At 44.2% G+C, this 57,671-nt stretch carries 47 protein-coding genes (2 of these 47 cut by a window edge); 29 read left to right on the top strand and 18 right to left on the bottom strand.

From position 1 onward, the window contains the following. The 4 genes from nadC to BLP33_RS18585 all read left to right on the top strand — a co-directional run. Positions 1-266 carry the 3' end of a carboxylating nicotinate-nucleotide diphosphorylase gene (gene nadC / locus BLP33_RS18600; protein WP_090531855.1) on the top strand. It extends 580 nt beyond the left edge of the window, so the window shows 266 of its 846 coding nt (coding positions 581-846); its start codon lies beyond the left edge, outside the window; the stop codon is at positions 264-266. A 103-nt stretch (positions 267-369) separates the two neighbouring features. Continuing rightward, the gene (gene plsY / locus BLP33_RS18595; RefSeq protein WP_090531854.1) at positions 370-1,023 is read left to right on the top strand and encodes a glycerol-3-phosphate 1-O-acyltransferase PlsY; all 654 of its coding nucleotides are present in this window, start codon (positions 370-372) and stop codon (positions 1,021-1,023) included. 5 nt (positions 1,024-1,028) lie between these two features. Further along, positions 1,029-1,832 carry a M48 family metallopeptidase gene (locus BLP33_RS18590; protein ID WP_090531853.1) on the top strand — a complete coding sequence of 268 codons (804 nt, stop codon included), beginning with the start codon at positions 1,029-1,031 and terminating at the stop codon, positions 1,830-1,832. Positions 1,833-1,879: 47 nt separating this feature from the next. Beyond that, positions 1,880-2,611: a YqjF family protein gene (locus BLP33_RS18585; protein WP_090531851.1), complete on the top strand. Its 732-nt coding sequence runs from the start codon at positions 1,880-1,882 to the stop codon at positions 2,609-2,611. Positions 2,612-2,774: 163 nt separating this feature from the next. Here the strand turns inward: BLP33_RS18585 and tnpA are convergent, their stop codons facing one another. Next, positions 2,775-3,179 carry an IS200/IS605 family transposase gene (gene tnpA, locus BLP33_RS18580; RefSeq protein WP_254780196.1) on the bottom strand — a complete coding sequence of 135 codons (405 nt, stop codon included), beginning with the start codon at positions 3,177-3,179 and terminating at the stop codon, positions 2,775-2,777. A 355-nt stretch (positions 3,180-3,534) separates the two neighbouring features. On the opposite strand from tnpA, the gene BLP33_RS18575 reads away from it, so the two are divergent. Next, entirely contained in the window at positions 3,535-4,332 is a 798-nt protein-coding gene (locus tag BLP33_RS18575) for a DUF3050 domain-containing protein (RefSeq protein ID WP_090531848.1), read from the top strand. An 84-nt stretch (positions 4,333-4,416) separates the two neighbouring features. Here BLP33_RS18575 and BLP33_RS18570 read toward each other — a convergent pair whose 3' ends face one another. From BLP33_RS18570 to BLP33_RS18545, 6 genes are all read right to left on the bottom strand, one after another. Next, on the bottom strand, positions 4,417-5,211 hold the full coding sequence (locus BLP33_RS18570) for an FHA domain-containing protein (protein WP_090531846.1): 795 nt from the start codon (positions 5,209-5,211) through the stop codon (positions 4,417-4,419). A 24-nt stretch (positions 5,212-5,235) separates the two neighbouring features. Further along, positions 5,236-9,312, bottom strand: coding sequence for an FtsW/RodA/SpoVE family cell cycle protein (locus BLP33_RS18565; RefSeq protein ID WP_090531843.1), 4,077 nt, complete (start codon positions 9,310-9,312; stop codon positions 5,236-5,238). A gap of 3 nt (positions 9,313-9,315) precedes the next feature. After that, complete coding sequence (locus tag BLP33_RS18560) at positions 9,316-10,749, bottom strand: protein phosphatase 2C domain-containing protein (RefSeq protein ID WP_090531841.1); 1,434 nt, start codon at positions 10,747-10,749, stop codon at positions 9,316-9,318. Between the two features lie 91 nt (positions 10,750-10,840). After that, a complete protein-coding gene (locus BLP33_RS18555; RefSeq protein WP_090531839.1) occupies positions 10,841-11,806 on the bottom strand; it encodes a hypothetical protein in 966 nt (321 codons plus the stop codon). An 18-nt stretch (positions 11,807-11,824) separates the two neighbouring features. After that, positions 11,825-13,252: a serine/threonine protein kinase gene (locus BLP33_RS18550; protein ID WP_090531837.1), complete on the bottom strand. Its 1,428-nt coding sequence runs from the start codon at positions 13,250-13,252 to the stop codon at positions 11,825-11,827. 242 nt (positions 13,253-13,494) lie between these two features. After that, on the bottom strand, positions 13,495-15,792 hold the full coding sequence (locus tag BLP33_RS18545; RefSeq protein ID WP_090531834.1) for a glycoside hydrolase family 20 protein: 2,298 nt from the start codon (positions 15,790-15,792) through the stop codon (positions 13,495-13,497). A gap of 180 nt (positions 15,793-15,972) precedes the next feature. Between BLP33_RS18545 and BLP33_RS18540 the strand changes: the two genes are divergently transcribed. The 3 genes from BLP33_RS18540 (at position 15,973) to BLP33_RS18530 (ending at position 18,399) form a co-directional block, all read left to right on the top strand. After that, positions 15,973-16,908 (top strand): ring-cleaving dioxygenase, encoded by a 936-nt coding sequence (locus BLP33_RS18540; RefSeq protein WP_090532066.1) that lies wholly within the window; start codon positions 15,973-15,975, stop codon positions 16,906-16,908. Positions 16,909-16,916: 8 nt separating this feature from the next. After that, positions 16,917-17,540, top strand: a complete 624-nt coding sequence (locus BLP33_RS18535) for an alpha/beta hydrolase (protein ID WP_090531833.1) — start codon at positions 16,917-16,919, stop codon at positions 17,538-17,540. Positions 17,541-17,814: 274 nt separating this feature from the next. Then, a complete protein-coding gene (locus BLP33_RS18530; protein ID WP_090531831.1) occupies positions 17,815-18,399 on the top strand; it encodes an RNA polymerase sigma-70 factor in 585 nt (194 codons plus the stop codon). A gap of 213 nt (positions 18,400-18,612) precedes the next feature. Here BLP33_RS18530 and BLP33_RS18525 read toward each other — a convergent pair whose 3' ends face one another. Beyond that, positions 18,613-19,506 (bottom strand): helix-turn-helix domain-containing protein, encoded by an 894-nt coding sequence (locus tag BLP33_RS18525; protein ID WP_090531829.1) that lies wholly within the window; start codon positions 19,504-19,506, stop codon positions 18,613-18,615. Between the two features lie 166 nt (positions 19,507-19,672). Here BLP33_RS18525 and BLP33_RS18520 point away from each other — a divergent pair, with 166 nt between their 5' ends. The 7 genes from BLP33_RS18520 to BLP33_RS18490 all read left to right on the top strand — a co-directional run bounded on the left by BLP33_RS18520 (position 19,673) and on the right by BLP33_RS18490 (position 25,364). Next, positions 19,673-20,653: an aldo/keto reductase gene (locus BLP33_RS18520; protein WP_090531827.1), complete on the top strand. Its 981-nt coding sequence runs from the start codon at positions 19,673-19,675 to the stop codon at positions 20,651-20,653. Positions 20,654-20,655: 2 nt separating this feature from the next. Continuing rightward, positions 20,656-21,501 (top strand): SDR family oxidoreductase, encoded by an 846-nt coding sequence (locus tag BLP33_RS18515; RefSeq protein ID WP_090531825.1) that lies wholly within the window; start codon positions 20,656-20,658, stop codon positions 21,499-21,501. A gap of 1 nt (position 21,502) precedes the next feature. After that, the gene (locus tag BLP33_RS18510; RefSeq protein WP_175490057.1) at positions 21,503-21,943 is read left to right on the top strand and encodes a nuclear transport factor 2 family protein; all 441 of its coding nucleotides are present in this window, start codon (positions 21,503-21,505) and stop codon (positions 21,941-21,943) included. Further along, positions 21,940-22,515, top strand: a complete 576-nt coding sequence (locus BLP33_RS18505) for an NAD(P)H-binding protein (protein ID WP_090531821.1) — start codon at positions 21,940-21,942, stop codon at positions 22,513-22,515. Before BLP33_RS18510 ends, BLP33_RS18505 begins: the two co-directional genes overlap by 4 nt. 19 nt (positions 22,516-22,534) lie before the next feature. Continuing rightward, positions 22,535-22,939: a cupin domain-containing protein gene (locus tag BLP33_RS18500; protein ID WP_090531819.1), complete on the top strand. Its 405-nt coding sequence runs from the start codon at positions 22,535-22,537 to the stop codon at positions 22,937-22,939. A 9-nt stretch (positions 22,940-22,948) separates the two neighbouring features. After that, positions 22,949-24,001 (top strand): NAD(P)-dependent alcohol dehydrogenase, encoded by a 1,053-nt coding sequence (locus tag BLP33_RS18495; RefSeq protein ID WP_090531817.1) that lies wholly within the window; start codon positions 22,949-22,951, stop codon positions 23,999-24,001. A gap of 202 nt (positions 24,002-24,203) precedes the next feature. Continuing rightward, the gene (locus tag BLP33_RS18490) at positions 24,204-25,364 is read left to right on the top strand and encodes a FecR family protein (protein ID WP_090531815.1); all 1,161 of its coding nucleotides are present in this window, start codon (positions 24,204-24,206) and stop codon (positions 25,362-25,364) included. Here the strand turns inward: BLP33_RS18490 and BLP33_RS18485 are convergent. Further along, positions 25,361-25,555 carry a hypothetical protein gene (locus BLP33_RS18485; RefSeq protein ID WP_139160020.1) on the bottom strand — a complete coding sequence of 65 codons (195 nt, stop codon included), beginning with the start codon at positions 25,553-25,555 and terminating at the stop codon, positions 25,361-25,363. The genes BLP33_RS18490 and BLP33_RS18485 overlap by 4 nt on opposite strands. Positions 25,556-25,630: 75 nt before the next feature. On the opposite strand from BLP33_RS18485, the gene BLP33_RS18480 reads away from it, so the two are divergent. The 7 genes from BLP33_RS18480 to BLP33_RS18450 all read left to right on the top strand — a co-directional run bounded on the left by BLP33_RS18480 (position 25,631) and on the right by BLP33_RS18450 (position 42,066). After that, entirely contained in the window at positions 25,631-28,954 is a 3,324-nt protein-coding gene (locus tag BLP33_RS18480; protein ID WP_175490056.1) for a TonB-dependent receptor, read from the top strand. 53 nt (positions 28,955-29,007) lie between these two features. Then, positions 29,008-30,501: a RagB/SusD family nutrient uptake outer membrane protein gene (locus BLP33_RS18475; RefSeq protein ID WP_090531810.1), complete on the top strand. Its 1,494-nt coding sequence runs from the start codon at positions 29,008-29,010 to the stop codon at positions 30,499-30,501. Positions 30,502-30,677: 176 nt separating this feature from the next. Continuing rightward, entirely contained in the window at positions 30,678-33,449 is a 2,772-nt protein-coding gene (locus tag BLP33_RS18470; RefSeq protein ID WP_090531808.1) for an alpha-L-rhamnosidase, read from the top strand. A 14-nt stretch (positions 33,450-33,463) separates the two neighbouring features. After that, positions 33,464-34,624, top strand: a complete 1,161-nt coding sequence (locus BLP33_RS18465) for an acyltransferase family protein (protein WP_254780194.1) — start codon at positions 33,464-33,466, stop codon at positions 34,622-34,624. A 22-nt stretch (positions 34,625-34,646) separates the two neighbouring features. Next, on the top strand, positions 34,647-36,917 hold the full coding sequence (locus BLP33_RS18460) for a beta-N-acetylhexosaminidase (protein WP_090531805.1): 2,271 nt from the start codon (positions 34,647-34,649) through the stop codon (positions 36,915-36,917). 524 nt (positions 36,918-37,441) lie between these two features. Then, entirely contained in the window at positions 37,442-39,748 is a 2,307-nt protein-coding gene (locus tag BLP33_RS18455) for a glycoside hydrolase family 3 N-terminal domain-containing protein (RefSeq protein ID WP_175490055.1), read from the top strand. Positions 39,749-39,753: 5 nt separating this feature from the next. After that, positions 39,754-42,066: a GH92 family glycosyl hydrolase gene (locus BLP33_RS18450; protein ID WP_090531801.1), complete on the top strand. Its 2,313-nt coding sequence runs from the start codon at positions 39,754-39,756 to the stop codon at positions 42,064-42,066. A gap of 100 nt (positions 42,067-42,166) precedes the next feature. Here BLP33_RS18450 and BLP33_RS18445 read toward each other — a convergent pair whose 3' ends face one another. Continuing rightward, a complete protein-coding gene (locus tag BLP33_RS18445; protein ID WP_090531799.1) occupies positions 42,167-42,967 on the bottom strand; it encodes an SDR family oxidoreductase in 801 nt (266 codons plus the stop codon). A gap of 112 nt (positions 42,968-43,079) precedes the next feature. Between BLP33_RS18445 and BLP33_RS18440 the strand changes: the two genes are divergently transcribed. Beyond that, positions 43,080-43,598 carry a lipocalin family protein gene (locus tag BLP33_RS18440; protein WP_090531797.1) on the top strand — a complete coding sequence of 173 codons (519 nt, stop codon included), beginning with the start codon at positions 43,080-43,082 and terminating at the stop codon, positions 43,596-43,598. Between the two features lie 111 nt (positions 43,599-43,709). On the opposite strand, the gene BLP33_RS18435 is transcribed toward BLP33_RS18440, so the two are convergent. After that, entirely contained in the window at positions 43,710-44,324 is a 615-nt protein-coding gene (locus BLP33_RS18435) for a NanQ anomerase/TabA/YiaL family protein (RefSeq protein ID WP_090531794.1), read from the bottom strand. 266 nt (positions 44,325-44,590) lie between these two features. On the opposite strand from BLP33_RS18435, the gene kduI reads away from it, so the two are divergent. The 3 genes from kduI to BLP33_RS18420 all read left to right on the top strand — a co-directional run bounded on the left by kduI (position 44,591) and on the right by BLP33_RS18420 (position 47,622). Further along, entirely contained in the window at positions 44,591-45,421 is an 831-nt protein-coding gene (gene kduI / locus BLP33_RS18430; RefSeq protein WP_090531792.1) for a 5-dehydro-4-deoxy-D-glucuronate isomerase, read from the top strand. A 30-nt stretch (positions 45,422-45,451) separates the two neighbouring features. Beyond that, positions 45,452-46,267, top strand: a complete 816-nt coding sequence (locus tag BLP33_RS18425; RefSeq protein WP_090531790.1) for an SDR family oxidoreductase — start codon at positions 45,452-45,454, stop codon at positions 46,265-46,267. Between the two features lie 575 nt (positions 46,268-46,842). After that, a complete protein-coding gene (locus tag BLP33_RS18420) occupies positions 46,843-47,622 on the top strand; it encodes a DUF4350 domain-containing protein (protein WP_090531788.1) in 780 nt (259 codons plus the stop codon). A gap of 60 nt (positions 47,623-47,682) precedes the next feature. Here the strand turns inward: BLP33_RS18420 and BLP33_RS18415 are convergent, their stop codons facing one another. Beyond that, the gene (locus BLP33_RS18415) at positions 47,683-48,618 is read right to left on the bottom strand and encodes a type VI secretion system baseplate subunit TssG (protein ID WP_090531786.1); all 936 of its coding nucleotides are present in this window, start codon (positions 48,616-48,618) and stop codon (positions 47,683-47,685) included. Between the two features lie 113 nt (positions 48,619-48,731). Here BLP33_RS18415 and BLP33_RS18410 point away from each other — a divergent pair, with 113 nt between their 5' ends. Together BLP33_RS18410 and BLP33_RS18405 are read left to right on the top strand one after the other, a co-directional pair. Then, entirely contained in the window at positions 48,732-49,625 is an 894-nt protein-coding gene (locus BLP33_RS18410) for a TssN family type VI secretion system protein (protein ID WP_090531785.1), read from the top strand. A 21-nt stretch (positions 49,626-49,646) separates the two neighbouring features. Further along, positions 49,647-50,786, top strand: a complete 1,140-nt coding sequence (locus tag BLP33_RS18405) for a hypothetical protein (RefSeq protein ID WP_090531783.1) — start codon at positions 49,647-49,649, stop codon at positions 50,784-50,786. An 83-nt stretch (positions 50,787-50,869) separates the two neighbouring features. On the opposite strand, the gene BLP33_RS18400 is transcribed toward BLP33_RS18405, so the two are convergent. The 5 genes from BLP33_RS18400 to BLP33_RS18380 all read right to left on the bottom strand — a co-directional run bounded on the left by BLP33_RS18400 (position 50,870) and on the right by BLP33_RS18380 (position 54,266). After that, positions 50,870-51,847, bottom strand: a complete 978-nt coding sequence (locus BLP33_RS18400; protein WP_090531781.1) for an ankyrin repeat domain-containing protein — start codon at positions 51,845-51,847, stop codon at positions 50,870-50,872. A gap of 20 nt (positions 51,848-51,867) precedes the next feature. Beyond that, positions 51,868-52,359 carry an ankyrin repeat domain-containing protein gene (locus BLP33_RS18395; RefSeq protein ID WP_090531778.1) on the bottom strand — a complete coding sequence of 164 codons (492 nt, stop codon included), beginning with the start codon at positions 52,357-52,359 and terminating at the stop codon, positions 51,868-51,870. Beyond that, complete coding sequence (locus BLP33_RS18390; protein WP_090531776.1) at positions 52,356-53,303, bottom strand: ankyrin repeat domain-containing protein; 948 nt, start codon at positions 53,301-53,303, stop codon at positions 52,356-52,358. Before BLP33_RS18390 ends, BLP33_RS18395 begins: the two co-directional genes overlap by 4 nt. A gap of 2 nt (positions 53,304-53,305) precedes the next feature. Further along, positions 53,306-53,797 (bottom strand): hypothetical protein, encoded by a 492-nt coding sequence (locus BLP33_RS18385; RefSeq protein ID WP_090531774.1) that lies wholly within the window; start codon positions 53,795-53,797, stop codon positions 53,306-53,308. Positions 53,798-53,933: 136 nt separating this feature from the next. Beyond that, positions 53,934-54,266, bottom strand: a complete 333-nt coding sequence (locus BLP33_RS18380) for a magnetosome magnetite crystal formation protein family (protein ID WP_090532061.1) — start codon at positions 54,264-54,266, stop codon at positions 53,934-53,936. A 231-nt stretch (positions 54,267-54,497) separates the two neighbouring features. Between BLP33_RS18380 and BLP33_RS18375 the strand changes: the two genes are divergently transcribed. Next, the gene (locus BLP33_RS18375) at positions 54,498-56,417 is read left to right on the top strand and encodes a LuxR C-terminal-related transcriptional regulator (RefSeq protein ID WP_175490054.1); all 1,920 of its coding nucleotides are present in this window, start codon (positions 54,498-54,500) and stop codon (positions 56,415-56,417) included. Between the two features lie 937 nt (positions 56,418-57,354). On the opposite strand, the gene BLP33_RS18365 is transcribed toward BLP33_RS18375, so the two are convergent. Then, positions 57,355-57,671, bottom strand: the 3' end of a protein-coding gene (locus BLP33_RS18365) for a DUF6443 domain-containing protein (RefSeq protein WP_090531769.1). Its footprint extends 3,391 nt past the window's final position; only the last 317 of its 3,708 coding nucleotides appear in the window; its start codon lies off the right edge, out of view; the stop codon is at positions 57,355-57,357.

Genomic DNA, 57,671 nt, shown 5'->3' with positions numbered 1-57,671 from the left:
TTGAAATTGAGGTGCGTAACCTTGATGAACTGGAGCAGGTTTTACAACCCGGCCGGGTTAACCGCATACTGCTTGATAATTTCAATTTTGATGACCTGCGGCAGGCTGTTGGTATAATACAAGGGCGTTATATTACCGAAGCTTCGGGCGGTATCACCATTGATAACATACGTGAATATGCCGATTGCGGGGTCGATTATATTTCTGTCGGGGCGCTTACTCATTCGGTTAAAAGCCTTGACCTTAGCCTGAAAGCCGTAAAATAGGGTAATTAAAATATCAAATAACACATTGTTAAACAAAGTTTAGTGGTAAAAGCGCTGTGATTAAAACGCTTTTACCGCTTCAATTTTGTAATATTGCAGGAGAATGATAACCGTTTACTCTGTTACAGCACTTATAATGGCTTATCTGTGCGGCTCAATACCTACGGCTGTTTGGATTGGTATGGCTTTTTACAATGTGGATGTACGCGAGTACGGAAGCGGTAATGCAGGTGCTACAAATACTTTTCGTGTGCTTGGTAAAAAGGCGGGCATCCCAGTGATGCTGCTTGATATATTTAAAGGCTGGGCAGCAACAAACTTCGCTTATTTCATTGGTGCATCTGCTACAGGTGCCATCAATTCAACCGCATACACTAATTATGAACTGGCCTTAGGCATAGCGGCAGTTATGGGCCATCTGTTCCCTATTTTTGCAGGTTTCCGGGGCGGCAAGGGCGTAGCAACTTTGTTTGGAATGATTTTGGCTATACATTTTCATGCCGCTTTATTATGTATAGTGGTTTTTATAACGGTGTTACTGATCTCAAAATATGTGTCGCTTAGCTCAATTGCAGCTGCCTTTACTTACCCTATAGGCGTTACATTTGTTTTTCCGACACCTATACGGTCTATAGTAATTTATGGCATGTGTATTTGTGTGCTTGTGCTGGTAACCCACCAAAAAAACATTGAACGCTTAATAAGAGGCAAAGAATCGAAAGTTAATTTTTTTAAGAAGAAAACAACAGCTGCCTAATCACCATGAAAAAGTTTAAACCTTTATTAGTCCTGATAGCCATCATGGCTGTCTTTTCCTGTTCAACTGTGCCCTTAACCGGCCGTAAACAGTTAAGCCTTGTTGGCGATGCCGAAGTGAACCAGTCGGCAGCGGCAAGTTATAAGCAACTGCTTTCCGACCCCAAAACCAAAGTGGTGGCCAGCGGTGCCGACGCGCAACGTGTTAAAACCATTGGTAACAGACTGGCTGTAGCCATTGAAAAATACCTCAAAGAAAACGGTTATGGCGATCAGTATAGCTTTAATTGGGAGTTTAACCTGATCCAGAGCAGTGAAGTTAACGCATGGTGTATGCCTGGCGGTAAAGTTGCGGTTTACAGCGGATTATTACCTGTAGCCAATACCGATGCCTACCTTGCCGTAGTTATGGGCCATGAAATTGGGCATGCCATTGCCCGCCACTCGGCCGAACGGATATCGCAGGAGATGTTGGTACAAGGGGGCGGACAACTGGTAGGAGCGGCGACAAGCCAGCAGTCGCAGGCTACACAAACCGCCATAAGTACATTATATGGTGTTGGAAGCCAGCTGAAATTGTTGGCCTATTCCCGTAAACAAGAATCAGAAGCCGACCGTTTAGGTTTAACCTTTATGGCTATGGCCGGTTATGACCCGCACAATGCCATTGCCTTTTGGCAACGTATGGCAGCCCAAAACAAAGGTGGGACACCGCCTGAATTTTTAAGCACTCACCCTGCCGATGCTACGCGTATTGCCGATATCCAGAACCTCATACCCGAGGCTATGAAATATTATAAAAAATATTAATCATTTTAGTAGATCCCGCTCGTAAAAAAGGCGGGATTTTTCTTTTTATGGCTAAAAGCGAATTTTTAAAAGCCCAGTGGAAAAACCTTGTAATGCTCAATTACGAGGTTGATGCGGCAATATTAAAACCTTATACGCCAGCAGGCACGGTGCTCGACCTTTGGGAAGGAAAAGCGCTGGTAAGTATGGGTGGTTTCATGTTTCTGGATACCCGGGTATTGGGTATTAAATGGCCCTGGCATGTAAACTTTGAAGAAGTTAACCTGCGGTTTTACGTGCGATACTTTAATGGTACCGAATGGAACCGCGGCGCTGTTTTTATAAGCGAAATAGTGCCTAAAAGCATGATTGCGCTCATTGCCAACAATCTTTATAAGGAACATTATCGCGCCTTGCCCATGCGGAGCTCTATCACCGCGACAACAGATAACCATACCCAGTTTTTATACGAATGGAAACTTAACGGGACCTGGAACAAGCTTGGCGCTACGGCAAGCTACACCCTGGTGGATATTAAGCCCGGCAGCCCGGAAGAGTTTATTTTAGAACACTACTGGGGATACAATGGTTTAAGCGAAATAAAGACAATGGAGTACCAGGTTGAGCATATTTCATGGCAAACAGGTTTGGTGCGCGACTATGTTTTTGATGCTGATGTTGCCGCACTCTATGGTGATGCATTTAAGCCATTTTTGGAAAAAGAGCCGGTTTCGGCCTTTTACGCGCTTGGGTCGGATATCGTGGTGAGAATGGGGGAGAAGATAGTGGTGGGGAAGTAAAGAGTTATGTGAAAGGGAGTGATGCTTCGAGTTTTTATGGTAAACTTATGGAAGTGAATTATTAAGCATGACGATCTGCCCCAGAGGGGCAAAAGGCTTGTAGAAAAAATAAATGCCCTTCCTTTTACAGCCCCAGAGGGGCTGAACAAAGCCAATAAGTTAATTATTGAGGCAATTTAAAGATATATTGTTCGTCAAATTCTATATTGAAATCATTTAGCATTTTCCTGTATTCGTCTAAAAATGTAATTTTTCGATGATGCTCTTGCTGATTTGCTATGTAGTTTACCACTTTATCAATTTGTGACCTGCTATTACTAAAAGCTCCATATCCTTCCTGCCACTGAAATCCGCCATTAGCTAATTTTTGTTTATTAACCCATTCGGACGAGTCGCTTTTTATAAATCGTACAATTTCGGAAATAGATTGGTTAGGATTTAATCCAATAAGTAAATGCAGATGATCAGGCACATTGTTGATAGCAATTAGTTTATGCCCCTGGTTTTGAACAATTGAGGTTATATACATTCTTAACCGCTCAGCCCATGTATCTTCAATTAATGCCATACGATATTTACGGCGAAAACGATGTGGATATATAACTGAGAATAAGTGTTATTACTTGCCATACATTGTGATCAGGTTCGTTAAGTTGAGCACCTCTGGTGCTCTAATCAAATTTACATTATTTTTCTACAAACCTTTTGCCCCTCTGGGGCAGCCTTTCAATTTCTTAAATTTAAGTTAATGATATCGCTTGTAGCAGTAATCTGATCCGTTCCGAGTTAGCTGTGCTTTTAACCCTTATTAAAGCAACTATGATTAAATAATCCCCTCCCATCACCACCCAGTCAAAAAAAATAATCACTTCATTAATAATCACGTTGTTTGCTATTTTTGCCACCCATACAATTTTTGATACATGGCAAATTACAGCAACCGCATTGCACAGTTAAAAAGCGAGATCCAGCCTTTACGCGATCAGCTTATCAACCACGAGCTTTATAAAAATATTACATCGCTTGATGAGCTTACTGTTTTTATGGAGCATCATGTGTTTGCTGTTTGGGATTTTATGTCGTTGTTAAAAGCTTTGCAGCAAAAGCTTACCTGTACTGTTACCCCATGGATGCCAACCGGGAACGCCAACACCCGTTATCTTATTAATGAAATTGTTGCGGGCGAAGAAAGCGATATCGATGAGCAGGGAAACCGTGCAAGCCATTTCGAACTTTATCTGCGTGCCATGCAGCAAGCGGGCAGCACCGCCGAAGGCATCAATAACCTGTTTAATGAACTCAATTTCGGTAAGCATATTGATGAAGCGCTGATCATAGCCAATATTCCTGTTGCCGCCCGCAATTTTGTGCAGCACACATTTGATGTTATCGATACCAATAAAGATCATCTGCAAGCTGCAGTATTCACCTTTGGCCGCGAAGATTTGATTCCGGATATGTTTGTGAGCATAGTAAAAGAGCTGAGCCAACAATTGCCGGGTAAGGTTGATATATTGTTATACTACCTCGAGCGCCATATTGAAGTTGACGGCGATCATCATTCCCAACTGGCCTATCAAATGACTGCCGAACTTTGCGGCGATGATGACAGCAAATGGGCCGAAGCAACTGTTGCTGTTAAAGAAGCATTACAGGCGCGCATTGCACTTTGGGATGGGATTTTGGAAGCGATTAAAGTACAGGAAATAAGTTCCCTTTAACCATATAGCGATGGAAAAGTCATTTCAAGAGTGTATGGTTAGGGACTTTTCTTTCGCTTCCTAACGCTCGTTCTTTTCCCAGCGCTATCGGTTTGCTATCGTAGTATACAAAAATACTGCTGATTCTCCCAATATTACCTGGTCGCCTTCACTTAGGGGGTGGCCAATTTGAGTGGAATTGAGTTTGATCATCTTACCATCAGCCGCGATATGGATCTTGGTTTTATTGCGCGGAGGCACACCGCCTTCATCAGCAAAGATCATGAAGCGCTCGCTTTCGGCGTCCCATTCAATATGGGCATGCTGCCTGCTGATGTATTTATTACTTTCGTCCCTGCTCTCTCCCGGAAAAACAAATTGATTTAGCCTGAACGAGCCATTTTCGGTAACGGACTTTTTATCCCTGCCGATGTAAAGTTTGGGGTCGGTAGCTTTGATCAGGTATTCTTCTTTTTCGGCCTCACCGCTCAGGATGCGTAAATAGGCTGTAAAGGAAGCTGCATTGTGTGCAACCTGCTTGCGGGTATTCATGATAAAGGCGGCGTCCAGATCAGGGATCCGTTTTGCTTCTGTCGGGAGCTCATCGGTGAACTCAACATCCAGCGTCCAGTCAGAAGGCAAATTGATGTCAAAGTCGTCGGCTATTTTTTGAACCTCGTTTTTGAAAAGCGCTTTATCATGTACATAAACCGCGCCCTCATAAATAGGCTTGTCCTCGGCATCGGCAACTATAAAAAGCTTCAGCTCTTTAATATGGCCGCCTTCTCCACCTTCTATCTTTTGTAACGATTCTTTAATGAAACGTAATATAGCTTCACGTAAGCTTTTTACATCCCAGGGTTGTTTTTCGCCGCTTCTTTTAAATAAACTAAATGCCATTTGCTCTTCCTTTCTGCTTAAACACTATTCTTCTGTAGTGGTTTCCGTTTCCATGCTTTTTATATAACCTTTTTTCAGCAGGAAAGGGATCACATGATTGCCGGCCAGGTGTACCGCGTCTGACGATCCGCGGGTTGATTCTACCCGGATACAAACCACCATATAGCCGCTGCCTTTTTCTTTTGGTGCAAAGAAAACATACCAGCCGTCATTAACACTCTGGTTCCTTACAATACGTTCCGGCGTACCGGTTTTACCTGCTACCTTGATGCCTAATATAGGCGTTTTAGGCGCGCTTTGCTCAATCATATATTGTTTTAACAAAGCAGCATAACGCGGATCTTCGGCCAGCTTGATGCCGCTTTTTACAGCCACTGTTGAATCGGCAATTTTTAGCGCGTACCTGTTGGGCAGTAATATACCGTCATTAGCCACACCTGATACCAGCCTTGCTACCGCTGCGGGGGTAGCAATCAGCTCGCCCTGCCCCCAGGCCATACCCGAAATACCTTTAGCCCTTGTTTTATGGATATTGTTAGGATCGTACCTCGGTTTGGTATTAAATTCGGTTTTACGCCATAAGGCGCGCCATTTATCTTCCTGGGTGGCATTTAATACCGGTTTATTATAATAGTAACCGCCTACGCCATGCAAAAACATCCCTGTTTTAAGGTACAATGTTGCCATGTACTCTTCCAGGTGTTCCTGGTTGGCCAGCTTAATAAAATATACGTTGTTTGATTTGGCAATGGCCCGCTCCATGGTGATCATCCCGGTTTCGTCCGGTTCGATGCCCTTGGTACGGATCCGCTCCTGGGTGCTTACATGATATTGTATTGCAGATGCAGCAATGCCTAATTTATTAAATGCCGACATCGCCGTTAAAACTTTGGCCGTTGAACCCGGCTGACTGGCATAGGTAAAACCCAGATCGGTAGTGGTTAACCAGGTAGCCAGTTTATTCTGATCGGCCAGTGGCATAGTCAGCTGGTCCCAGTTGTGCACAGGAGGCAGCGGGTATTGTGCCGATGTAAGCACATCGCCGGTATTGGATTCCACGATAACTACCGAAACCCTGTTATCATACAGCGAAGTATCGGAAGCGATAGATTGCTGAATACTGGTTTGCAGATCGGCATCCATGGTAAGCTTTACATCGCGGTTTTTGTTTTTGAAAGCCTCGACTTCAGGGCCGTTGATATCACTTACCAGCAGGTTGGCCAAAGCGCTGTAGTCTTTTTTAGCTACGGTCATTTCCTTCATTCCGCGGGGCAAAAACCTGTCTTCCTGGTAACGTGATGCCTTCACATTATAATTGGTGATGGGCATATGAAACCCCCGAAGCTCGGCGGCATGTTCATACTCGGCAAAATAACCGTTGGTGCTGCCATTAAATACCCCGGTGTTTTGATCGCCCGTCCAAAAAAACATTTGTTCTTCAAACGGATAAAACCTGTCCAGGCGCTTGTGCATAGCCGAATCCAGGTCATAATGCAGCATACCCGAAGCGCTTAATTTGTTTTTTTGTTTTTCGATAAGCTCGGGTTTGCTGGTAGCCAGGATAAGGCCGTTACGGTCATAGATAGTACCTGCTTGCAACCTGTTCATCAATATAGCGATACGCGGGTTATAGCTAAACATCCGCAGGCCGCTTTTATCGGCAACCAAAGCAGGTTTTACAACCCATTGCTTATTATCTGTTGTGTAGCGCGATACATTCACCACCAATAATACCACTCCGGCAAGCGCGGCTGCCAATGCAGGTACCAGGTTTTTATCCTGCTGTTTGGTGATATAATCCATTTGCACAGCGGTTCCCCTTACTGATGAAACCGACAGCAGGAAGCCCGCGGCCAGCAGATTTATTACCAATGATGAGCCGCCGTAACTTTCAAAAGGAAGGGAAACGCCGGATAACGGCAATGCCCCGATGGAGCCGCCCGCAATCAGCAAAAACTGCACAAAAGTACATACGCCTATGCCCGCGCTGAGGTAAAACAGCAGGGGCATCCCCGTTTGCCTGCCTATGATGATGGAACGGTGCAGGTACAACAAAAACAAGATGAACACCGCGGCCATGCCAGCCCAGCCAAACTCTTCACCAATGGATGGCAATATCATATCGGTATGTGCTTCGGGGATAGTTTTGGCAAAACCCTGCCCAACACCTTGTCCGCTTACCCCTCCACTGGCCATGGCCCAAAGTCCGTTAGCTACCTGGTCGCCGCCGTAAACCTCATTATTCCAGGCGTCCTGCCAAATGGCCTTACGCTCAACCAAACGCTCCACCGGTCCGGGGATAATTTTATCGAGACCGGGGATTTTATCGATGGTTAAAAAAGCAGTGATCACCACGAGCGCCATAATGGCCGATTCACTCAACCTCCTCCGCCTGAAAAATACTACGCTCCCAAGCGAAAAAAATGTGATGCCGGCGCTAAGCCATATATTATCAAAAAACCAGGTAGTGAGCACAAATAGCACCACAAAGCCCGCCATATACAGGAAATCGCCCCGTGAAAAAGAGAACAGGATGATGAACGTAAAACAAATCACCATGGCCGGCCCCAGATCGCCCAAAACCAAAAACAGCAGCAGGGTTATTATCGTGGCGATAAGTGCAAAAGAAAAGAACGACCAGCGCTTGCTCCAGCTGGCGTATTGACTGATGAATTTTTCGTTGGTGGCAAAAAATCCGGCAAGGAAAATAACAATGAGGTATTTTACAATTTCGCTTGGCTGAAAACCCAGCAGGTTAACTTTTACACCGCTACCCTCGGGGCCGGTACCAAACAAGATGGTGGAAAACAGGATGCCCATGGCAACAATAGCCCAGGGCCAGCCGTTGGCGGCGCTCCTGCTCCATTTAAAAACAAGCAACCGGTAAAAGCCCGAGTCGGGGTTAAGGCGGCGAAGGTTAAACAGCTGAATGATGCAGATCCCCGCCATGCCGATGCCCAAATAAACAAGCGTATCTTTAGCCAGGAACCTATCGCGCAGTGGGTCTTGCAGGCTTAAAAGCGTAAGGAATGAGATACCGGTAAGCATCATGATCAGGGGTAAAATGATCTGATCAGCATTAGGATACCGGGCGCTGAGTAACAGGTGTACGATGATAAAGCTTGCAAAAAAACTGCCAGCTATGATCCAGTACCACATATTAAACTCTTCCTGGTAGCGCACGATAAAAGCACCCTCTTTTTTCAGGATGTTAAAATCGCGGGTAGAGAGCAGCTTGATACTATGAGGTGCCTGGCTAAATTTAAAGGTTACGTCTTTGTCCAGTTCGTCAACGCCCTGCGAGCGGCCAAACTCAAAACCCGGCTGCATGGGCAATACCGAAAATGCTTTGCCGGTTGGCAATTTGGCAAATACAAACCGCCCTTGCTCATCGGTACGGGCAAAAGCTGTTAGTGACTGCAGTACCTTCTTTTTCTGATCGTTAAGTACATACAGTTTTTTGTATGATGAGGCATTTTCCGAATAAGAGGTTTTAGCCCCGGTCTCCTCATCGCTGAAAATACTATCACGGGGTAATATCATGGTGAGCTTTACCAGTACACCGGGCACAGGTTCGCCTTTGTGGGCTATTGTACCTTTAATGCTGTATTCGCCAAGGTTGAGATCGGTTTGGGCGCCCAAAGCAGGAGGATTTTTCAATTCCTGTTCAAAGCGGATAGAATCATCGCCGGTATAGCCTAAAAGTGTGCGGGAGGTAAGTACGCGTTTCTTGAAAGTTTCACCGCCTTTTTCAAAGGCCTCGTCGGCATTTACGTAGTATTTACGTTTGTTAAGTTCGCCGGTATTATCTACCAGGTCGCCGGTTGTTTTACGCGATGCTATTACCGATTCAATGTAATCAACATCCTTCGGATCGTCAAAATAATACCCTTTTTTAAGCAGCGCCTTTACGTTTTGAGCGGTATTGGGCGAGTTAAGGTTTACGATGGTTCCGTCCTTCAGACGCTTATCAACATCAGTGAATTTAAGTTGCAATACGCTGAAAAGCTTCACAAATAAAACGGCCAGCAATATGCCTGTAAGCAACAGGAACAGCCGTTCCATTCTCCTGCCGGGTACTTTGGGGTTTTCCTGGGCCATTTATCAGTGAGTAGCTTTAGTTGGGACAGAATCAGTTTTGAACATGCTGCCAAACAACCTGCCCGAGATGTATTTTTTATTAGGGAACATGTACAATGCCTGCACCGGCGTTAAGCAGTTATTGAACTGCACATTTTTTAGCACAAGGGCATCGTTATGTGTTACGATAGCTGTACCAAAGCCATCAAAAGCAACGCTATCCAGCACTACATATTTGCAGTTGGCAGCCAGCGCGATAGCCGGGCCAGAATAGGTGGAATCTTTTTTAAATACGACGGCGCCCTTTGTTTTAATATACAGGCTATCCTTATTGATATGCAGCGTATCGCTCAGCACAATAGGCTGCTGAAAATCAGCCGCTGAAAGTAACAACGTATGGCCTTTTAATTTATTGATAGTATCCTGGAGCTTGAGCTCCACCGCGTTTTTAATATGCTGAGCTACCAACGTATCTGTTTTTTTAGGAACAGCAGCCTGATCTGCATTCTTTTTAAACTGCCAGATAAATCCACCCAAAAAAATAAAGCAAAGCAGGGTAAGTACAGCCACTGTGCCGCCATTGCCTTTGGTTTTTACCACAGGATCAGGCTCTTCTTGCCTTTTTACCGGGGCGGGTGCAATTGCTTCCGGCTGTTCGGCAACTTTTACAGCAGCAACCGCTGGTTTCGTGGCGCTGTGTTGCTTGCGCTCCTTATCGTTATGTACCAGTACAACGGTCACATTATCTTTTCCACCACGGTTATTGGCTGCATCAATCAGTTTTTTTCCCTTTTCGGGCAGGTTATCGCTGCTGGTAAGGATATTGGTGATCTTGCTTTTATCAACAAGGTCGGTTAAGCCGTCGCTGCAAATGAGCAGGATATCGCCCGGCAAAAAGGGCGAGTTACCTGTCTCTACAAAATCGGGGTCCTGGCCTATTTGCCCGGCAAAACCAAGCGCTTTGTTGATCTCGTTGCGTTTGGGGTGGTCCATGGCCGCTTCCTCGGTCAGCCGGCCCGAATCTTCCAGGAAGCCCACAAAAGAGTGATCTTTCGAGATCTTGATCAGCGAATAATCTCGCAGCAGGTACAGACGGGTGTCCCCAACGTGGGCATAATAAAATTTATTGTTGATCATATCAACCACGGCCAGTGTAAGCACACAGGCCATGTTTTCAAGATCTTTGTTCTGTACTTTTTCGTCGTAGATCCGTTGATTGGCAATGGTAAACGTATTTACCAATAGCGGCACAATATCGCCGGCTATATATTGCAATTGCTCCAGGATGGTGGCGCGGGCAATTTCGGCAGCTATTTCGCCGCCGGCATAACCGCCAACCCCATCAACCACACAGGCAATGATAAAATTACCATCACCAGATTTTTCGGCAATAAAAACGTCCTCGTTATTTTGCCTTTGCCTACCGGTATCTGTTATCCCGAAAAAATTATTTGCCATGGTTTTAACTGGATTTTTTTATGTCGATAAAATGAGCTACCAATAACAGCACACATATTGCCAGCAGCCCTATTGATAATACCTGTGACATTTATGGTTCGGGTTTAAATATGTTAATACCTACTATGCCATTGAGCAGAATCCTGGAGTTGAACGGCAGCTCAACCCATTGCGGCGAGTTCACGTCGCTCCCGGCTACTTCCAGTTCGTTGATCAGGGTGCGCTCGCCAAAAGACGCCATGTAAAACTTACCATCGGCTTTATTTAACCTGATGCGCAGGTGGGGGGTGTTCACCCATTCAGACGGCACCTTAAACACGGCCTGCTCGTCCCTTTCCTCATCACTGCCCGATACAACAATATCATCATCCTTGATCAGGTACTCCACCTTGCGGCCAACAAACTGCTTATCGGGCATAATGGTTTCCAGCCGGGCCAGCACCTTGGTTCCGGGCTTAACTACGTCCTTTTCGTTGTGCTGCAGGTCATTAGCATAAGGCAATTCATAATAACCCTCGCTGTAATAAGTAAAGCCTTTTAAAACCTCATTGCTGATATCCAGGGTTTGGGCAACACCCGTTTGGCGCGGAATGAAAGTAACCCGCAGGTTCTCTTCTTTTTTAGCGCTTGTGCCGGGCAGCAGTTTGCCTATAAAACCCTTATCGCCGCGTTTATAATCCGGGTGCGATACCAGCCTGAATACCCATTTTGAGCTTGAAGGTTCCACCTTTTTGCCTACTTCCTGGTGTTCGCGCAGCAGTTCATAGAATTTTTTAACAGATTCATTAACGATAATGCCGAACAAGCCCGAGCGGTTATTTACAAAGTCCTGGTAGTCTTCCTCGTTAAAGCTGATGATAAATTCGTGGTAAAAAACTATCCTGTCGGCAAAAGAAAGCTGCTTGATCGATTCTTTGAATTTTTCGATGATGTATAAATACACGTCATCGGGCGTTAGCGCTTTTATTTTTACCGCCTCCTCGTTTACTGGTTTCCCGTTTGGTAAAAACCAGTCCTGAAGGCCTATCCGTTTCCAAAATGTTGATTTAGGTTCCATTCTGTATTTGCTAAATCATTAAAAGTTTAAATTAGAGGTATCCGCTTTTTTCACGCTATCGCGATAAAACTGCGTATCTTCCTTTTGTTGTTTTGCCCGTTGTATGTTACGCAATATCGAATCGGCGGTTGAATCAACTTCCGGTGGAATATTGCTCTCATCTTTGTAATCACTGGCCTTAGGCTGCTGTACAGAGTCTTTTTTTTGGGGTGGGATAATTTTACTACTTGCAGCCGAATCGGTTGCCTTTTTTGAAGGTTTAAACAGCCTGCTAACCACCCCATTATAAATACGCCCGCCAAACTTATCCATCACCACTGCCGAAAACACGGTAAAACCGCAAAGCAATATTATGAACATAATGAAGATCGGCTTTGACATGCGCACGGCTTTGCTATCAGCAGGCTCGTTGCTAACTACCTGTGCCGGTTGCTTGTTCTCGTTTTCCTGGTAATATAGCACCAGCCCCTGCAGTCGTTCATTTTCCTTCAATAAAACTTCGGTGTTCCACGATTCATCGGGGTGCGTTGGACTGATAGCGCCGATACTGCCCTGCATCAAAGCTTCCTGCAATTCAATGCCGTTGGCATACCGGTTATTGATGTCTTTTTGCAGGCATTTAGCCACAATCTGTAATAACCAGGCCGGAACCTGCATCTGCATTTCCTTTTTCTCGTCCGACCAGCTTTCGGGCAGGTTTTTGCGGCGCAGCTCCATTACATCAGGTATCTCCGACTCCATGTGGGCCAGCATCACGGCGTTGCGTGCTGTTTCGCCATTATCTTTTAGCGGGAAAGGCACCTGCCCGCCAATCAATTCATACAGGATGATGCCGTAGCTGTACACATCTGTTTGGAAATACATCAGGCCTTCATTTTGCTCGGGTGCCATAAATTCGATAGCGCCCGCATGACGGATACTGGTACGGCGCTGATCATCAGACATAGCCGAAAGACCAAAGTCAAGCAGCACGTAGTTACCGGTATGTACGTTGAACTTTACATTATTGCTTTTGATGTCGCCGTGCTTTACCGAAACTTTGTGACAGTGTGATAACGCATTTGCCAGCTGATCGGCCAGTTTAATGATCTCTTTAATGCTGAAGATAGCCTCATGCGGTGGTTTAAGCAGGTCTTCCAGATCGGGGCCATCAATATATTCCATTTCGATAAACGGGAACGAACCACTTTCGGTAATGCCCGAATTAAGGATTTTAACCACATTTGGGTTAGGCTCTTCGTTTACCTTTTTTAGTTTTTCGACCTCGTTCTGGAAATTGCGAAAATTTTTATCGTCGGTGCTTTCGGTGTGAATAGGAGTGGGCAGGAGCTTTACCGCTGTGATAATAGGCCCATAGCGGCGACCTTTATAAACAGAGCCCTGACCGCCCGTTCGTAAAGCCCCCATGTTTTCCAAACCTTCGGTAATAGTAAATACTTTGCTCATTGAGTTATACTTGGGGAATGAGTATTCGTGACAAATATTAAAAACTTTTTACTCAACATAACGCAGGCATTAGTGTTTGGTATAAAAATATAAAAAAAAGTTCGGCAAATCTGAACCATGATTTGCCTGATTAAAGGATTATGCGATGCAAATAGTTATCTGAACCCTGATTTATTTGATTAAAGGGTTAAATTATGCAACTGGTCATCAGGAAATCCTTTAATCAAGCGAATCAAGGTTCATTATTGTATCACTATCTCATCCATCATTAACCATGCCTTTGCCCCGGGAATATACTCACCCGGCGGAATAATGCCCTTGTTAGTTGCCTTTATCCTGATATATCTTGCGTGCTGTGTTTTGATGTTTGCCCTTACCGCGTTGATGCCGTTATCCGGAAAATCAGTCTGGCGGTAAACTTCGGTATAATTGCTTCCATCTGTTGATACCTCGAACGTAAGCAATGTTGGCTCCCACATTTTTTGCCAGTGGTATTTTAGTATGTTAATGCCAAGCTTTGATATGCTTTGCACGTTTCCAAGGTCAACTACCGCTTCCAGATCATCGCCACTGAAACCATACCATTGCCCGTCGTTATAAAGCTTACTGCCGAAAATACCGTTTACCAAACCAAAGGTATTACCCGGATTAAAACCACCCTGTGGCTGGTTTTTAAGTGTTACTGTTTTGCCAATGGCTTTGTGAATGGTAAATGATTTTTCATAAGTACGCCCCTGACGTTTACCTTGGTTAAAAACGGTGGCTTTAACGGTGCCTGATGATGTTATGGTAAGCGCACCTGTGTAAGGTTTGCTGTTTAATCCTGGTTCGGCACCATCTGTAGTATAAAATATTTTGGAGCCAGGCAAAGTTGTTTGCAGGTTTAATGCTACTTGATGATCTGCAGTTTCTGTTATCGAATCGGTGATCTCATCAAATACATCAGCCGCGTTTATATTTAACTTTTTGAGCAAAGGCTGCTGGTACCTTAGTCGTTTCAAAAAATCCGGATAGCTTTTATTTTTCTTTGAACTCCAGGCAACTTCGGCCAAAGCCAGCATTCGCGGGAACAATTGCCGCTCGGCCTGTGCGGGGCTGGCCATGTATTCGCTCCAGGCGTTGGCTTGTACTCCTTTAATGTATTTTGCCTCTTCACCGCTCAGGTCGCCGGTTATTGGTTCATAATTATAGACCTTGCTTAGTGGTGTATAACCTCCGCCTGCTAATGGCTCGGCGGGGTAAAGCGATTGGTAATAGTCAAGATATACATATTTTTCGGGCGTCATGATGGCATCATGATGCTGTTTGGCGGCGGCTATTCCACCTTCTTCGCCAGTCCAGCTCATGACGGTTGCACCGGGGGTAAGCCCGCCTTCCAGAATCTCGTCCCAGCCTATGATCTGCCGGCCTTTACTGTTCAGGTATTTTTCCATGCGGCCGATGAAATAACTTTGCAGTTCCTTCTCATCTTTCAGGTGTTCGTCCTTAATGCGCTGCTGGCATTTGGGGCAGGCCTTCCATTTGGTTTTAGGGCATTCATCACCGCCGATGTGAATATATTTTGAAGGGAACAACGGCAGTACCTCATCCATCACATTTTGTAAAAAGGTAAACGTTTCGTCATTGCCGGCGCAATACACATCATCAAAAATACCCCAATAGGTAGCGGTTTTATACGGGCCGCCGGTACAACCCAATTGCGGGTAAGCAGCCAGCGCCGCCAGTGCATGGCCCGGCATTTCAATTTCCGGGATTACCGTGATATGCCTTTGAGTGGCATATTCTACAATTTCCTTAACCTCATCCTGGGTATAATAACCGCCATAACGTTTACCATCAAACCTGTGCGGACTATCCTTTTTGTGGCCAATGATGGTTTCATCGCGGTAAGCCGAAATGCTTTGCAGTAAAGGATATTTTTTAATTTCGATGCGCCAGCCCTGGTCATCAGTTAAGTGCCAGTGAAAAGTATTGATCTTGTATAGTGCCAGCAGGTCTATCCATTTTTTAATGGCTTCGGGTTTAAAAAAGTGGCGGCTTACATCTAAATGCATTCCGCGGTATGCAAAACGGGGGTAATCCATAATGGTGCAGCTTTGCACAGTTACTTTTCCGCCGGATACTTTTAGTAACTGGATAAGTGATTGCAAACCATAAAACACACCGGCTTCATCATGGCCGCTAATTTTTATACGTTTAGCTGTAACCGATAGCTTATATCCCTCTGGTTGGGTAACATATTTATCATCTATATTTAACTGAACAGGAGCATTCGACCTATGATTTGCCCGGAGGCTGAAACCAGAAACAGATTTAAACCAGGTATTGAAAAATGTAAGGTTATACCGGCCGATGTTGGGTGCGGTACCTATTGCTGTTGATTGATTAAAAGTAAAAACCTGGTTTGCATTTGTCTTTACCATTATAACGGGCTTCGGGATAATGCCTTCTTCTTTTACCTGAGCGTTGGTTACCACTGCAAAAAGCAGGCATAACGGAATACAACTGAAAAATTTGCGGAATGTAAACAGGTTGACCATCAATGTAAATGTGAAACCGAATATACTTTTTTTGCCGAAAGGCGGATAATGAAATCGTTTAATAATAAAAAACACCGCCCCGTTTTTCTTATCCTACATCAAGTGCCGCCGGCGATTTTGACCGTAATTTTGAATCATAATAACACAGCAAGTATTAAAATATTTAAAACAAGGAAAACAATGGAAAACACTATAAACGGCATTCACCACATCACTGCAATTGCAGGCAATGCCAAAAAAAACTATGATTTTTATACCCATGTATTGGGCTTAAGGTTAGTTAAAAAAACCGTAAACTTTGACGATCCCGGTACCTATCACTTATATTATGGCGATGGCAACGGTACGCCCGGCTCCATCCTTACTTTCTTCCCATGGGAAGGCATCACAGCAGGTCGCCGGGGCGCAAGGCAGGTAACTGAAATTGGTTATTCGGTACCTGAAGGTAGTTTGGATTTCTGGTTGAAAAGGTTTGAGGATAACAATGTGATCTACAACAAACCGGCCGAAAAATTTGGCGAGCAGTACCTTACTTTTCTTGATCCTGATGGTTTGAAATTTGAGCTTATCGTTCCCAAAAAAGCCGATACTCGCACACCATGGGAAACTGCCGAGGTAACCGCAGCCAATGCTACCAAAGGTTTTCACAGCATTACTATTACATCGAATAAAATTGAGGCTACTGCCAAAATATTAACCGGTGTATTAGGCTATCGCTTACTGGAACAGCATGTTAACCGCTACAGGTTTATTACCGATGCTGTCGAAAATGCAGCTATAGTTGATTTGGTGGAAGTTCCGGGAGAAGTTGCCGGTCATGTAGCGGGTGGTTCTGTTCACCACGTAGCATTCCGCGTACCAAACGAAAAAGTATTGATGGAATACCGTGAAAAGATAGCAAACCTTGGCTTGCATATCACCGACAAAATAGACAGAAACTATTTCTACTCATTATACTTCCGCGAACCAGGTGGTGTTTTGTTTGAGATAGCAACCGATAACCCAGGCTTCGCGGTTGATGAACCAGCCGAATTATTGGGCACAGGATTAAAATTACCTGCGCAGTATGAAAACCTGCGCGGCGAGTTGGAAAAAACATTACCATCATTAGTTTAATCAAACAGATGTACAGGCATACAAAACAGGTTGTTTCGGCGGGAGTTCCCGCCGAACAGGCCAAAAAAGCCATCATTATGCTGCATGGCCGCGGCGCATCGGCAAGCAGCATGATCTCGCTTAAAGATCGTCTTGAATTAGATGGTTACGCTATCTATGCGCCACAGGCCAATCAACATAGCTGGTATCCCTACAGTTTTATGGCCCCGGTGCAAAATAACCAACCGGCACTTGATTCGGCCCTTGAAGTAATTGACGAACTGGTAGAGGACCTCAAGCAAAAAGGAATAGCACAGGAAAATATCTATTTTCTTGGTTTTTCGCAGGGGGCATGTTTAACGCTTGAATATACCGGCCGCAATGCCGGCAGGTACGGGGGGATTATCGCTTTCACCGGCGGATTGATAGGAGAGGAATTGGTTAAGGAAAACTATAAAGGCGATTTTAACAATACCCCGGTACTGATTACTACCGGCGACCCCGACCCGCATGTACCGGTTAGCAGGGTTAATGACAGTGTTGAAATATTAAAAGAATTAAATGCGGGTGTAACCCTCAAAATATATAAAGGCCGTCAACATACTATTTCCCATGAAGAAATTGTGTTGGCAAACGAAATACTGAAGAATTGATTGTTTTCAAAGTTGAGTGTTTAAGAGTGGAGAGCTGCCCGGAGGGGCGGCTCTCTTTTTTTGCCGGATAGCATTGATCAACCTGTATAATAAATAAGTTATGCCTATGCTTTTGATAACCTTTGGGTTATTTTATATTAATAGCCGGTAGTTTGAAATGATGGTTAAGTTATTCATAATTAGCATATAAGCTTATTTTTACTTTTTAAATATATTAAATTAATATTTAAGTAATTTTAGCCTTTGTTTCCCGGACGAACTTAATTAGTAAACTATGCCCGACAAAATTGTGATGAGCGATATGCAGCTCATCAGCCGGTTAAAGGCTGATGATGAAGCGGCGCTTACCATGATTTACAGGAGGTACTGGGCTTCACTTTTTAAAGCGGCTTATAATATCTTAAAAGACAGGCAGGCATGCGAGGATATTATCCAGGAACTGTTTATTAAGCTTTGGGATTGCCGGGCCGAAGTGGAGATCAATATATCGCTTAAAGCCTATCTGTATGCATCGGTACGTTATGGGGTTTACAGGCAAATCCGCACAGGTACCCCTGTAAGAAGCGAGATTTTTGACGATCTGATAGAGCGCCTGCACACCCCAGCTACCCACAACACCATTGAGCATAAAGAACTGCTATTGCAAATAAACCAGGTAATTGATACCCTGCCCGAAAAATGCCGGGAAGTTTACAAACTGAGCCGCGAAGAATGCCTTAGTCATAAGGAAATAGCCCTGCAGCTAAACATCTCTACTAAAACCGTCGAAAATCATTTAACCAAAGCGCTTCGCCAGTTGCGCGGCTCGTTAGGCTCTGCTTTTATCCTGGAAGCGTTGATGTTTTTTTTAGATAAATAATTCTAATTATTTTATGGTGATCTTTCATGATTTGGTAATATCCCAATCGACGATTGAGAAAATAGCAATGTAAAAACGTTTTTTTTTTCTGGCTGTCATTTACATCTTATGATGCCTCACGTTTACATCATTTAATGTCTCATTTTTTTTAGTTAGGTGAAAGCTTTGTGACGCCTCTCTTTTAATGAGCCAACTGTGCAGAACGCCGAATTATTAATTATTGCTTCGGTACTCCAAAGGAGAGCTGCCGGTTTGTTTCTTGAATAGTCGGGTGAAATGTTGCGGGTATTTAAAGCCCAGTTCATAGGCGATCTCGCTAACGGACTTGTTGGGGTCGAATATCTTTTCTTTCGCCAGATCAATCACTTTTTCCTGAATATATTCATGTGCAGATTTGCCTGTTTCCTTTTTTATCAGTTCCCCAAAATAGTTTGCAGATAAATTGAGTCCATCAGCACAATAAGCAACCGTTGGCAGGCCGATGGTTTGCAATTTATCCGAACTCAAATATTCATTCAAAAAAGCCTCGAATCTTTCTAGTAAACCTCTGTGTGCTTCGTCACGGGTTATAAATTGCCGGTCATAGAAACGGACACAATAATCAAGAAAGAGTTCAATGGTGCTCACCACTAATTTTTTGCTGTGCTTGTCGATGGCATGTTCTAATTCATAGCGGATCTTGCTGAAGCTATCCAGGACAATCTTCCGTTCACGCTCTGAAAGGTGAAGTGCTTCGTTTACTTTGTAACTAAAAAAACCATAATCCTGTATATGTTTTCCCAAAGATGTGCCTTTGATAAAGTCGGGGTGAAAAACCAAGGCATGACCGCTTGGCTGGAAGAGTTCTTCCTTTTGTACTCCAGCCACCTGTCCTGGAGAGAAAAATACCAGTGTGCCCTCCTGGTAATCGTAATTTGCCCTACCGTAAGTCAGGTCACCACAATCCACATCTTTTAAGATGACAACGTATAGCCCGAAATACATCTTATAGCGCTTGCGCGGTGTTGCCTTTGAAAAATCTATGACGCTCACCAATGGGTGCAGCGTCTCTTCATTATTGAAGTCGTTATAAGACTTTACGGTCTCAAACCGGATGATCTCTTCCATATCAATTCCTTATCCTAAACAAATGTAAGCACTCCATCCACCAAATAATCATTACTGCCACCATATCCGAGAAATTGGTAGGTAATACCGTGATCTGTATAAGTGAAGACAAAAAAATAGGCCTGACCTTTGTGCCATCATCTACAATAACAAAAATTATTAAGACATGGACAAGAGAATATTAGGAAAAGACCTGGAAGTTTCAACCCTTGGATTAGGCTGCATGGGTCTAAGCTATGGATATGGCCCGGCTACAGAAAAAACAGAAGCAATCGAATTGATCCGTCACGCGTTTGAAATTGGCGTAACCTTTTTTGATACCGCTGAAGCCTACGGGCCTTACCTGAATGAAGAAGTGGTTGGCGAGGCATTGGAGCCTTTTCGCAACGAAGTAGTGATCGCCACCAAATTCGGTTTTAAGAACGGTAAGACAAGTGACGGTCTGGACAGCCGCCCTGAAAACATCCGCGCACATACGGAAGCCGCATTAAAGCGTCTGCGTACCGACCGGATCGACCTGCTGTACCAGCACCGTGTTGATCCTAACGTGCCGATGGAAGATGTTGCAGGTGCCGTGAAAGAACTGATCGCAGAAGGCAAAGTAAAGCACTTTGGTATGTCGGAAGCCGGTGCAGCCAGCATCCGTAAAGCACACGCCGTTCAACCGGTAACAGCACTGCAAAGTGAATACTCCTTGTGGTGGCGTGAACCTGAGAAGGAAATACTACCGTTATTGGAAGAATTGCACATTGGCTTTGTGCCATTCAGCCCGCTCGGCAAGGGATTTTTAACCGGTGCCATTAACGATAAGACCAGTTTCGATAAAACGGATTTCCGCAATGTGGTGCCGCGCTTTTCGGAAGAAAACCGCCAGGCGAACCAGGGCCTCGTAGATGCCTTAACAGAGATCGCGAAACAAAAAGGCGTAACCAATGCACAGATAGCAATTGCCTGGCTGCTGGCGCAAAAGCCATACATTGTGCCGATACCTGGCACCACCAAGATCAACAGATTAGAAGAGAACATGTCAGCTGCTAAGGTAGTCTTAAGCGAGCAGGATCTCGCGGACATTCAAACCGCACTTGGTCATATCGAGGTTGTCGGCGCACGTTATCCACAACATTTAGCTTATAACCAGGGACGTTAATCATGAAAACTTCAAACAATGTTATCGTATTGACCGGGGCCGGTCAATTAGGTATGGCCATCGTCCGTAGAATGGGTTATGGTAATAAAATATTCGTAGCAGACTGGAAAATAGAAAATGCGCAGGCGATATCCAAGACACTGACGGAAGCCGGTTTTGACGTAGTACCGTTTAAAGTGGACATCTCATCAAGAGAATCTGTTCAGGAACTGATCAAAGCTGCTCAGCAGGAAGGTGAAATTGCGATGCTCATCAATGCGGCAGGTGTTTCACCGAGCCAGGCATCCATTGAACAGATAATGAAGGTTGACCTCTACGGAACTTCACTTTTATTGGAAGAGTTCGGCAAGGTGATCAAACCCGGCGGTACAGGCGTGGTGATCTCCAGCCAGTCAGGGTACCGGATGCCGGCATTAACAGCCGACGAGGACAGGTTGCTGGCAATAACACCGACAGAAGAGTTGCTGCAATTGGAACTGCTTAAACCGGAACACATCAAAGATACGCTGCATGCTTATCAAATGGCAAAACGGGCTAATGGTAAGCGTGTAATGGCAGAAGCTGTAAAATGGGGCAAACGGGGTGCACGCGTTAATGCGATCTCACCAGGTATCATTATTACACCGCTTGCACTTGATGAGATCAACGGTCCAAGAGGTGATTTTTATAAAAACATGTTTGCGAAAAGCCCGGCAGGGCGTCCCGGTATAGCTGATGAAGTTGCCAATGTTGCCGAATTGTTATTGTCGAATGCAGGCGCTTTCATTACCGGTTCCGACTTTTTGATCGATGGTGGTGCAACGGCCTCTTACTTCTACGGAGAATTGGCGCCAAATTCAAACAGCTGATATGAAAGCAATTTCAATAGCGCTTTTGCTGCTCACCGGCACTACGGCATTTGCACAGTCCAAACGTGAAACTGCTTTAAAAGCACTTTCCTCGCAGATCTTTCAATGGGAAGTCGGAAGTCATTTTGACTCGCTTGAAAACGTATTGCATAAACGGCTGGTCGTACTCAGTTCAGCGGGCGTGATACAGTCTAAGGCAGCATATCTTGCACGTTTGAAGGGCGGCAACTTTGTGCATAACAGTATTAACGTCGAAGAAAGCGATGTAGTCATCGAACAAAACACGGGCACCGTAACTGGTAAAGGCTTGTTCGATGTAACTGTTGGCGGTAAGCAAACTGTACTGCACTTGGCTTACCTTGAAGTATTTACCAGATCGACAACTAAAAGCGCTTGGAAGCTACTGGCATTGCATGCCAGCGTAATACCCGAAAGCAAATGAAAAAAGTGATCATTATCGGGGCGAGCGGAAGCCTTGCCTCATGCGTAATAAAAGACCTCGAAAAACAGCCCGAGGTGGAACTGACGTTGTTTGTGCGAAACAAAAAGCGATTACAGCAAAATGTAGCTGCCAAATACAAAGTGATCGAAGGCGACGCTGCCAACTATAACCATGTTGAAAGCGCAATTATCGGCCATGATATTGTTTATGTGAACCTTGCGGGCGATCTGGAAACCATGACTGGAATCATTGTCAAAGCTATGCAGGAAACCGGGGTTAAACGGATCGTCGCGATCAGTTCTATTGGCATCTACAATACGCCTTTACGGGCGATATTAAAGCCATACCGTAAACTTGCGGACATTATCGAAGCATCCGGACTGGATTATACCATTCTTAGACCGGATTGGTTTACCAATGGCAACGAGGTCGAATATGTGCTAACAAAGAAGGGGCAACCGGAAACCGGCACCGCTATTTCCAGAAAAAGTATTGCTGCTTTTATTGCTACCATCATTAAAGATCCGGAACTGCACAAAAATGAAAACCTGGGTATCAGCAAGCCCAATTAATCAATAAAATACATTTACCATGAACCAAGAGAATTTAACTGAACAAGGATTTAAACCCGCCGTTGCAGAATACTTCAGCGGCAAAGCGTATGTTAAAACGCTGGTAGCTACTGATGAGGTGACTAACTGCAATGTAAGTGATGTCTATTTTGAAGCAGGCTGCCGCAACAACTGGCATACGCATCCCTCAAACCAGATCCTGCTTGTCAAAGGGGGCGTTTGCTATTACCAGGAAGAAGGAGGCCCAGTACAACATGTTGAAGCCGGTGGCGCGATCAATGTTTTGCCGGGCATCAGACATTGGCACGGTGCTTCACCCGATGCCCCGATGATCCACGTCGCCATTAACATCAATACGGAAAAAGGAGTGGTCAACTGGATGGAGCCAGTATCAGATAACGAATATTCAAATCAAAACAATTAACAGCAATCAATGAGCACAACAGTAAAAGCATATGGAACAGAAGCAGTCGATGTAGCACTGCATGAAATAGACATTCAGCGCCGCGCTTTACAAGCACACGACGTAGAGATGGAAATCTTGTACTGTGGTATCTGCCACAGCGACCTTCACCAGATCAAAAATGATTTTGGCGGAACGAAATGGCCTATCGTTCCTGGTCACGAAATTGTAGGCCGGGTAACAGCCGTAGGTGATCATGTAAAAAACTTCAGGGTTGGTGAACTGGCAGCAGTTGGTTGTATTGTCGACAGTTGCGGGCATTGCGAATATTGCAATGACAGCATCGAGCAGTTCTGCGAAGAAGGCGTAACCTTCTCTTTCAACAGTGAAGACAAAGTATCAGGCGGACATACTTTTGGCGGTTTTTCTAAAACCTATGTATGTAATGAACGGTATGTATTGCATATGCCGGAGTTCCAAAACCTTGCTTCAGCTGCACCGCTGCTTTGCGCAGGTATCACCGTTTACTCCCCTTTAAAACATTGGGGTGCTGGTCCCGGCAAAAAGGTTGGTATACTGGGTATCGGCGGCTTAGGTCACTTAGCTATTAAAATAGCTAAAGCGATGGGTGCGCATGTTACAGTGTTTACCACATCACCATCCAAAGTCGAAGATGCTAAACGTTTAGGTGCAGATGAAGCAGTGTTATCATCAGATGCCGAACAAATGGCTCAATATGGACGCAAGTTGCATTTCATTATTGACACCGTATCTGCAAAGCATGATGTAAACGCCTATCTGAATTTGCTGCGCCATGATGGTGCTGTTGTATTGGTTGGTTTACCTCCTGAACCACTGGAAGTACAAGCTTTTGGTGTGATCGTAGGCAACAGAAGCTTTGCCGGTTCAAACATTGGCGGCATTCCTGAAACCCAGGAAATGCTGGACTTTTGCTTTAAACATAATATCGTATCGGAATCAGAGATCATTGATGTCCAATATGTGAACGAAGCTTTTGAACGGCTGGAAAAAGGTGACGTCAAATATCGCTTTGTTATCGATATGGCATCGCTTCAAAATTGATCGAAAAAGCGTAATTACCAAAAGCCACCGATGTCCGGTGGCTTTTTCATTGAATAATATCCTCAAAACGGTTGTTAAACTGTCTCACTAAATGTGAAAAAACTGTCTCATTAAAAAAGAAAACTCACAAATATTTTAATTTTTTTCATTTCGGCGTAGGGGATACCCCCGTTTTTTTACTCTCCTTATCAAAACCACATTTGTGCAACAGGGAGAATTTTTACAACTGATAGATAAATACCTGGCCGGGCAGGCAACTGCCGCGGAGAAGGAGCAGTTGTTGAATTTTTTCGAAAGCTTTCAGGGTGATACCGACGAATGGGATGAAAAAATAATTGGCGTAAAACAGGAACTGGAAGACCGCATGTTAAACAACATCAGGCAGGCGATAGCGGTACCGGTGGCTAACAAGAGTCCAAAAGTTATAAGGTTGCATTTTTTCAGAAATGTTGCCGCTGCTGTTATCCTGTTGGCTGTGTCGGGCATTGCTGTTTATCATTGGTGTATTAAACATGAACAGCAAAAACTGGTTGCTCAAAACAAAGCAATTGTAAAGCATGACGTTGAGCCTGGCGATAACAGGGCTGTTTTAACCCTTGCCAATGGCTCCCAACTGATACTCGATTCGGCCAAGATCGGCTTGCTGAATCAATCGGGTAACACCAGTATTAATAAAACGCAGGATGGGCAGGTGGTTTACACTGCGGATAAAGATCAACAGCAAAATGGACCGGTTGCCTATAACACCATTAGCACCCCCAGGGGCGGCCAGTACCGGGTAGTGCTTCCTGATGGTTCAAAAGTTTGGCTTAACTCTGCCTCTTCACTGAAATTCCCTACGGCATTTACAGGTACCGAACGTGATGTTGAACTCACCGGTGAAGGATATTTTGAGGTGGCCAAAAATAAGGCGAAGCCTTTTAATGTAAAGGTTAAAGATATTAACGTGGCCGTATTGGGCACGCATTTCAATATCATGGCTTACAACGATGAGGCCGCTGTTAAAACCACTCTTCTTGAAGGATCAGTGAAATTAACACAAGGTAATACGAGCAATTTATTAAAGCCCGGTCAGCAGGGCATTATAAATGATAAAAGCATTAAAATTATTGATGTTGATACCGACGAAGCGGTAGCCTGGAAAAATGGCTTCTTTGACTTTGGGCGGGCAAACATACAAGATATTATGAAGCAGCTTTCGAGGTGGTATGGTACCGAAGTAATATACGAAGGTAAAATACCTGATGATGAGTTTGTAGGTAAGATCAGCAGGGATGTAAAACTATCGCAGGTATTGCACATCCTTGAATTAAGCCACGTGCGTTTTAGGATTGAGAACAAAAAAATAATTGTTGCGCCTTAAATACCGGCAGCTGATTTTAACTGCTGAACCCAAACTATGAAGAAACACTGACGATATAATCTCAAAATATTCCAACCTAAGCTCCCCTTATCAAATGAAAGAAAAGCCGGAAGCGCTGCAACGCTTCCGGCATAATGAATTGGATCAAGCTTTCCTGAGTTTTCAATAACAGATTTTTTTAATCCAAACATCACGAAGTTATGCATTTAAACTTTACTGGTAAAGTATTTAGTGCCTTTGGTACACATTCAAAACTGTTTTTGACGATGAGATTGACCGTCTTATTACTAACTATCGGCTGCCTGCAGCTAAGTGCTAAAAGTTTTTCACAATCCATAACCCTGAATGCGAGGGGGATAGCGCTTGATAAAGCTTTTAAAGCAATTGAAAAGCAAAGCGGCTATTATTTCTTTTACAGGTATAAGGATATTTCAAAAACCAAACCGGTTAATCTTTCACTAACTAACGCTTCATTACAGGAAGCATTGCAGCAATGCTTTAAGGATGAGCCTTTAACCTATGTTATTGATGATAAGAATATCATTGTCAATAAAAAGAAAACTCCCGATGTAAGCATTGCCCAGGTACCCATAACCATAAGCGGTATTGTGGCAGATGATAAAAATCAGCCGTTACCGGGTGTTAATGTTAAAGTAAAAGGCACCAATGTTGGTGCTATAACCGGGGTGGACGGCAAGTATACCTTGAATGCCGAAGATAATGCGGTGTTAGTATTTACATTCATAGGTTTCCAAACCAAAGAAGAACCGGTTAATAAAAGAACAACTATCAACGTTGTTTTGAATGAGGATAATAAGGAATTAAAAGAGGTAGTTGTTGTAGGCTACGGCAACCAGGAGCGTAAGGATGTAACGGGCGCTGTAGGTTCGGTAAAAATGGGCAATATCAAAGAGATCAAAACAGCGAGTCTTGATCTGAAACTGGCCGGCCAGCTCGCCGGCGTAACCGTAAATCAGGTAACCGGTACTCCGGGCGGTGGTGTATCGGTAAATATACGCGGTGCCGGTTCAGTGGGGGCAGGTGATGATCCACTATATGTAATTGATGGATTTCCTATTTCTCCGGGGTTTGATCAATATCAAAATCCTTTAAGTACCATCAATCCGGACGATATTGAAAATATCAGTGTATTGAAAGACGCTGCTTCTACAGCTATTTACGGTTCGCGCGGGTCAAACGGTGTGATCCTGATCACTACAAAAAGAGCAAAAAAAGGAGAATCATCGGTTACGGTAAATACATCTACCGGAGTTCAGAGCATACTATCACAAAGTAAGCTTAAAATGATGACAGCTGCGCAATTTGCGCAGTGGCGTACAGAGGCTATCCAGGATGCCAACGCTGTTAACGGAACAAACGACCCAATCCCCACTGAGTATCAAAATCCGGCAGCTTTAGGCAAAGGAACAGATTGGTTTGACGCAGTGACGAGGGTAGCGCCAATGCAGAACTATGATGTAACGGTTTCTAACGGCACTGAAAAAGCGCGCTCCTTGTTTTCGATGGGCTATTTTGATCAGCGCGGAACCGTGCTTAACACCGGGTTTCAGCGCTATTCTTTAAAGGGCACAATGGATGCTGACGTGGCGAAAAATGTTACAGTTGGTTTAAGTATAGCGCCTACCTACAGTTTGCGTAACCAGCAGCAAACAGATGGTCATTTTCTTTCGGCAGCATTAAGCCAGGCTTATCTCGAAAGCCCGCTTATCCCTGTAAAACAACCTGATGGTTCATATACCAATGTGGTAGGTTCACCCGGTACCTTCCAGAATGTGAACCCGGTAAGCGCGCTGGTAAACACTACCAATAAGTATAAGCAGTTTCGCACGCTGGCTAATGCTTATGCAGAATGGAAGGTGATTGACGGACTTACGTTAAAATCGACCTTTGGTATTGATTATCAAAATAGTAACGGTGATTATTTTCGTCCCTCATTTCTTGGAGCGTTTAACGCAGCTAATAAGGACGGAACCCAGGTCAAAGCTGTAGGATCATTTAATTCGTCTAATTCCTTTAACTGGCTTAGCGAAAACTCAGTAACCTACAAAAAAACGTGGGGCAATCATACATTAACTGTTTTAGGCGACTATTCGATACAGCAGGAAACCAGCCACTATCGTTTAACCTATGGCACCGGTTTCCCCGACGATGTGGTCCGTTCGGTAAGGGCCGCTACCATTATCACAGCCGATGCCGGTGACGCGGAATGGAGGCTATTATCGTTGATTGGCAGGGTGAACTATGCATATAAGGATAAATATTTATTAAGCGCCTCCATACGCCGCGACGGGTCGTCAAGGTTTGCACCGGGGCACCGGTGGGGAACTTTTCCATCGGTATCAGGCGGCTGGCGGATTTCTGACGAATCATTCTTCCCAAAAACAAATGTGATCGATCAGTTGAAATTCACAGCCAGCTACGGTCATGCAGGTAATAACAGCGTGGGTAACTACGACTATATAGCCGCTGTAGACGAAACCAATTATACTTTTGGGGGATCACTTGCTCCCGGAAAGTCAATTACCGATCTCGGTAATGCTGAAGTGGGCTGGGAAACTACCAAACAGCTTGATATAGGCATGGACCTTTCTTTATTTAAAGGCCGGGTTTACTTAATTGCCGAGTATTATAACCGCTTTACCGAACGGTTACTGCAATATATACCGGTGCCGATAGCTTCGGGCTACGGATACGCGTTATCAAATGTTGGCAACGTGCGTAACCGCGGTTTTGAATTTACGGTAACCACCAAAAACATAGTTAGCAAAGCTTTTAACTGGAGTACAGATTTTAATATATCGTTAAATCGTAATAAGGTTATAAGCCTTGGCCCTACACCTCAAATCTATGACGCGCCCCTGAATGACAACCCAACCAGTATTACACTGGTAGGGTTGCCGCTTGGGCAGTTTTACGGATATATTTTTGAAGGTATATTCCAAAGCCAGGCCGAACTTGACAAATACCCGCATTTTGAAGGTGAAAATGTAGGCAATATCAGGTATAAGGATGTTAACAATGACGGGGTTATTGACGGACACGACCAGGTACCTATCGGCAACCCCTGGCCTAAGTTCACTTTTGGTTTTAACAACCACTTCAGTTACAAACAATTTGACCTGAACATTATCTCGGCCGGCTCGGTGGGGGGGCATGTATTTGATATGTACAAACAGTATACCACTAATCTTGACGGGGTGTTTAATGTTGAACAATCGGTGATACAACGCTGGCGGTCACCGCAGCAGCCAGGAGCCGGCATATTGCCTGCCACAACTTCAAACACAGGCCTTGCCCGCGATTTTTATCCCTCCTATTGGGTAAAGAACAACTCGTATTTAATGGTGAAGAATATTGATCTCGGTTACAATTTCAAAACAAAATTCAGCAGAAACTTCAGGGTATACTTCAGCGCTCAAAATGCCATCCTGATCACAGGTTATAAAGGAGGCAGCCCCGAGGTCGGTATTGAGGGGCAACTGGGTAACCGTTCGTTATCACCCAATGTGAATTTTACAGGCTATCCTGTTTCGGCAATTTACACATTAGGTTGTAACGTAACATTTTAGTTTATACAGCGATTTTTGAAAACACAATTGAGCAACATTAAGAATCAGAAGACATGAAAAAAAACATATACCTTTTTCTTAGCCTCGCAGCTATTGGTTTTTATGGCTGTAAAAAGGATTATCTTAACCTGCAACCCACAGATACACAAAACAGCACCAACTTTTTTAAAACAAAGGCCCAGTTTGTTCAGGCTATTAATGGTGCCTATGCCCCTCTTCAGGGTTTATATACCGTGTCATTTTGGGCAATGGGCGAAATGCGGTCTGATAATACTTCATATGAATATGATCCTTACGATCGTTCAGGCATCAGTAAGGAGGAGTTGGATGAGTTTCGCGAGTTGAACAATAACGATATTGTGCAGGTTTACTTTAACTCCTGTTTTACTGGTATAGGCCGGTGCAATGTTATCATCAATCGCTTGCCGGCTGCCAAGCTTGATGCCGCCACTACCGATACCATAGGGGGGCAAGCTTTGTTTTTACGGGCGTTCAATTATTTTAACCTGGTACGTATGTTTGGTGATGTACCGCTGGTGCTTGTCGAGCCGAAATCGGTAGGTGATGCTTTTGACCTGGCTACAAAGTCACCGGCAGCTGCTGTTTATACGCAGATCATTACAGATGCCCAGGCTGCGATAGCTAAACTACCTGTAAAATACCAAACCACTGCTGATAAGGGACGTGTTACCAAAGGTACAGCGGAAACTTTGCTTGCCGAGGTATATATGACCCAAAAGAAATTTGACCTGGCCGTCCCGCTGCTTCGTACTATTATAGCGTCAGGTGCTTATAGCTTGAATGCCGATTACGCCGATAACTTTGATATCCATAAAGAAAACGGCCCCGAGTCTATTTTCGAGATCCAATACATAGAGGGTCCTAATGGTTTGGGCAGCGATTTCGTAGATACATTTATTCCCTGGGATTATTATGATACTGATATTACCGGTCATGAAATAGCCAATGGAGCTTTAAACGGCTGGAACATCCCTACCCAGGACCTTGTAAATGCCTATGAAGAAGGTGATAAAAGGAGGGATGCTTCATTAACTGATTTTACATCAGATGAGTACGGCATCGATCTGCCTTTCATCAAGAAGTATCAGAGCATCGGGGATGTTAAGGGCATTACCGGTAATAACTTCCCGGTTTATCGTTATGCAGATGTTTATCTGATGCTGGCCGAATGCTTAAACGAACAAGGTTTCGCAGCCGGCGGCGATGCTTTCAAATACCTGAACCTGGTTAGGCAGCGCGCCGGTCTTGAACCTAAATCAATGGGGAATAACAATCCTGATTTAAATGTTTCCAGTCAGGATGGGTTTCGCGCGGCGATAGCCCATGAACGCCAGGTTGAACTTGCTTTTGAAAATCACCGCTGGTTTGATCTTTTACGTACAGGTAAAGCAACAGAAGTAATGAAAGCGCATGCTACCCGCGAACGGGCTTATAAAAATGGTTCATGGCAAATTAATTCTGCGGCCTATAGCAATATCCGTTTGCTTTTCCAATATCCCGTTAATGAGGCTAACCTTGAACATTAATAATGTTACATGGCCAGGGTGAAACTTTTACCAGGCTATATTACGTTTATAGGTGTATATTGCGATGAACGCACATTTTGTGGGCCGGCTCAATGAAAAATTTCAGGTGCATATCAAAACAATATTGCTGTTAAAGTATATTTAATAGCATGAACTATTAAAACCCCAAAAAAGGTATGTGTAAAAAGATATGCACACGCGTTATTATATTGTTTTTTTCTTTTCTGCCAATAATTGTACAAGCACAAAAAGTGCCGCCGGTTCCTCCGCCGTTCCGGGTTGATAACCTGGTTTGTGAATACAAAATAAATCCCATCTCTGTCGACGATGCCGCTCCCCGTCTTGGCTGGAAACTAATAACCCGGGATCGCAACATTCAGCAAATTGCCTATGAAATAAGGGTAGGCAGTAATGCCGTATCCTTACTGAAAGGCAAAGACCTGCTTTGGACCTCGGGAAAAGTTAATTCCAATGAATCGCTGCATGTTTACTATGGCGGCCCCGCGCTCGCTTCACGTCAGAAAGTTTACTGGCAGGTACGCGTCTGGAACAACAGGCAGCAGGTTACCCCATGGAGCATGGTTAACTCATGGAAAATGGGCCTGCTTAAACCCGCCGACTGGAGTGCCAAATGGATAGAAAATAATTACCTGTCGGATACTACCGGTGGCCCATGCCCCATGTTCAGAAAAACATTTAAACTTGATCATAAGGTACGTGCGGCGCATTTATACATTACTGCCCACGGTTTATATGAGGCGCAATTTAATGGTAAACGGATTAGCAGCGACTACTTTGCCCCCGGCTGGACGAGTTACAATAAACGCCTGCAGTACCAGGTTTATGATGTAACTGCCGATCTGTTAAAAGGCGATAACGCTGTTGGCGTAACCCTTGGCGACGGCTGGTACCGGGGGTACACCTATAATCGAAAAAAGAATGTGTACGGCACCAAGCTTGGTTTGCTTTTCCAGTTAGAGGTGGTGTACACTAACGGTAAACGGATACTCATTAATTCGGATAAAACCTGGAAGGTAGCTTATGGGCCAATCCGTTCATCATCATTTTTTGATGGCGAAGTTTATGATGCCCGCAAGGAGAAGAAAGGCTGGTCGACCATTGCTTACAAAGATTTAAACTGGGATTCGGTACGCACCGTTGATACCGTTAAAGAAAATTTAGTGGCCACATTTGGTCCGCCGGTGCGCAAGCACGAAATGTTTAAGCCGCTTAAAGTGTTTACCACTCCTGCAGGCGAGCATGTGGTTGATTTTGGGCAAAACCTGGTTGGCTGGGTGCAGTTTAAATTAAAGGCAAAAGCAGGCGATACGGTAAAGCTGCTCCATGCCGAGGTTTTGGATCAGAAAGGGAACTTTTACACAAAAAACCTGCGTACAGCCAAGCAGGAGAACGTATATGTTTTTAAGGGCGATAGTATTGAAACATTCGAACCTCATTTTACCTTCCAGGGGTTCAGGTATATGAAGGTTGAAGGATATGATGGTCAGTTGGATTCGACCAATGTGGCTGCCTTTGCCTTGTACTCGGATATGGCGCAAACGGGGATGTTCTCTACCTCCAATCCGCTTATCAACCAGTTGCAGCATAATATTCAATGGGGGCAAAAGGGCAATTTTATTGATGTACCTACCGACTGCCCTCAGCGCGACGAGCGTATGGGCTGGACGGGCGATGCCCAGGCTTTTTCCCGCACCGCTACCTTCAATATGGATGTGGCCGGATTTTTTACCAAATGGCTAAAAGATCTTTCGGCCGACCAGCATAAAAACGGCGCGGTGCCCTATGTGATCCCTAACATGCTGGATAGCGCTTCGGCAGCAGCCTCAGGATGGAGCGATGTGGCAACTATTGTCCCCTGGAATATTTACCTGGCTTACGGCGATAAAAAGGTATTGGAAAACCAGTATCCAAGCATGACCGCCTGGGTGGGCTACATTACCCGGCATACCCGAAACGGCCTTTGGGACACCGGTAACCACTTTGGCGACTGGCTGTTTTACGCCGGTACCGACTATGAGGATGGCGCCGCCCTTACCGATAAAAACCTGATAGCGCAGGCTTTTTATGCTTATTCAACTCAACTGGTTATCAATGCCGCTACTATATTGGGTAAGGAAGATGATGTTAAAAAATATACCGCGCTGTTAGCTGATATCAAAAAGGCTTTCCTGGCAGAATATGTTACACCTAACGGACGTATGATTTCGGGTACGCAAACATCATATGTACTTGCCCTCAACTTCGACCTGCTTCCCGAAAACCTGCGCGAATCTGCGGCAAAAAGACTGGTAAACAATATTGAAGATTATGATGAACACATTACAACAGGCTTTTTAGGCACGCCGTATATCTGCCATGTGTTAAGTCGTTTCGGTCACACCGATATTGCCTATGACCTGTTGATGAAAGAGTCATACCCTTCATGGCTTTATCCTGTAAAAAACGGGGCAACTACCATATGGGAGCGCTGGGATGGCATAAAACCCAATGGTACTTTTGAAGATCCGGAAATGAACTCCTTTAACCACTATGCTTACGGCGCAATTGGCGATTGGATGTACCGTGTTATAGCAGGGATCAATACCGACGAGGGTAGCCCTGGCTTTCATAAAATAAATATCTTCCCGCATCCCGGCGGTAAATTGACCAATGCCAATGCCGAGCTGGAAACATTATACGGAAAGGTAAAATCGGCCTGGAGTATTGATAACGGTATTTTTACCCTTGATGTAATTGTGCCGCCAAATACTACTGCTACGGTCACTTTGCCCGCGGTTGATGGCCCGGTAACAGAAAGTAATATCGACATTAATACCAATAAAGATATCGCTAACATCAAACCGGCCGGCGGCGATATGCAGATGGATGTGGGCTCGGGTATTTACCAGTTCAAATACATTTTAAAAACCCATAAAAAAAATAGCTAATGGTACTATAATACATGGCAACTATGGTAATCAATCAGCAGGAAGCGCTTAAAAACACAGGCACAACAAAGGCAAGCCGCCCAAGGCTTTTGTCGCTTGATTTTTTCAGGGGATTTACCGTAGCTGCTATGATCCTGGTAAATGATCCCGGCGATTGGGGCCATATTTACTGGCCGCTTGAACACTCCAAATGGAACGGCTGTACCCCAACCGATCTGGTGTTTCCCTTCTTCCTGTTTATGGTAGGCGTATCTATCGTATATGCCATGGAAAGTAAAAAAGCGGATATAGCTAATCATAACAAATTGCTGTTATCCATCCTGCGCCGTACGCTGATTATCATAGCCCTTGGCGTTTGTTTACCACTGATCAACGATTTTCAATTCGCGCATCTGCGTTTTCCCGGTGTGTTGCAGCGCATCGGGCTTGTTTTTGGCATAACTGCCTTGCTGTACGTTAAAACCGGCATCCGTACACAGGTAATTATTGCTGTAAGCTGTTTAATTGGTTATTATTTATTGATGACGCTGGTACCTGTACCGGGTTTTGGTACACCTAACCTTGAACCGGCAACCAATTTGGGCGCCTGGATTGACAGATCGGTATTTACCGAAAACCACCTCTGGGGCTCATCCAAAACCTGGGACCCGGAAGGTTTGCTTGGGACAATCCCATCTGTTGCTACCTGTTTGTTAGGTGTATTCACCGGTACCTGGCTCAAACTGGGCAAACTTAAAACCAGTGCTGATCTGCTTAAAATAATGGGAGCCGGCATCGTATTGATCATACTGGCTTTAATCTGGAATCCATTTTTTCCCATCAACAAACAATTGTGGACAAGCTCATTCGTGTTGCTTACTGCCGGGCTGGCTATTAATATTCTTGCATTGTCATACTGGTTTATCGATATCAAAGGGAATAAAGCCCTGCTGCCGCCATTTTTAGCGTTCGGGCGTAATGCCATTGCTGCCTATGTTTTGGCCGATATTATCCCGGCTTTAATAGCTGCCATCCCGGTAGGTAAAACCAATTTATGGTCGTTCACTTATAATCAGTTATTTGTGCCATATCTCTCGCCCGAAAACGCTTCACTGGCCGGAGCTATCCTGACTGTGCTGATCATTTTTATCCCGGTTTGGATCCTCTACAAAAGGAATATTACCATTAAGGTATAATCTTTATTCATCATCTACCGAAATGAAGAAAACGCTATCTTTTAAATATATTTTACTGTTCACCTCACTGCTTTTATTGGCAATAACGGTAAACGCACAGTTTCATATCATCCCGCAGCCGGTGAGTTTAAAAGCAGGGAAGGGCAGTTTTATTTTAAGTAAGTATGCCGTGATCGGGGTTAATAAAGAGACAGAACCAATAGGCAAATACCTGCAGGATTACCTTAATCAAAACTACGGCCTGCAAACAACGGTAAAAGTTTTTGAAAAGATCCCTGCCAAAACAGCCATCAGGTTAAACAATGTTTGGTCAAATGCTGAGAGTGCCTACACCATGAATGTGAATCCTGCATCGGTAAGTATCAGCGGTAGCGGGGCTGGTGTTTTTTACGGGGTACAATCATTAATTCAGTTGTTGCCGACAGATAAAGCAGCGCCCCTAAAAGTTGTCGCCTGTACCATAGCCGATCAGCCACGTTTTGGCTGGCGTGGTCTGAGTTTGGATGTAAGCCGCCATTTTTTTACAGTTGATGAAGTGAAAAAATACATCGATGTAATGGCACATTACAAACTGAATGTGTTTCATTGGCACTTAACCGACGATGAAGGCTGGCGCATCCAGATTGATAAATATCCGCGCCTTACCGAAGTTGGTGCCAGGATCAGCTACTATGCTAAACGGGGCGAATTCCGCAAGCTGGACAACCTGATAGATGACGGTCGCGACGGGTTTTATACCAAGGATGAAATTAGGGATGTGATTAAATATGCGCAGGACAGATTTGTGACCATCCTGCCCGAAATTGAAATGCCGGGCCATAGCGAGGCTGCTATTTTTGCTTACCCGCAACTGGGCTGCCAGGATTCGACAGGGGCTAAACACCGCGTTCGGATGCTCGATCCGAGTGAATATACTTTCAAATTTATGGAAGATGTGCTGACAGAAGTGATAGCGCTGTTCCCGAACCAATACATTCATATTGGCGGTGATGAGGCCGAAATGGCCGACTGGCTCAAAAGCCCTACAGCAGTTGCCCTAATGAAACGTGAGCACCTGAAAAGCGAAAAAGAAGTACAGAGTTATTTTATTAAGCGGATAGAAAGGTTCCTGCTGTCAAAAAATAAGAAGTTGGTTGGTTGGGACGAGATTTTAGAGGGTGGCCTTGCCGAATCCGCAACAGTAATGAGCTGGCAGGGTGAAGCCGGGGGCATAGCTGCCGCCAGGATGCATCATCACGTAGTAATGACGCCGCTGCCATACATGTACTTTGATGCCCCGCAAGCCAATGAGGATCTGGAACCGATAGGCTGGAACCCGCCGGTTACCTGGCAAATGGTTTATAACTACGAGCCGCAGTCGAAAGAGCTGACCAATGCCGAAGCCGAGTATATCTTAGGTGCCCAGGGCAATATCTGGAACGAAAAGGTGCCCAACGCACAGCACCTGCAATACATGGTTTACCCTCGTGCCCTCGCCGTGGCCGAACTCACCTGGAGCCCGAAAAATGAAAAAAATCTGGAGCGCTTCGGCTGGAAAATGAAAAACCAGTACGGCCTGTTTAAGTTGTGGGATTTCAACGCCCGTCTGCCTGATATTGACGGCGTAGACAACGTAATTACCAATAAAAGCCGGTTTAAACTAACGCTGAGCTACCCGCTGAAAGGAGCTAAAGTGCGGTACGCGTTAAACGGCAAAATGCCGGATGCCAATGGCCCGGCTGTACCTTTCCCGGTAAATATCAATGTATCATTAAAAGACAGCATCGGTTTAAGAACCTTCACCACCTGGACATTGAATGATCAGCACATTCGCCAAATGGCCAGCATCAGGCGGGTGAATATCAAGCCTGCACATGAAAAAGTTGCTAACCTCAAACCCGGTATGGCTTACGAGCTTTTTAAAACGAGGGAACGCGATATAGATAAGCTGGGAAATGAAAAACCAACGGAAACCGGCGAAACAAGCCTGATTGTACCCGTTAAAATTGCAACCGAAGGTTTTATCAACTGGGTTAAAATTAAAGGTTTTATCAAAATAGACAAGGAAGCGGATTATGAATTAACTACCGGTTTTGAGGTTAGCCCCGCTTTGTTTTTGGATGAAGTGCCCGTAATTAAAATGGGATTGAATATTTACGTTGAACCGCAAAAAGCCTTATTGCATTTAAAAAAAGGCATCTATGCTTTAAGCGGACATTACATGGCTGATAAAGCCAACGAAAATCAAACCCTGATAGAATTGAAGGTAGCCGGAGGGGAAAAGCTTTATCCTAAGTTTTATTTGATGCATTGAGGGGATAAAATCGGTTTCTATGCCGTTGTTGGTGACAACACCATAGGTGTACGGAAGATGCAGATCAGTTGAAATTGTTGGTGTAAAAAGCCATGTCATTGCGAGGAGGAACGACGAAGCAATCTCGTAGTTATACAGAGCGGACATGCATTGGCTACGAGATTGCCGCGCTACGCTCGCAATGACATGCTCTTTATCCTGGTAAATGTAACGTCCCATCAGGGTCTCTCGCAGAGGACCCTGATGTCTACGCCACGCCGGTTCGCTGTTCTGAATATCCTGATAGATGTTTAGAACGCAAAGAACCTCAGGGTCCTCTGCGAGAGACCCTGAGGGAGCATGATGAAATATGCCGTTGTTGGTGTTGTCACCAACAACTCCTATGATTTTTATTTTCTGAAATGCCGCATGAAAAGTTGTTGGTGACAACACCAACAACGGCGAGGAGGACAAGCAACGATGCTTTGCATGTGGGAGACGCATGTGATGCGTCTCTACATTTGAAAATTAAATATCTGGATACTATGCAAAAGAAATTATGCCTACTGATCGCGTTTGCTTTTGTAATTAACATCGCAGCCGCGCAGGTTTATAAAGACCCCAAGGCACCTGTGCCTGTACGCGTGAAAGACTTGCTAAGCCGTATGACGCTGGAAGAAAAGGTGGGCCAGATGAGCATGAACTCGTTAAAAGGCTCGATGCAAAACCCAATTGCTTATGGCGTTTGCGAAAGCCCTTTTACCAATATCAATGATGTAGCATCACGCTCAATCGCTGCAAAAAAATATGCTAAAGAAAAAACAAGACTTGGTATCCCGCCTATACAAATAGGCGAGTGCCTGCATGGGCAACTGGCAGCAGGCGCTACCATCTTTCCACAGGCTATAGCGCAGGGCAGCACCTGGAACCCGGCGCTGATTGAAAAAATGGGTTCGGTAATCGCTTATGAAGCGTCCTCGTCAGGAGTTGACCAGGCGCTTTCGCCTTTGTTCGATCTCATCCGCGACCCGCGTTATGGCCGTAATGAGGAATGTTATGCCGAAGATCCATATCTCGTAAGCAGGATGGGTACATCGTTTGTAATTGGGATGCAGGGTGATCCTTCGCAAACAATAAACGGTATTGGTAAAAACAAAGTGATGTGTACAGCCAAGCATTTCGCGGCCTACAGTATCCCCGTGGCAGGTATCAATTTAGCCCCGGCATCAGTAGGGGAAAGGGAGCTACGGTCGATGTTTTTGCCGCCTTTTAAAGATGCCGTGCAAAATGCAAATATTTACGCTGTGATGCCGGCTTACAACGAAATTGACGGCGTGCCTGCACATGCTAACCATTTCCTGCTGCAAACCATATTGCGGGAGGAGGGGGGTTTTAAAGGCTATGTTTTTTCGGACTATGAAGGTTTAAAACATTTATACACTTTTCATCATATTGCCAAGGACGCCGAAGGCGCTGCTCCAATTGGCCTGAACGCCGGGGTTGACCTGGAAGCGCCGAGCCCCGACGTATATAATAAACTGATTGGCCTGGTGAAAAGCGGAAAAGTAAAAGAAGCGTTGGTTGATAGCGCTGTTGCCCGTATCCTTACTATAAAATTTAAAGCAGGTTTGTTTGAAAAGGCATTGCCCGATACATCAGCGCTAAAAAAACGGGTACACACGCCTGATCATATCGCCCTGTCGCAGCAGATAGCCGAGGAATCGATCATCCTACTTAAAAACGATAAGCAGCTTTTACCGCTCAATATGAACAGCCTGAAATCGCTGGCGGTAATCGGCCCTAATGCCAACCAGGTTCAGTATGGCGATTACAGTTCAACCCGCGACAGCCGTTCGGGTACAACGGTGTTCAATGGCATTAAGCAATTGGTGGGCAATAAAGTTAAGATTAACTATGCCAAGGGCTGTGCCCTGTCGGGCCCGGACAAAAGCGGCTTTGCTGAAGCCATCACAGCAGCAAAAAACAGTGATGCCGTGATAGTGGTTTTGGGCACCACCAGCGTGGTATTCTCCGGCGTAGGTTGGAACGGGCATGCACCCGAAAGCGAGCCTAAAGACCCATTCACCTGCGGCGAAGGCTATGATGTAACCGACATTGATCCCGATGGGGTACAACGTGAACTGTTGCAGGCTGTTTATAAAACAGGTAAACCTGTAATTTTGGTACTGGTACACGGCAGGCCGCAAAGTATCAGCTGGGAAAAAGAAAATATCCCGGCTATTGTGGAGGCCTGGTATCCCGGCGAAAGGGGAGGCAATGCCATTGCCAACATCCTGTTCGGCAAGGTAAACCCATCAGGCAGGCTTACGGTATCTATCCCACAGTCAACCGGGCATATCCCGGTTTTTTATAATCATGTGGCATCCAACAAAGGTTTTTATCACAATCCGGGTTCAATCGAAAAACCGGGACAAGACTATGTTTTTTCATCGCCGGATGCGCTGTTCCCCTTTGGTTATGGATTGAGCTATACTTCATTTAAATACAGTAATCTGCAGGTATCGACAGCTTCGTTCGGAAAAAATGAGACTATAACGGTTTCGGTAGATGTAACCAACAGCGGCGGCATGGCGGGTAAGGAAGTGGTACAAATGTATCTCGGCAACAAAGTAAATTCGGTAACTACGCCTGTAATGGCCCTCAAGGGTTTTGACAAGATCAGTCTTAAACCCGGCGAAACCAAAACGGTAAAGTTTACGGTAAAGCCCGAAGATATCGCTATCTGGAATAATCAAATGAAACAGGTAACCGAACCCGGTACATTTGATGTGATGATAGCACGCTCGGCCGAAGATGTGGTACTTAAAAAGACAATCGAATATAAAGAGTGACCGGTATGAAGAAACTGATTGTTGTTTTTCTAATATTATCTGCTGTATCCGTTGGGGCAGTCCCCAAGGCGTTTGAAAACGGGTGTCATGCTGAGCTTGTCGAAGCATGGCGGGCAGGGCCTCTGCGCGCGACCCTTCGACAAGCTCAGGGTGACAAGCCTTTGCTCGCGACGTCCTTTTTTCATCAAAAGCCTCTGGATTCGCTGATTAAATATGTAAACACATTCATAGGTACTTCCGCAGCCGGGCATACCTTTCCGGGCGCTACGGTGCCTTTTGGTATGGTTCAGCTTAGTCCTGAGACCGGGAATTTTGGTTGGAACTACTGCTCGGGATATCGTTACGAAGATAACGTGATCACCGGTTTCGCGCATACCCATTTAAGCGGTACAGGTGGTGTTGATTTAGGAGATGTGCTGTTTTTTCCCTTTCAGGGCGATCAACCTCAAAATTTTCAAAGCAAATTTTCTCATCAGGAAGAAAAAGCATCGCCCGGTTATTATGAAGTGATTTTGGGCGATAACAATATTAAGGCTCAACTAACTGCTTCTGCCCATACTGGTTTGCACCGGTATACTTTTACAAAAGCCGGTAAAGCACATTTGCTTGTTGATATGCAAAGCGGACTGGTTGATAGCCCGGAGCAATTGGCTGAGCATGTTTCTGACGGGGAGATCACTATCGATAGCAAAATAACTATCAGTGGTTATGCCTTCACCAGCCAATGGGTAGATAAAAAAGTATATTTCACGGCTGTTTTTAACCGCCCGTTTACCGGACAGCATTTTATTGATGGCGATAATAAACGCCGCTTAATATTGGATTTCGATCTGAAACCCGGTGAAACTATTGAAGCTAAAGTTGGGGTATCGGGCGTAAGTATTGCCGGTGCGCATAAAAACCTACTGGCCGAAACACAGCACAAAACATTTGAACAGGTAAAAACGGAAGCAGCCCGTACATGGGAAAATAATCTTGGTAAACTTAAAGCCGAAGGCAGCAAAAAAGAGAAAATAGCATTTTATACCAGCCTGTACCACGCCTTGATCCAGCCTAACAACATTGCGGATGTTGACGGTCAATATCGCGGAGCCGACAGCCTGGTGCACCGATCCGCTGATAAAGTTTTCTATTCTACGCTTTCATTATGGGATACTTACAGGGCCGCCCATCCACTGTATACTATTATTTGTCCTGAAAAAGACGGGCAAATGGTAGAGAGCATGTTACAACACAACGGCGTGGCAGGTATGCTGCCAATCTGGACGCTGTGGGGTAAGGAAAGCTACGCCATGATCGGTAACCATGCCGTACCGGTAATTGTAGATGCCGCGCTGAAAGGGATTAAAGGTTTTGATCGGCAAAAGGCATTTGCTGCCATTAAAAACACGCTCACACATAATAAAAATCCAAAATACGATTGGAGCCTATATCTGCGTTATGGCTACCTGCCATCAGATACTGTAAAACGCGAAGCTGTTTCCCGTACACTGGAGGCCGCGTACGACGATTGGTGCGCCGCTCAATTAGCCAAGGCGCTGAACAAACAAAGTGATTACAATTATTTCATCAAACGATCTCTGTTTTATAATAGCCTGTTTGATAAAAGCACGCGTTTGATGCGTGGCCGAAAATCAAACGGCGAATGGATACAGCCTTTTGCCAATTTAGATAGTGGCCAACTGGCCATTGGTGGTGACTATACCGAAGGCAATGCCTGGCAATATACCTGGCAGGTTCAGCATGATATTCCGGGTTTGATTAAACTCATGGGCGGCAAAAAAGCATTTTCGGGCAAGCTGGATTCATTGTTTACTATGGATTCAAAAGTGTTTGGAAAAGGCTCAACGCTTGATGTTACCGGGTTAATAGGCCAGTATGCACATGGCAACGAACCTAACCATCATGTGGCTTATTTGTACACGCTTGCCGGGAACCCTGCCAAAACCCAGGAACTGGTAAGGCAAATTGCCGACCAGTTTTATATAAACAAACCCGATGGCCTCTCTGGCAATGATGACTGCGGACAAATGTCGGCCTGGTATATCTTTACTGCTATGGGTTTTTATCCCGTTAATCCGGCAGATAGCCGTTATGTTTTTGGTGCGCCGCTATTAGATAGGGTTAGCATTGCTTTACCTGGCGGCAAAAGTTTTGTGATAGAAGCAAAGGGGCTATCCGAAGAGAATAAATATGTGCAAAACATCAGCTTAAATGGTAAACCTTACCCCAAAGAATATATTACACATAAGGATATTATGAAAGGGGGGAAGCTGGTATTTGTGATGGGTGATAAGGCGAAAGCGCCGGTGTTTTAAGGCTTTTGAGTTCAAGCGTCCACGCTTACCATTTGTTAGATGTGAGCGTGGACGCTCACGCTTTGAGATGGTTCAAGCGTAGACGCTTAAACCTGCGTCATTAAATCAAGACCTGGTATTGATAAGCTAATACCGGTCCAACGTTTATACTCTCCGCAACTTTCCATTCCTTCAACTCCCTGATAAACTCCGGTTTTTCAAAGCCTGAATCAAGAGCAGCCTGTGTGTAAAAATCAGCCTTAGCAGGGTGCTTGGGGGAGCAGCCGTTAAACAGATAGCCGAAAGCCTGCTTAGCCAATATTGTCTTACTGATGCCGATGCAATCATCAAGATGGATGAGGTTTACTGGCGCGTCACCATTAGGAATCTCCTTTTTACCCGCGAAAAACCTGCCGGGATCGCGTCCGGGGCCAATCAATCCTGCAAAACGGATGATGGTTGTTTTAAAGCTATCTTCAGCACGGAAAAGGTTCTCAGCTTCAAATAATATCCTGCCGGCTTCCGTATTGGGCTGTGGATCGGTTTGTTCATTCACGTGCCTGTTGTTATCGGCATAAACCCCGGTGGAACTGACGAAAATCACTTGCTGTATAGCAAACCTTTTTATGGCATGGATAATGCCTTTAACCTTCTGTGAAAAAATATCACCCTCACCGCTGCGGCTTTTGGGCGGAATGGCTATCCACAAAACATCGCAATCAAAAAAATCGGCATCATATATTTCCTCACCCGGCGAAAAGTTAACTACATAGGGCCGGATGCCCAATGCAGCCAGGTTATCCATTTTTGCGGTAGAAGTGGTTGAGCCTTTTACCTGCATGCCATCGGCAATTAACGCTTTAGCCAATGCGCTGCCGTACCAGCCGCAGCCTAAAATACTGATCTTTGTTTTACCGGGCATGTTATAAAAATAATGCTTTGGCGCAAAGGTAATTAAATAATGATATGGCGTTTGGCTGTCGTTAATATGCTTTTGTTTTAAACTTTTTGGGCATAACAGGCGTTATTGGTTTATGAAGAAAGAGATCATTGCAACCTCTGTAGCATTAGGTTTAACTGCTTTAGCTTTACAGGCAACCCGCTGCAAACCGCTTGAAACTGTTCCTTATGTCGATTTGAAAAAATATGTTGGTTCCTGGTTTGAAATTGCCGCTTTCCCGCAATGGTTTGAGTCGGGTTGCACTTTTACTTCGGCAGCCTATGGTTTAGCAAAAGATGGTAGTATCATTGTTAAAAACCGTTGTATAAAAGATAATAAGATAAAAATTGCTGAGGGCAGTGCTGTTGTTGCTGATAAAACAAGTAACGCAAAGTTGGAAGTACAATTTCAGTGGCCATTTAAAGGTAAATACTGGATCATTGCTTTGGCTGATGATTACAGCTATGCCATGGTAGGGCACCCGAATAGAAATTACTTATGGATCCTGAGCCGCCGTTCAACACTTGATGAACGGATCTATAATCAGTTGGTAGTACAGGCTGCCAATCAGGGATTTGATGTGCGAAAGCTGGTGAAAACGGTGCAGGTATAGGTAGGTGAAAAAATGTCATTGCGAGCGTAGCGCGGCAATCGCACGGAAGCAAGGCGCTCTGTATAGCATGCGATTGCTTCGTCGTTCCTCCTCGCAATGACATGAAAAAATTTACTTTATTTCCTTTATCTTAATAACCAATTTCTTCACCTTATCATAACCATCAACCTTGATGTTAGGCCGGTGACCATCGCCGGGGAAAAACAGGAAGAATTCGTTGGGAGTGGCGGTGTAGTATTTACCCTCGCCGCTGTAGTTGGCACCGTCTTTAGCCGGGTCATAGGGTTTAGTAACGGTAAGGCTTTCAATAGGGGCGACACCGATCTTTTCCTTGCCTTTGATCACATATTGCAGGTCGATATAGTTTTGGTGCGATTCCCAGGCCGATTGTTCAAACTCTTTGGAAGGGCCTTCAGTAACGGATGCATAAACATTATCGCCATCTATAGGATATTTGCCGGGAGCTATCTGATCAAGATTGCGTTCGCGCAGAAATTCAAAAGCCTTATCCCATACCGCTTTATTGGCGGCATATTGTTTCGCAAATTCGAGGTTATTGGTTGATGAGTTTAATTTAAGCTTTAACCCATTAGCCCAAATGCGGCTTTTTACCCATGTTTTTGCGCTTTTAGCTGTAAGCTCCTGCTGCTGGGCATTAGCAATGCCTGCAATAAGTAAAAAGACGGTTAGTAGCGCGATGTTTTTATAGGCTGCTAATTGTTTCATAGTTTATTAGTTTACCGGTTATTGAATTGGCGTTGCCCTGGTTCGGCAGCTCATTATGTACCAATAATACAAGCTTAATTAATTAAAATGATATATGATCTGTTAAATATTTACTTTAACGTTATAGTTTAGCTTTTAAATGGTTTAGTAATCGTGTTATCACTATAACGTTGGAGTGAAAATAAGGCTTAAATGACTTTTGAAATCGTTTATAAGATTGTAGAATTGTATTTATTAACAAAAGATTTTCTAAAACAACATTTGCTTTGAAAACAATACACAGCGTCCACCCAACGGATTTTAAAAGCTACGATACCACTACCATACGCGAAAGATTCTTGATAGATAAACAGGTTCAGCCCGACCAGATCAATTGTACCTATACCCATTACGACAGGATGATTGTAGGTATGGCCAACCCGGTAAGTAAAACACTTGAGCTGCCAAATTACCCGAACCTGCGCGCCGGACATTTTTTAGAGCGACGCGAGATCGGGATCATTAACGTAGCCGGTGCCGGTGTAGTAAAAGCCGACGGAGAAGTCTTTGAAATGAATAAGCTTGATTGCCTGTACATTGGTAAAGGGACAAAAAACGTAACTTTTGAAAGTACCGATACATCAGTGCCGGCTGTATTTTACCTGCTGTCATCGCCGGCACATGCGGTATACCCAACAACCCTGCTTACCCATGCCGATGCGGTTAAGGTTGAGCTGGGCTCGGTAGCAACGGCAAATAAACGCACCATCAATAAATATATCCACCTGGAAGGTGTACGGAGCTGCCAGCTGGTAATGGGCCTTACCATATTACATGAAGGCAGTGTTTGGAACACCATGCCAGCCCACGTTCACGACAGGCGTATGGAGGCATATTTTTATTTTGATGTACCTGCAGGCCAAAAGATTTTTCATTACATGGGCGAAGGACAGGAAACAAGGCATATCACCATGGATAATTATGATGCTGTGGTGTCGCCGCCGTGGAGCATCCACTCGGGCAGCGGTACGGCAAATTACAGCTTTATTTGGGGTATGGCAGGCGAAAACCTCGATTACACCGATATGGACGCCATAGCTATAACAGATCTGAAATAATTATACATCAACCTTAAAAATATAGTTTAAGTGGAGAATCAATTTTCATTAGCCGGTAAAGTAATCGTAGTAACCGGCGGAACAGGCATATTAGGCAAAGCATTTATAGATGGTATTGTTGAGGCGGGGGGCGCGGTAGGCATTCTTGGCCGTAATGCCCAGGTAGCAGAAGAACGCGCAAGCGCGATAAATGCAGCCGGGGGCAAAGCCATAGCACTGGTAGCCGATGTAATGAACGAGGCTGAACTGGTAGCCGCCAAAGATAAATTGCTGGCAGCTTTTGGCAGGATAGATGGCCTGGTGAACGGTGCGGGCGGCAACATGCCCGAGGGTGTTTTACAGCCCGACGAGGATATTTTTAAAATGAATATCGATGGCATGAAAAAAGTAATGGAGCTGAACCTTTGGGGTACACTGATCCCTACACAGGTTTTCGGCGAAGCCATTGCCAAAACAGGTAGAGGCAGCATTGTTAATATATCGTCAATGAACTCAAAACGCGCCATAACCAAGGTGTTAGGCTATAATATAGGCAAGGCCGCTGTTGATTGCTATAACCAATGGTTTGCGGTTGAGCTGGCTAACCGTTATGGTGATGCAATAAGGATGAACGCGTTGGCACCTGGTTTTTTCCTTACCGAACAAAACCGTTACCTGCTCACCAAACCCGAAGGCGGTTATACCCAAAGAGGCGAGCTGGTGATCAAACAAACGCCTTTTAAACGCTTTGGCCATGCCGATGAACTTAAAGGAGCACTGGTATGGTTGCTGAGCGATGCCTCGGTATTTGTAACCGGTTCGATGATCTGCGTTGATGGCGGGTTCTCGATTTTTGGAGGAGTTTAGGGAAATAATATAACTAAGGTCATCCCGAATTTATTTCGGATCCCATTGCTAAGGTCGGCTTCATACATGACAGTTACTTGGCGGGTGGGGTGCTGAAACAAGTTACCCATGACATAATAAAAAATACAGTCATGCTGAACTTGTTTCAGCACCCCACATGCAAGACCGCTTGCATAGCCGCTCAACGCGTGGGATCCCGAAATAAATTCGGGATGACGGGTAGTGTAAATGTCATCTAACCTTTAGAGGCCCCGGATTTAAACACTCAGCATGACCGCTGAGATATATGGCCGTAAAACTGGGCACAAACGCAAGTGTTCAATTTTTCAAAAAACAAGGTGTTCAATTTTTGATCTTGTAAAATATTAACTTGTTGATTATCAATGGATATGTGTTCATTTTTGCTAAAGAGGTGCTTTTTGCTAAAGTTAACCTATTGATTATCAGTATTGTTTTTTTTGAAAACAAGCGAAAGTGTTTACACCTAAAAAAATTGAACACCTGGAAAATAGACTGAAAAGTTAAAATGTATGGTGATAACACCTACCACAGGCTAACCAAATAATAAACCTACTATGAAACTAAGATTATCGCTCATCACGCTATTTATCCTTGCCGGCTTTGCCGCAAGCGGCCAAACTGTAACACTCGATTATTATTTTAACCACGAGGTGCACAAGGGCGTAAACGGGCAACCGGAACGCTTTCATTATCTGTGGGATGAAACGGACAACAACGGTTTCAAGATTTTTGGCGAGGCTTTTACACGCCGCGGCGCTAAGCTGGATACCCTTGGCACAGCGCCTACATTGGAAAACCTGAAAGGTTCATCAGTTTATATCATTGTTGACCCTGATACTAAAAAGGAGAGCCCGAACCCAAACTATATCCAGGAAGATGATATTGAGCAAATTGCTGCCTGGGTAAAAAAAGGTGGTGTGCTGCTGCTGATGGCTAACGACAGCGTTAATGTGGAGCTGCCTCATTTCAATAACCTTGCTGCAAAATTCGGGATGCATTTCAATAACGATCTGCAAAACCATGTAATTGATGATGCTCATTTTGAGGATGGTGCTGTGTATGTAAAAAACAATCCGGTATTGAAAACAGCTACTAAGGTTTTTATTAAAGATGCCTGTTCGATAGGTTTAACGGGGACTGCTGTACCTGTGCTTAAAAACAAAGATGGTGCTACGATCATAGCATCTGCCAAATACGGTAAGGGGACAGTAATAGCTGTTGGCGATCCGTGGCTTTATAATGAATATGTGAACGGCAGGTTGCCTGCCGGGTATGAGAATGACAAGGCAGTGAATGATGTCGCCCACTGGCTGTTGAAGCAGGCGAAGAGGTAATTATATATGAAAGTCATTTCAAACACACTCCGGGGTGTAAAAATGAGATTCGTATCATCATCACCCCAAATAAGTAGTATAACCAAGCGTAGCATTGGCCCCTGCTCCGCCGATAACCAATTTTTGCGAGGCAGGATCGGCAAGAAGGTTCAATTGCACTTCGGTGCCTAAAGGTATAAAGTAGGATAATAATACATCAATAGCTTTTGCAGCAGATGTGCCGGGCAAAAACTCCAGCATCCGGGTGGCGCTCACCGGGCCTATGTTCATGATTAATTTTCGCTCGGCCTCAATAACCTGACCGGCAATAAAGTTTACGCCTAAAGTACCGGCGCCAAGGGCTGTTCCGCCATTTATAATGGTATTGTTTTTTTGCTTCGGGTATACCGTTTTGTAATGCAATGATAAAGGTACATTGAACATCATATTAATGATACTGCTTACAAAATTTATATTATTGCGCTGCTCATGTATTACAGGTAAAACATGTATTAAAATAAGCATCTGCTTTTTTGTAAAACACTCAAACTCCTGCCATTCCGTTAAAAATATATTGATCAGCTCATCGTATTCATTTTTTTTGTCGAGCCGGTTTTCATAAAGTTCGACCAGTGTTCTGAAATAGTTAAGCTCGGCCTCAAATGGGGCAAAAAAGCGACGGGTTTGTTTTTCTTCTTCGCGGCGGGCTTTAATATCTTTGATCATATCCTCCTCGATGATCATCACACTCGAAGCCGGCGGCCGGTGAAACAATCCCTCGGGCAGCATATCATAAAACCCATCGCGGTTAACCCAAATGGTGGTTACCGGTTTTTTACTTTCAGTTTTTTTATCAGCCGTTATGCCAGCTATCTCCTTGTCATAGGCACGCTTTTTAGGGCCTTTGGGCAGTATTATTACATCACCGCTACTAACCATTTCATTTTCAATAATTTCGGCTGCTATAGCTGCCGCTTTAAAGTCGGTATCAATTTGATTAGGCTTTTTTATTCTCATTTGTGATTTAAATAATTGATGCTATCCAAAACAATAACCAATATTATCGGTAATTGATTATACTAAATTGAAATTAATATAAGATAGCTGCCCGGCCTACATATTTAATACTCATGAACCTTAAATCGTTTTTTATAAGTTATCTGATAGCTCCTGTCCTGTTCTTCATCGCCGCGCTGATCATGTCGGTGGTGAACAAGAAAAACAAATACCTAAGCAACAGGCGCCTTATCATCACTTTACTTTTAACGGCTGTTATATTGGGAGTTCCGGGTTTTTTGGGCTTTTTAGGTATGCAGTTTATGCCGTGGGGGTACTTATTTTGCCAACTGATATATTTAGGTATGGGTGTATTTTACACCTGGCTTGCAGGCAAATACCATGAAGATCAGTTTCTTGATAAAAAATGGTTTTTCCTCGTGGCTTCTTTAATATCATGCTTGCTGGGGATGGTTCTTTTCAAGCTTGCATTTAACTGGCTTAATGATATGCAATATGGCCTGTGGGCCTCAACCAGTATCCTGATATTTTTATTACCGCCGGTTTTTTGGTGGGGGTACATCGCCTTTTTAAGCATCCCGCTCGAAATTTACAAGGTTTGGCAATATCCCAGTACGCCTGAAGAGATCAGTATGGAACACCTGGATTTTGACAGGCTGATGGTGCTTGAGCTTGATCTGTATAAAAACACCGACGATCCTGAACCGCTTAAAGTAAAGGCCAAAGCACCGCCAAATATGAATTTTGGCCAGTGGTTTCAAAAGTTTATTGATGATTATAATCTTAAATTTCCAAAATCAACGGTGCAGTATAAGCTTAATAATAATGAAAGCTATAAGTGGATCTTTTATATTAAGCCGTCGTTTTTTAAGCAACGCCACTTTATCGACCCGGACCTTAATATTACAGAAAACCGGATAACCGAATCGGTAACCATATTTGCCAAACGTGTATCGGAAGTGGTAAGTGAACCCGCCCGCACCGGCGACCAGGCCATTTACCTGTAAACTTTATTAAAACAAAAAAACATGATCAGCCCACTAAAACATAAACCTGTGAACTGGATAGATGGAATGAAAATTTCCAGCGCACATTTTGTTAATACTGATAATTTTATTCATGATATAGTACGCGATGCCAATTCGCTGCCGCTCAACAATAATAATTTCGGGCTGCTTCCACCCGCACAAGGGCAAAGCTCATCGCTGGATATCCAGATCACCGAACGGGCATCAGGCCAGGTGCAGGTAACTTTAAACCAGTGTAACGCCATTACTGCCGAAGGTTTCAGGATTGATATTACCCGTGCCGAACAACCGTTAACATTTAGCCATTATTTTGGCCAGGAAACTATCAATGAAGCATCAGAAACCTATTATGTGCTGCTTACCGTAAACCCCTTTGAACGTGTACCCTCAGGCACACCCGACCCGGAAGAACAGCCCATCCGCTATCCTGATATCAGCAAACATTACAGTATCACTGTTTTGCCGGCGTCACAACTGAACAGCATCGGGGCGCATTTTATGGAGGTTGGTAAATTTGTACGAAGCGGAAGCTCCTTTCAGGCCAATGTAACCTATATCCCGCCATGTACCGCGCTGATAAGCCATGCCGGCCTCATGACCTATTATGAAAACTTTGGGGCACAGATCAACAACCTTCAGCTGCTTTCGTTCCGTATTATTGACAAGATCACCTCAAAAGATTCGGTATCTACCATCGGTAAAAATGTGAAGCTGCTGTGCGATAAAATGCTTGATTATATCGCGAGGATCTATTTTTCATACCGAAACCTGATCTATCTTCAGCCGCCTATCCAACTGGTTTCCTGCTTTTCAGAAATGGCACATCTGTTTTTCAGTACCGTTAAAAGCATGCCGGGAGCAGAAAGGGAAGAATTGCTTAAATATTTTTATGAATGGAAGGATGTAACACCCGGTAACTTTGAAGAGCTTTTAGCCCGTTTAATCGAAATAGTTTATAATCATCATGAGATAAACTCGTCAATGACAGCGATTGATGAGTTTATGCGGGTAATTGTTGCCCTGTGGAATAAGCTTAGTACATTAGAATACATAGGCCAACGCAAAGAGAACATTGTAGTTGCCGAGCAGCAAGCCATACAAACCATACAAACTAAACGTACCTGGACATTGCTTGATTAAGCACAGTTAAAAGTTCCAATAAAATAAATGCCTGCCGTTTCCATATATTGCGGCAGGCAGTATCATAAACCAGTATTGTTTTATTACCGGCTTTCGGCACCCGCCATTAACAGTTGTTCCAGTATTTCGGTATAACCGCGCTCACTGGCAAAATCCATAGCGTGCCGGCCGTTATTATCTACAGCGTTTACATCAGCGTTGTTTTCGATTAAAAAAGCTGTAAAATCATTAAATCCGCACTGTGCTGCCACAATAAGCGGAGTTTCGCTAAAGCTGTTGCGCGAATCGACCTCGGCCCCCGCCTCAAGCAGCATTTTGCCAAGATGATAGTTGCCCATACCCGCCGCGTAGTGCAGTGCCGAATTGCCATTCTGTACATGCAGGTTAACATCGGCGCCATTTTTAATCAACAGTCCGGCTACGTGTATATTGGAGTTATTAACTGCAAATATCAGCGGACTAACACCGTCGTTATTTAATCCGTTTACATCCCATATACCCGACTTGAGCAAGGCGCTTATTGTTTCGCTATGGTTATTATAAACCGCCTGGTGAAGCGGTGTATTACCGTTGTCATCCTTTTGCGCGGTTTCACCGGCCGACAATTTTGCAACTAGGTCGCGCATACCGTTGGCAGTAGCGTGATCGAGCAAACTGTAACCTGCATTGTCTTTAACGGCGATATCAGCACCTAATGAGATCAGGTAAAGCGAGGTTTCTGTTTTACCCGCAAGTACAGCATAAAAAAGAGGTGTTTGCCCGTGGTTATTACCGGCATTCACATCGGCACCGGCATCAGTTAATAATTTAATCAGGTCTTTACTGCCGCTGCGCGATGCGCAATGCAGGGGTATTTCGCTTAGGTTATTGCCCATGTTAACATCAGCGCCGGCATCTATAAGCATTTTGGCAATATCCTTTGCACTTTTTAAGCATACATAATATAAGGGCGTATTACCCAGGCTATCGCGTTTGTCAACATTAATCCCTCCCTTTTTCAGGAATGTTTGCACTATCCCTTTTTGTGCGTTTTTACACGCGTTTAAAAACATATTATCCATAGGTATCTATTTATTACAGGCTATGCAAGCATCAGTTTAACAACAGCTTCGTTATTATGCTGAACTGCTACATCAACCGCTGTTTGACCGGCATTATTTACATTTTCAACCGTCGATCTGTCTTTATCCAACAACAACGAAACTATCTTTTTGCCCGACATTTTATCACCATTTGCAGCAGCGTACATCAATGCGGTGTTACCGGTTTTATCGGCGTAGGTGGTATCGGCGTTATTGTCAAGCAGCAGTTCGGCAATATTGTATTTAATTTCATTTCCTTTTTGTGCAAAATTCATCAGCGGTGTTTTGCCCCAAACGTTAGGTTTATTAATATCGCAGCCGGCTTCAACCAATTCTTCTGCCAGTACAATATTTAAATCGGCCAGGTAACCGGCCTGGCATACTATGTTTAAAGCAGTATCACCATCGTTATTTACCGCTGCGTCAAGATCAAGTCCGTGCCTGATCAATATGCGCAGCATTTTCACAATATCTTTCAGGTCGCGGCTCATGCCCCTTCAAAATTACTCACGGCCTTTGTAAGCAGTATAAAAACAGCGGTATCACCATTACCTGTCCTGAAATTCACATCTCCGCCACCTTCGGCCAGTAAACGGACCATTGGCTCTGAGGGATACTCGCAGGCCAGCATTAAAGGTGTGCGTTTGTACTGATCAGAAAAATCATCCAGGTCCGCACCGGCTTTGATAAGTGCTTCCACGGCTGTGAAATCACGGTTCAATACAGCTTCATGAATGCTCATCCCTCCGGTAGCTATGTCGGTTTCATCGCCCGATAGCAGTGCAGCTATTTCCTTTACCCCGCTGCGTTGCGCGTAAGTAAGGGGCGTTGTATCAAATATATCTTTATCTTCTGTATCAATGCCGCTGTTTTCTATCAATATCTTTACTGTTTTCGTTGCTGCATCTATGGCTCCGGGTATGGTTTTGCGGTGGACGAGTTTATCACAGATAACATGTAAAAGATTTTTTCCTTCCGATTCCGTTGCATCCATCTTTACGCCGGCATTGCCCATAGCCTCGATAAAAGGGTACATATATAACTGGCCGGCCTCAAAATAGGCTAACTTGCCCGAATCGTTTTTCTTTTTAGGGTTGATACCGAGTTCCAGCAGCGCAGTGGCGGTATCAAATATTTTCTTCGCCTTATCCTCAGGTGAAGTACCCTGCAAATCAAACCTGGTGCCAGTGAGTGCGTGCAAAGCCGTGTTGCCGTATTTGTCGGCCGTGGGTTTCAAACCCGTACCTGTTAAAAACCGGATGGCTTCCGGATCGGTAAAACGGGCTGCAAGGTGGAACAGGTTTTCTTCCTGCTCATTTACTATATGAATATCAGTTAAATTCTGATACATGCCCATCACATCAATGGCATTGGGCGCCGGATTAAACATGTTGCGATGATAGGCATCCCTGATCTGGTTAAATTCGTTTGTCATATTTAAATTCGTTCTTTGGCTATCTGCAACGCATCGTCAATGTTTTTATAATTTTTGTGCGCAATGGGGGTAGCAATCTCAATAACCTTTTGATATACTTCAAGCTGCAGCCAGCAATCTGTTTTAAGCCGCGTTATATTATCCTTCGCCAACTCACCAAACAAAGCAATATATTTTGACGTAAGGGGCAGTTTGTATTCATCTGCAAGATTTTGCTTTTCCCTGATGGCTTTGTAAAAATTATCGCTGTTGAGGCTTATCCCGCCCCGATCAATTGCCAGTAACATCTGAGCCTTATCAAGGCATACCAGTGTTTCACGATAACTGCCCAGCCAGTAAAAACATAAAGCAAGGTTAAACATGCCGGCCGGCCGCTGAGGCGTTTCCGTTTTTAAAAGCAGATATGCTTCGGCGTAACGGCCCTGGTAAATCAGGTTAATAATTAAAAGCTCTTCAGCACCCTCCGGAGGCACCTGTGATGATTGTAGCAGCATAAAGCCTGTTGAATTGATTTAAACCCGGAAAGCCGACATTTGTTGGCGGTCCGGGTTCGTTAATTAAAATATAGTGACAGGTAAAAGGTAAAAATGGCTTTCCGGATATCGCCGTTTGCTTGCCTTTGTATGAGAATTATTTGGAGAAATCAAATTTGCCTTCAAACAATTTACCCACCACCGGCAAGGGTTTAATGGCCTCATTATTGGCGGTTATAATACCCAGCAGCAGCAATACAAACGTAATGACACTGATAACCAGCGATACAACCGAAAGGGCCGGGATAATAGCTGCCAATACCGCGAGAGCAACTCCCAGGATGACTGATAAAATAATGAGGCCGAGCGACTGCCCAAGGTGATAATTAACCAAAGGGCTTTTATCGGCGCGCTTTTTATATTCAAGATAAGATACGATCCAACCAATAATAGTGATGTAAGCCACAATGGACATGCTTTTGTTTGTCATAACTTTTTGTTTTTTAAGGTTAAACGATAAATGATGTGACCCAAAATTAGCTGCCCATATACCCTCACTCAAAAAAAAGGGCGACTACAAGCCGTCTACAATCTTGATTGACAGCGTCTACAAATCATCTACAACAATTACTTAAACTTCTGTGTTATAATGCTGGTAATTAATTATCAGCTTAATATCCGGGTAATACCTAAAGCAAGAAATAATACTTTTTATATGCCTTTGAAGAATAAAGTCGCCGCAATAACCTCCTTTTTTTTAGTATCATACACAACCATAGCCCAGGCCCAATCACTCGTAACTGATTCTTTACAGCAAGTTTTAAAAACTGCCGGTAACCACGAAAAACCGGTTGTAATGGCCGAACTTGCCCGAGCCACTGTTGAAAAAAACATTGATGCATCCATAGCAAACGCAGGCAAGGCCCTAATCATGGCAAAAGAGAACGCCGATGCCGGTGCGACCGCTTTTTGTTATGCTACCATGGGGTATTTGCTAATGCAGAAAAACCAGCAACACCGGGCTTCCCTTTTTATCGACAGCGCGGTACAGATTGCCGCAAAATCAAAAAATAACGTGCTGGTTTCTTTTGCCTGGCTGCGCAAAGGCTGGCTGGAACTGGTAAAAGGAAATAATGAAAAGGCCATGTCAGGTTTGCTGAAAGCCGAACAACTAATACAATACGCCGACGGTCGGCGCGCATTTAGCTATAAGACGCTCATCAACCATTACATCGCCAGTATTTACGCTTATGGCAGCGATACCCTTAAACAGCGCAAATACGCGTACGATTGCCTTTCGGCGGCTAAGCAAAGCTTATATCCGGATGATTTATTGTTAGGTTACATGACGCTGGGCCACAGTTTTTTCTCCGCATTTGAAAAGAATAGGTCCAGGCGTGTGCTGCTTGATTCGTCAATGGTATATTACCGGATTGCGTTAGCCACCTACCGGCATAATGCAGAAAAAATACTTTTGCAAAGTAACGCTTCGGCAACGGCCCTTAATATCGCAAACAGTTATTTCAAATACTATCCTCCCGCTTATAAAGACAGCGCTAATAACTATGTTAATATGGCACTTGATATTGCCAGGCGCACCAACGGTAAGGAAATTATTGCTAATTGCTACGGCATATTAAGCGAATATGCGCTCCGCGATGGGTCGCCCAAAAAGGCAGAACAATACCTGCTCACAGGCATATCCGAATTAAAGGATTCTGCCCCCGGCGTCGCTATCACACGGTCGCGGTTAATGTTAGGACTTGCAAACGTAGCCGAAAAAAGCGGCGACAAGGCCAAAGCGCTCGATTATTACAAAAAATATATCGACTACTACAGCAAGGTATTTGACAGCCAGAAACTGGCTACCGTTCAGCAACTGGAAGAGGAATATCAATCTGTACTTAAAGAAAATGAGATTGCCCGCCTGCGCGAACGCGCCGATTTTAATAAGCAACTCAACTGGCTTTATGTAGCTATCGGGTCGGCAAGTATTATTTTACTCGGGCTGTTGTTAAGCTCTTACCATTACAAACTAAAAGCATCGCAGCAGCAAAAACAGCTTACCGAACAGGAGAAAGAAGAAATAAAGCTTTTGGCACAATTACAACAAGCCGAAGCCCGGCGCTTAATGCTCGAGAAACAGGAAGCCGAACTGCAGGTTTCCCTGCGCGAAAAGGAACATGCCCATGCAAAGGCCCAACAGGAGTTGTTACAGGACCGTACTGAATGGCTGGAAAAAGAGTTACTGGCCGGTTCATTGAAGATTGAAGAGAAGAACGCTATACTCGAGTTGTTAAAAGAAAAATCGCGCAAAGCCGATTCGCCGGCTGTAGCCAGGCAGATGGGCCGCATCATTAACCAAAACCTGCGGATGGATAAAAGTATTGATGAGCAGCAGGTCATAAGCCAAAGTCATCCCGGTTTTTTCAATGCCCTGCAGCAACAAGCCGAAAACAGCCTTACCCGCCTCGACCTAAAATATTGCTCATATATTTTAATGGGGCTTGATACCAAGGAAATAGCTAACCGCCTTGGCGTTGAGCCAAAAAGTATCCGCATGGCCAGGTACAGGCTTAAACAAAAACTTAAATTAGCTAAGGACGACGATCTTGACCAATTTATCGGCAGGGTTGGTTAGCGTAAGGTAGAAGTGCAAGTGAACGCCTTCAATATTAGTAAACATTTGTCAGCCTGCGCAATTACTTACCGAGGCTTAACATGTCTACATTTTGATTATCAGCATCTATGGCTTTGAAAATTATTGCGTTTGCCGTACATGCTCCGGTAATCGTAAAAAAATGTCCGATTTATTCTGCAGTTTTGTAAACTTGCTAATTCATATCAGTCCGGGTAAGTATGTTGTTGTTAATAAACAAGCACCGCACTTAAGGAAGCTGAAATGGCGATTTATTCATTTACAGAAATCCCGGCTGAAATCAATATTTGGAATAGGCACAACTTTACTTGCATGACAACAACAGATCGGTACGCTTGCGGTAGCAACGGAGTTTATTCATTCGTTAGGGAATATAGCTTCAAAATAACATGAAATACAAATATTATTCCGGCCTCTTAATAACCGTTGCACGAAAGTCGAAAGCTGCATAGTTCCTAAACTTATCCGAAAGGACTTCCCTTCTATATTTATCCTAAAAAGTACTATTACTTAAACCTCGCAGCGGCGAAAATAAAATACACGATACTATAAAGTTTACGATGATTATGATTGTTATAATAGTAACAAACCAGGTTCCTTTCACATTCGTATCTTTTGGTAAGGAATTAAAAATTGTCACATATTTTGCCCATTTTTTTCTTTTTATAAGAATTAACAGCTTTACTAGAATGATAAAAAAAAGGAAAGCAATAGTATATCCCCCCAAGCTCGAATTTAAATGAAATAAAACATCTCTGTAATTGACAAATGATAAATATAAGCCCAACTCTAAGAGCCCAACGCACATTAATGCTTTTGATTGTGTAAATCGCCGAGTTTGCTCAAAGCTTTCAAATAAAAAATAAAATTTATAAATCAGGTAGTAATACTTTCGTATCAGGTTCATATGTCTTTTTTATTATTGATGAGGTACCCACTGATAGATGTTGCTATTATATTGATTAAGCCCTTGTGTTAATTGTCCCCAGGCATTGTTTACACCGTTACTTATATCATTACCCAAACCTTCCCAACCACCATCATAAAACGCATCAACTCCAAAATAAACAAGTGAGATAGGTGCTCCATAGTCCGAAAATCCTATCAGGCCCATGCCTAAATTCACAAGTGCTTTTGCACCTGAAATTTTGTTATTCTTCCATGCATAATAATCCATCACTTCTGCGGAAAGAAATAGCGGAACATTAACAATCTCTCCAATCCTTGCTGCTTTGG

The organism is Mucilaginibacter sp. NFR10 (assembly GCF_900100445.1).
Taxonomy (GTDB): domain Bacteria; phylum Bacteroidota; class Bacteroidia; order Sphingobacteriales; family Sphingobacteriaceae; genus Mucilaginibacter; species Mucilaginibacter rubeus.
The sequence above is the reverse complement of the archived record's forward strand: the minus strand, read 5'-3'. Positions and strand labels throughout refer to the sequence as shown.

Coding starts and splice junctions, on each gene's coding strand:
- BLP33_RS18450 (WP_090531801.1), top strand. CDS start 39,754: ATGAAGAAACTGATTGTTGTTTTTCTAATATTATCTGCTGTATCCGTT.
- BLP33_RS18380 (WP_090532061.1), bottom strand. CDS start 54,266: ATGACAAACAAAAGCATGTCCATTGTGGCTTACATCACTATTATTGGT.
- BLP33_RS18570 (WP_090531846.1), bottom strand. CDS start 5,211: ATGGCATTTAGTTTATTTAAAAGAAGCGGCGAAAAACAACCCTGGGAT.
- BLP33_RS18545 (WP_090531834.1), bottom strand. CDS start 15,792: ATGGTCAACCTGTTTACATTCCGCAAATTTTTCAGTTGTATTCCGTTA.
- BLP33_RS18400 (WP_090531781.1), bottom strand. CDS start 51,847: ATGGATAATATGTTTTTAAACGCGTGTAAAAACGCACAAAAAGGGATA.
- BLP33_RS18510 (WP_175490057.1), top strand. CDS start 21,503: ATGAAAGCAATTTCAATAGCGCTTTTGCTGCTCACCGGCACTACGGCA.
- BLP33_RS18440 (WP_090531797.1), top strand. CDS start 43,080: ATGAAGAAAGAGATCATTGCAACCTCTGTAGCATTAGGTTTAACTGCT.
- BLP33_RS18555 (WP_090531839.1), bottom strand. CDS start 11,806: ATGGAACCTAAATCAACATTTTGGAAACGGATAGGCCTTCAGGACTGG.
- BLP33_RS18395 (WP_090531778.1), bottom strand. CDS start 52,359: ATGAGCCGCGACCTGAAAGATATTGTGAAAATGCTGCGCATATTGATC.
- BLP33_RS18530 (WP_090531831.1), top strand. CDS start 17,815: ATGCCCGACAAAATTGTGATGAGCGATATGCAGCTCATCAGCCGGTTA.
- BLP33_RS18465 (WP_254780194.1), top strand. CDS start 33,464: ATGGCAACTATGGTAATCAATCAGCAGGAAGCGCTTAAAAACACAGGC.
- BLP33_RS18585 (WP_090531851.1), top strand. CDS start 1,880: ATGGCTAAAAGCGAATTTTTAAAAGCCCAGTGGAAAAACCTTGTAATG.
- BLP33_RS18500 (WP_090531819.1), top strand. CDS start 22,535: ATGAACCAAGAGAATTTAACTGAACAAGGATTTAAACCCGCCGTTGCA.
- BLP33_RS18385 (WP_090531774.1), bottom strand. CDS start 53,797: ATGCTGCTACAATCATCACAGGTGCCTCCGGAGGGTGCTGAAGAGCTT.
- BLP33_RS18520 (WP_090531827.1), top strand. CDS start 19,673: ATGGACAAGAGAATATTAGGAAAAGACCTGGAAGTTTCAACCCTTGGA.
- BLP33_RS18405 (WP_090531783.1), top strand. CDS start 49,647: ATGATCAGCCCACTAAAACATAAACCTGTGAACTGGATAGATGGAATG.
- BLP33_RS18565 (WP_090531843.1), bottom strand. CDS start 9,312: ATGGCCCAGGAAAACCCCAAAGTACCCGGCAGGAGAATGGAACGGCTG.
- tnpA (WP_254780196.1), bottom strand. CDS start 3,179: ATGGCATTAATTGAAGATACATGGGCTGAGCGGTTAAGAATGTATATA.
- BLP33_RS18475 (WP_090531810.1), top strand. CDS start 29,008: ATGAAAAAAAACATATACCTTTTTCTTAGCCTCGCAGCTATTGGTTTT.
- BLP33_RS18455 (WP_175490055.1), top strand. CDS start 37,442: ATGCAAAAGAAATTATGCCTACTGATCGCGTTTGCTTTTGTAATTAAC.
- plsY (WP_090531854.1), top strand. CDS start 370: ATGATAACCGTTTACTCTGTTACAGCACTTATAATGGCTTATCTGTGC.
- BLP33_RS18540 (WP_090532066.1), top strand. CDS start 15,973: ATGGAAAACACTATAAACGGCATTCACCACATCACTGCAATTGCAGGC.
- BLP33_RS18560 (WP_090531841.1), bottom strand. CDS start 10,749: ATGGCAAATAATTTTTTCGGGATAACAGATACCGGTAGGCAAAGGCAA.
- BLP33_RS18445 (WP_090531799.1), bottom strand. CDS start 42,967: ATGCCCGGTAAAACAAAGATCAGTATTTTAGGCTGCGGCTGGTACGGC.
- BLP33_RS18470 (WP_090531808.1), top strand. CDS start 30,678: ATGTGTAAAAAGATATGCACACGCGTTATTATATTGTTTTTTTCTTTT.
- BLP33_RS18535 (WP_090531833.1), top strand. CDS start 16,917: ATGTACAGGCATACAAAACAGGTTGTTTCGGCGGGAGTTCCCGCCGAA.
- BLP33_RS18590 (WP_090531853.1), top strand. CDS start 1,029: ATGAAAAAGTTTAAACCTTTATTAGTCCTGATAGCCATCATGGCTGTC.
- BLP33_RS18480 (WP_175490056.1), top strand. CDS start 25,631: ATGAGATTGACCGTCTTATTACTAACTATCGGCTGCCTGCAGCTAAGT.
- BLP33_RS18515 (WP_090531825.1), top strand. CDS start 20,656: ATGAAAACTTCAAACAATGTTATCGTATTGACCGGGGCCGGTCAATTA.
- BLP33_RS18420 (WP_090531788.1), top strand. CDS start 46,843: ATGAAACTAAGATTATCGCTCATCACGCTATTTATCCTTGCCGGCTTT.
- BLP33_RS18390 (WP_090531776.1), bottom strand. CDS start 53,303: ATGACAAACGAATTTAACCAGATCAGGGATGCCTATCATCGCAACATG.
- BLP33_RS18415 (WP_090531786.1), bottom strand. CDS start 48,618: ATGAGAATAAAAAAGCCTAATCAAATTGATACCGACTTTAAAGCGGCA.
- BLP33_RS18410 (WP_090531785.1), top strand. CDS start 48,732: ATGAACCTTAAATCGTTTTTTATAAGTTATCTGATAGCTCCTGTCCTG.
- BLP33_RS18460 (WP_090531805.1), top strand. CDS start 34,647: ATGAAGAAAACGCTATCTTTTAAATATATTTTACTGTTCACCTCACTG.
- BLP33_RS18485 (WP_139160020.1), bottom strand. CDS start 25,555: ATGTTTGGATTAAAAAAATCTGTTATTGAAAACTCAGGAAAGCTTGAT.
- BLP33_RS18525 (WP_090531829.1), bottom strand. CDS start 19,506: ATGGAAGAGATCATCCGGTTTGAGACCGTAAAGTCTTATAACGACTTC.
- BLP33_RS18575 (WP_090531848.1), top strand. CDS start 3,535: ATGGCAAATTACAGCAACCGCATTGCACAGTTAAAAAGCGAGATCCAG.
- BLP33_RS18495 (WP_090531817.1), top strand. CDS start 22,949: ATGAGCACAACAGTAAAAGCATATGGAACAGAAGCAGTCGATGTAGCA.
- BLP33_RS18505 (WP_090531821.1), top strand. CDS start 21,940: ATGAAAAAAGTGATCATTATCGGGGCGAGCGGAAGCCTTGCCTCATGC.
- BLP33_RS18550 (WP_090531837.1), bottom strand. CDS start 13,252: ATGAGCAAAGTATTTACTATTACCGAAGGTTTGGAAAACATGGGGGCT.
- BLP33_RS18435 (WP_090531794.1), bottom strand. CDS start 44,324: ATGAAACAATTAGCAGCCTATAAAAACATCGCGCTACTAACCGTCTTT.